Raw genomic sequence first — 56,429 nt, 5'->3', positions numbered from 1 at the left:
TCTCCGCCGCTGCGACGTGGCCGGTCGACGACGAGTTCCGCGCCGCGACGGCCGGGCTCAAGCGCGTCGAGCTCGTCGCCGCGCTCGGCGGCCCGTGGCGCTACGTGCTCGGGCGCTTGCGCTCGCGCGCGTAGGCCGCGCCGCGCCGCGCCGCGCCGCGCCGCGCCGCGCCGCGCCGCGCCGCGCCGCGCCGCGCCGCGCCGCGCCGCGCCGCGCCGCGCCGCGCCGCGCGTCCGCGGTGCGACCGGGCGCCGCACAACCAAAAGCACCCGGCACCACGGGAATCCGTGGTGCCGGGTGTCTTTCGTTGTGCGGAGCGGCGCCGTTGCCGCCCCGCACGCCCAGGGGGCGCGGCGCGGCTACGCGCGGAAGCGCCCGGCCTCCACGTCGCGCCAGCGCCGACGGCTGCGGAACCAGGCGGCGGGGCCGGCCGGGAAGCCGCGGAGCTCGTGGTACGCCAGCGAGCGCGGGATGTGCGTCGTCGAGGCCTCGTTCGTGGTCTCCGTCGCCGCGTCTCGACGACCGGCGAGCCGGGACGCCATCTGCTTCGCCTTGACCTTCGCGGCCAGCGGCATCAGCCGGGCGAGGACCGTCAGGTGCCGACGGTCCTTCGCGGCGAGCGCGCACATCAGCGCGGTGAACCCGACGCCGTTGCCGTGCAGCTGCTTGTGCAGGTCCTCGATGGTCTGGCGGTGCCGGTGGTGCACGACCGCGTGCGGCTCGAAGCCGATGCGTCCGCCGCGCCACAGCGTCTCGATGAACATCGCGAGGTCCTCGCCGCCGCGGGCGGGGGAGCCGGCGCCGAGCGTGGTGTCGAAGCCGCCGACCGTCTCGATGAGGGAGCGGCGGTACGCCATGTTCGCCCCGGCGCCGTACGCGCCGATGCCGTACACGGCGAAGTGCTTCCGGACGGTGCCGTCGGGCCGCACGGCGGAGACACGGGCGTGCCGCATCGCGCCCTGCACGTCGTCGGGGACGATCGTGACGGGGGAGAAGGTGCGCTCGGCACTGAAGCCGCCGTAGTACGCCTCGTACCAGATCTGCGCGGGGGTCGTGAGCTCGACGGGCAGGATCACGCCGGTGACGGCGTCGAGGCCGGGCTCGCGGACGAACCGGGTGCCGATGGCGCGGAGCCACTGCGGGTCGACGCGGACGTCGTCGTCGGTGAACGCGATGACGTCGCCGGTCGCCGCTGCCACACCGGCGTTGCGTCCGGCGGAGAGCCCGGGGCGCCGCTCGGTGACGAGCCGCACGTCGCGACCCTCGAGGAGTGCGGGGAGTGCGTCGATGTCGGGGACCTTCACGCGGTTGTCCACGAGGATGACCTCGTGCCGCGGGTAGTCGAGGTGCTCGAGGACGTCGAGCAGCTTCCCGAGGTCCTCGACGCGGTCGACGACGGTGGAGACCACGACGGAGATCGTCGGGAGCTGGTCGTCGGTGACGGGCGCGTGGTCGTCGAACGCGCCGGCCTCGACCAGGGAGTCGACGAGGGGCGCGAGCGCACGGGTGGCGTCGGCGGGGTCGTCGGTGAGCAGCACGTCGAGGGTGCTGACGGGGTAGCCGTCGCGGTAGCCGATGACCAGCGCGGAGGAGCCGGTCTCGTCGGCGACGAGCTCGGGCAGCGGACCGTCGAGGTTGACGCCGATGACTCGGCGCGGGCCGGGGACGGTGACGGCGGAGAGGGATGCCATGTCGGGGACGCTACGGTCGCCCTCAGCACCCCCACAACGGCAGCGGCTGACCGTGGCGGGGATCATGCGGGACCCCGCACCGCGTCCCGCACGGCGCCCACGACCCGCGTGAGCGCTCACCCAGGAACGCTTGGCAACTCCGAAGGTCACACTCAGGTCACGGCTTCGATGCAACCGGTTGCGGAACGCCGGGGGCGGGCGTAGCGTCCACGCCCAGCAGGCAGCGTCGCCTGCTCCAGGAGCGCACCGTCGACACCCGATCGTCGCGCCCTGGTGATCTCGATGAGGAGACAACGCTGTGAAGAACACACGCGCGAAGATGCGTCTTGCATCGGTGGCGGGGGTCGCCGTGATCGGCCTCACCCTCGCGGGCTGCTCGAGTGGCAGCTCGGCATCGGACGACGCCCAGAGCGGCACCGACAGCCACGGCCCGATCACCTACGTCCAGGGCAAGGACAACTCCAACGTGGTCCGCCCGCTGATCGCGAAGTGGAACAAGGCCCACCCGAAGGAGAAGGTCACCTTCAAGGAGCAGTCGGACCAGGCCGACCAGCAGCACGACGACCTCGTGCAGCACTTCCAGGCCAAGGACGACGGCTACGACGTGGTGGACGTCGACGTGGTGTGGACCGCGGAGTTCGCCGCGAAGGGCTGGCTGACGCCGCTCAAGGGCGACATGAAGATCGACACGTCGAAGCTGCTGCCGGCCACGGTGAAGACCGCGACCTACAATGACACCCTCTACGCGGCACCGCAGACCTCCGACGGCGCGCTGCTCTACTACCGCAAGGACCTCGTCAAGACGCCCCCGACCACGTGGGCCGAGATGATGAAGGACTGCCAGATCGCCAAGGACAACGGGATCGGCTGCTACGCCGGCCAGTTCGCGAAGTACGAGGGCCTGACGGTCAACGCGTCCGAAGCGGTCAACGGCTCCGGCGGCTCGATCCTGAACAAGAGCGGCGCACCGGACGTCGACACCGCGAAGGCCAAGGCCGGCCTGCAGAACCTGGTCGACGCGTTCAAGGACGGGAACATCCCGGCCGAGGCGATCACCTACCAGGAGGAGCAGGGCCGCACCGCGTTCGAGAGCGGCAAGCTGCTGTTCCTGCGCAACTGGCCCTACGTCTACAACCTCGCGAAGACCGATGGGTCCTCCAAGGTGAAGGACACCTTCGGCATCGCCCCGATCCCGGGTGCCGACGGCGTCGGTGCCTCGACGCTCGGCGGGCACAACGCCGCGATCAGCGTGTACTCGAAGCACAAGGCGACGGCGCACGACTTCCTCGAGTTCCTCACCTCGAACGACACGCAGAAGTTCTTCGCGACCCAGGGCTCGCTCGCCCCGGTCGTCGGTGACCTCTACACGGACTCCGAGCTGACCTCGAAGCTGCCGTACCTGCCCACCCTGCTGAAGTCGATCCAGAGCGCGGAGCCCCGCCCGGTCACGCCGTACTACCCGGCCGTGACGAAGGCGATCCAGGACAACTCCTACGCGGCCCTGAAGGGCTCGAAGAGCGTCGACGAGGCGATGAAGGACATGGAAGCCGCCCTCAAGACGGCGACCACCAGCAACTAGCGACACGGTCGCGAGCGGCTCACGCCGCATCGGACTGGAGGCTCGTGGCGGCACCGCCACGAGCCTCCAGACCGCCCCAACGTGCGTTCCGACACCGGCAAGGAGGCCGTCAGTGTCAGCAGCAACCGAGATCCCAGCAGCGATCCCGAATCCCCAGGGTCTGGAGCCGCAGAAGCGGCGACGCGGCGGACTCAACGCGGAACACGGCCGGTGGGCCGTGTACCTCATCGGTCCCACGATCGTGCTCCTCGCGGTCGTCATCGGCTACCCGGTCGTCAGCGCGATCATCCAGTCGTTCCAGCTCGACGCCGGACTCGACAAGGCGACCGGCCTGTTCGTCGCCGGCGGTTTCGCCGGCGTCACCAACTACGTGCACTGGCTCGGTCAGCAGTGCGGCGACACCGTGTGCCCGCCCGGCAGCCTCGGCTCCCAGTTCTGGGTGTCGTTCGGCAACACGTTCTTCTTCACCGTGGTGACCGTGCTCCTCGAGACGCTGATCGGCGTCTGGATGGCGATCATCATGAACCGCAACTTCAAGGGCCGCGCGCTCGTCCGTGCCGCGATCCTGGTGCCGTGGGCGATCCCGACCGCCGTCACCGCGAAGCTCTGGTACTTCATCTTCGACGCGAACGGCGTGCTCAACCACGTCATCGGCCACCAGGTCCTCTGGACCTCCGGCGAGTGGGCGTCCCGGTTCGCGATCATCATCGCGGACACGTGGAAGACCACCCCGTTCATGGCGCTCCTCATCCTCGCGGGGCTCCAGCTCATCCCGGAAGAGGTCTACGAGGCCGGGAAGATGGACGGCGCCTCGACCGTGCAGCGCTTCATGCTCATCACGCTGCCCCTGCTGAAGCCCGCACTCATGGTCGCGATCCTGTTCCGCGTGCTCGACGCGCTGCGCATGTACGACCTCCCCGCGATCCTGACCGGCGGCGGCGGTGGTTCCGGCAACGCCACGACCACGCTCTCGATCCTCGTCGTGGACCAGATCCGGCAGGGGTTCAACTCGGCGTCGGCCCTGTCGACGATCACGTTCCTGATCATCTTCATCGTCGCGTTCCTGTTCGTCCGCTTCCTCGGGGCGAACGTCGTGCAGACGCAGGCAGCACAGCAGAAGGGTGAACTCAAGTGACCCTCGCAGCGGACCGGCCCCGGTCCACCACCCGCTCCCGCGAACGGTCCATCGACCGTGCCGAGGTCCGCGTCAAGCGCGACACCGGCCCGAAGCTCCGCACCGGCATCCAGGCGGTGATCATCGCCGTCTGGTGCCTGCTGCCGTTCTACTGGATGGTCGTGACGAGCTTCCGCGACGTCGGGTTCACGTTCGACCCGACCCCGTGGCCGACGCACGTGACGCTCGACAACTACACGACGGCGTTCGCGACCTCGCTCGGCAACCACCTCGGACGGGCGCTGCTCAACAGCCTCATCATCGGTGGCGTCGTGACGATCATCGCGCTGCTCGTCGGCACGAGCGCCGCGTACGCACTGGCCCGGCTGGAGTTCCGTGGCAAGTCCCTCATCGCCGGGGCGATCCTCGCCGCGTCGATGTTCCCGGGCGTCGCGCTGATCTCCCCGCTGTTCCAGCTCTTCACCGACATCGGGTGGATGGGCACGTACCAGGCGCTGATCCTGCCGAGCATCTCGTTCGTGCTGCCGCTGACGGTCTACACGCTCGCGTCGTTCTTCCGCGAGATGCCGTGGGACCTCGAGGAAGCGGCCCGCATCGACGGCTGCACCCGCGTGCAGGCGTTCCGGCGGATCATCCTGCCGCTGGCGGCCCCCGCGGTGTTCACGACGGCGATCCTGGCGTTCATCTCCTCCTGGAACGAGTACCTGATCTCCTCGCAGCTCTCCAGCGACGCCACGCAGCCGGTGACCGTCGCGATCGCCTCGTTCGCCGGCACCCAGCCGCACCAGGAGCCCTACACAGCGGTGATGGCGGCGGGCACGATCGTCACGATCCCGCTCGTCATCCTGGTGCTCATCTTCCAGCGACGCATCGTGGCCGGCCTCACCGCCGGTGGTGTGAAGGGCTGATCGTCATGGCACTCAAGGCACCGCGCCGCCCCTCCGCACCGATCGAGGAGGCCATGGGCTTCGTCGGGTTCTTCGGCATCGCGTTCCTCGCCGTCACCGTGTTCTGCGAGTTCACCGGTCGTCCCGCGCTCGGCTGGGCCCTCACGCTGCTGGCGTGCGTGCTCGTCATCGTGGTGCTCGACCGCTGGCGGGTCCGGGTCGTCCGGCGCACCGAGGCCGCCGAGGCCGAGGCAGCCGGACGCCCCGTCCGCCGTGACGCGCACCCCGTCGGAGTGCACGTCCCCGGTGGGGAGCAGCCCGTCGCGACCGTCTTCCGGGACCACGCGCACTCCGGGTGGGACGACCCGGAGCCCCGCCGTCCGCGACCCGTCGCCGTGACCGGTGTGGGGCACGGGAGCCGTGACGTCGGTGACGTGACGCACGCCACGGACGGCTGACGGGCCTCCCGGCGGCGTAGCGATGGGGATCCAGGAGATCGCGACCGTCACCGGACTGTCGAAGGCGACGGTGTCCCGCGCCCTGCGCGGACTGCCGTCGGTGGCCGACACCACGATCGACCAGGTGCGGCGGGTCGCCGACGAGCTCGGGTACGTGCCGAGCTCGGCGGCGGCCGGCCTCGCCACCGGGCGGCAGCGCGCGGTCGGCGTCGTCGTGCCGGTGCTCGACCGGTGGTTCTACGTCAAGGCGCTCGGCGGTGTGGACGCCGAGCTGCGGCAGGCCGGGTACGATCTCGTGCTCTACAACCTCGGCGGTCCGGACGGCGACCGCGACCGGGCGTTCCGCCGCTCGATGCTGCGGCAGCGGGTGGACGCGCTCGTGCTGCTGTCCCTCGTCCTCGACGAGACCGAGCGGTCCGAACTGCAGCTGAGCGAGCACCCGATGATCGTGATCGGCGGGCCCGCGCCCGGCCTCCGGAACGTCGGCGTGGACGACGACGTCGTCTCGCACTTGGCCGTGTCGCACCTGCTCGGGCTCGGGCACCGGCAGATCGCGTACGTCGGCGGGCAGGACGAGGCGGGGATGAACGTCGCGGTGCCGTTCCGGCGGCGGGACGGGTTCCTCGACGCGATGGCGGCAGCGGGGCTCGCGGTGCCGCCGCAGTGGATCGTCGACGGGCGGTTCTCGTTCGCGGGCGGGGTGGCTGCGGGTGCGGCGCTGCTGGACGGTCCGCCGGCTGCCCGTCCCGGCCGCCCGACGGCCGTCTTCTGCGCGTCCGACGAGATGGCACTCGGGGTGATGCTCACCGCGGCCCGGCTCGGGCTCGACGTCCCCGGGGACCTCTCCGTCATCGGCATCGACGGGCACGAGTACGGCGCGGCGGTCGGGCTGACCACGATCGCGCAGGACCCGGAGGCGCAGGGGAGGACCGCCGCGCGGGCGGTGCTCGCCGAGGTGGACGGGGCCCGGCCGCGGGCGGTGGCGCCGGCGCCGGTGTCGCTCGTGGTGCGGTCGAGCACGGGGGCGCCGCGGGCGCGCTAGGCGCGGGGCGGCGCGGGCGCGGCCGGCGCGGGCGCGGGCGGCGCGGGCGGCGCGGGCGCGGCCGGCGCGGTGCGAGTTGGATTCGCACAACGGAAACCGGCTCGCACCACGGACGTCCGTGGTGCGAGCCGGTTTCCGTTGTGCGACGGCAAACGGCACCGGCCGCGCCGCGGCGGGGCGGGCCGCGCCGCCGCCCGCTGCGCCGCGCCGCCCGCGCGTACGCTCGCCGACATGGACGTCACGAAGCTCGAGCACGCCTGCCAGGTCGTCGAGATCGACGGATCCCGGCTCGTCATCGACCCCGGCAACTTCACGCGGCCGGTCGACGTCACCGGTGTCGCCGCGGTCGTCCTCACCCACGAGCACCCCGACCACGTCACGCCGGAGCAACTGCAGCGGGTCCTCGACGCGAACCCCGGAGCGCTCGTGTTCGGCCCGGCCGGGGTCGCCGCGGCCCTGCCCGACTTCGCCGTTGACGTCGTCACCGACGGGGACCGCCGCGTCGTCGGGCCCTTCGATCTCACGTTCCACGGCACCCGCCACAACGTCATCCACTCGTCCGTCCCCGTCGTGGACAACACCGGGGTGTTCGTGAACGGCCGGCTCTTCTACCCGGGCGACAGCTACACCGACCCGGGCGTCCCGGTGGAGGTCCTCGCCGCACCCGTCGGCGCCCCGTGGCTCAAGGTCGCCGAGATGATGGACTACGTCGCCGCGATCGCACCGCAGCGCGCGTACCCGGTGCACGAGGCCACCCTCTCCGAGGTCGGCTACGGCATGCACACCGGCCGACTCCGGGAGATGATCGAGCCCGTCGGCGCGCTGGTCGTGCTCCGGCCGGGCGAGTCGCTCACGATCTGAGCGCGGATCACCGGCCTGGAGGCTCGGCTCGTCCCCGTCCCGCCGCCCGCCCGGGTCCGCAGGCGGTCGCCGACGATCCGGTCGAGGGCCAGCGCGTCCCACGGTGCGTGCCGTTCCGCGTCGTTGTCGAAGGACACGTAGGCGTCCCGGCCGGCGTCGAGGTGGTCGAGGACCACGGTGGCCCACCGGCCGAGGGCCTGCGGCGAGTACCCGTCGTGGTACGTCCGTGGTGCGCCGTGCAGGCGGATGTAGGCGAACCGCGCGCCGGTGTCCGCGCGGAAGCGTGGGAAGTCGCCGGCGTGCGAGTCGACGAGCGCCACGCGGTGCCGGCGGAGGACGTCGAGCTGCTCCGGGGTGACGGTCGAACGGAACTCGACGGCGTGGTCGATCGTCCGTGCCGGGTCCTCGGCGACGACCGGCGCGTCCGCGACCTTGTCGTCGTGCCGTGCGGCGAGTTCGGCGGCCGCGGCGTGGGTGTCGGGCAGCAGCGACAGGAAGGTGTCGAGCACTTCGGGGGTCGGGCTGAGCGCTTCCGGGAGCTGCCAGAGCACCGGGCCGAGGGTGTCGCCGAGCTCGAGCGGGCCGGACGCGAAGAAGTTCGCCAGCGCCGTCTCCGCGTTCCGGAGCCGCAGCATGTGCGTGACGTACCGGCCGCCCTTCACCGCGAACCGGAAGCCCGGCGGGACAGCGGCACGCCAGGCCCGGTACCGCTCCGGTCGCTGCAGGGAGTAGAAGGAGCCGTTCAGCTCGACCGTGGAGAACCGCTCGGCGACGTACTCGAGCCACCGCCGCTTGGCCAGTCGTTCCGGGTAGAAGTCGCCGCGCCAGCCGTCGTACTGCCACCCCGAGAGCCCGATCCGCGCGGTCATCGATCCACCGTATGCTCCGAGCGGCATGGCGGCACACCCGGGCGACACGCCTCGTTTTGGCAGGTTGCGAGCCGTGTGCCATACTTGTCGAGTTGTCGGAACGGCCCCATCGTATAGCGGCCTAGTACGCTGCCCTCTCACGGCGGTAACGCGGGTTCGAATCCCGCTGGGGTCACCACAGGTGGCTAGCCTCCGAGTCCGACAACATGCCTGCCGCGGCCCCATCGTATAGCGGCCTAGTACGCTGCCCTCTCACGGCGGTAACGCGGGTTCGAATCCCGCTGGGGTCACCAACCGAAGGTCCTCGTCCACCCGGACGGGGACCTTCGTCGTTCATGCCCGTGCTGGTTCCGCCCCGCTGGCCGTCGAGTGCGCACACGTTGCGCGCGAAGGGCGCCCTGGCCGCAACGACTGCGCTCTCGATCGGCCTGGTCGGTATGGTGGGGCGGCTCGGCGAGAGGAGAACCGCGTGACCGTGCCCCGCGACGCCCGACCACCGCACCTGCAGTGGGGGTACATCGGACTCGTCGTACTCGGCGGGGCGATCGGCACGGCGATCCGCGCGGTGCTCGCCGACCTGCTGCCCGCCGTGGACGGCGTGAGCTGGACCATCGTCGGCATCAACGTCGTCGGGGCGTTCTGTCTCGGGCTGCTCCTGGACACCCTCGCCCGCCGCGGTCCGGACGTCGGGCGACGTCGTGCGCTCCGGCTGTTCGTCGGGACCGGCGTGCTCGGCGGCTTCACGACCTACAGCACCCTGGCGGACGACACGGCGCGGTTGCTCGACGTCGGGCGGTGGGGCGCCGGCTCCGGGTACGCGCTCCTGACCGTCGTGGCCGGTCTCGCGGCGGTCGTCGCCGGGCTCTGGGTCGCGTCGCTGCTGCGTCCGCGTGGAGCCACCCGGTGAGCGCGCTCGAACTGCTCCTGGTGGCGATCGGCGGTGGCGTCGGTGCCGCGCTCCGGTTCGTCCTCGACGGCCTCGTCAAGGCGCGGGTCACCGGCTTCCCCGTCGGCACGGCGATCATCAACGTCACGGGGTCGTTCGTCCTCGGGCTCCTCACGGGACTCGGGGAGTCCGGCACGCTCGCGATCCCGGGAGTCGCCATCCTCGGCACGGGCATGATGGGTGGGTACACGACGTTCTCGACGGCGAGTGTCGAGACCGTGCAGCTCCTCCGATCCGGCAAGACCCGGCTCGCCGTCCTGAACGGCCTCGGCATGCTCGTCGTCTCGGTCGGCGCAGCCGCGCTCGGCCTCTGGATCGGAAGGAACCCATGACCTCGGAACGCCCCGGCGAACTCGTCCTCGTCCGCCACGGAGAGACGGAGTGGTCGAAGAGCGGTCAGCACACCGGCCGCACCGACATCCCGCTCACCGACAACGGCATCGAGCAGGCGGAGCGTGCCGGCCGGTACCTGGCGGACCGTGACTTCGCCCTCGCGCTCTCGAGCCCGCTGCAGCGCGCCCGCGACACCGCGGCGCTGATCGGCGTCGACCCGGAGCTCGACGAGGACCTCTACGAGTGGGACTACGGCGCGTACGAGGGACTGACCACGCCGCAGATCAAGGTGCAGCGGCACGGGCCGTGGGACCTCTGGACCGACGGCGTGCCCGAGGGGGACACCCCCGGCGAGAGCGCTGCCGAGGTCCGGGTCCGTGCGGAGCGCGTGCTGAACCGTGCGCGTCCGGTGCTCGCCGAGGGCCAGGACGCGGTGTTCGTCGCGCACGGGCACGTGCTGCGGGCGATCGGTGCCGCGTGGATCCGGCTCGCGCCGCAGGACGGCGCCGTGCTGAAGCTCGGCACGGCCTCGGTGAGCATCCTCGGGTACGAGCACGGCCGCCCGGTCATCGACGCCTGGAACATCCAGCCCGACTGACGGACGCCGCGACGGAGGTACCCGTCGCCGGCCGACTACCGCAGGACGGCTGCCATCCCCAGGCTCGGAGCGACGTCGTCGAGTCCGAGCGAGCGGTACAGCCGCTGCCCGGGCGGGTCCCCGATGAGCGAGACGTACGCGCCCTCGGGGGCTCGTGTCCGGATGTCGGCGATGAGCCACTCGAGCACGCGCCGCCCGAGGCCTCGGCGCTGGTGCGCGGGGTCGGTGGCGATGTCCGCGATGTGGAAGTACCAGCCGCCGTCACCGAGCACTCGGCCCATCGCGACGGGTGCGCCGTCGGCGGCCACCACGTGACAAGCGGACCAGCTGCCGCTGATCGCCCCGGCTCCCTGGTCCGGACGGACCGGTGTCAGCCCGGAGTCGCAGCGGAGGCGGAGGTAGTCGTCGAGCGGCGGCGGGCCCTCGACGATCCGGTAGTCGTCGTCCATGCCCTGATCCTGCCGGGCGCCGCCGACAAGCGGCCCGGCGTCAGACCGTGCGGATGGCGCTCGTGGCGCCGAGCGCGCGGCCTCGCCGACGCTCGATCGCGCGCCCGACGACGAGCAGCGCGACGCTGACGAGGGCGCCGAGCGTGGTCTGCGCGACGCGGTCGAGCGCGAGGAGCTCCGGCGCCTCGGGGAGACTCAGCCACGACACCGCGAGCGCGAGCGGCGTCAGGAACAGCAGGCACACGGCGTAGTTCCGGGCGACGAAGATCTCCGCGAAGAACTGCCCGACGAAGGCGATCACGACGATCCACCACGCTCCGGGTTCGAGCAGCAGGATCCCGACCGCGATCACGGTGCCGCCGATCGTGCCGATGAAGCGCTGGAACGCCCGGAGGACGGTGTGCCGCTGCCGGAGCGCCGGCAGCGTCGACACGACCGCGATCACGGCCCAGTACGGGTGCCCGAGGCCGGGGATCGACTCCGCGATCGCGCCGGCGACGAGCGCCCCGACGACGTTGAGCCCGACGGTCTCCCAGAGCGCCCCGGTCCGGAGGATGCCGAGCCCGCGCTCCTTCAGCGGCGCGAGCGGACGGAAGCGGTGCGGGGCCCGCGGGTGCCAGAACCGGCGGATGACGAAGCCGGACATCGCGACGAGCCATGCCCATGCGACGGACCCGAGGATGATGGTCACGACGAGCGGCAGGTCGGCGGGCTTCAGCGGCACGAGCGCGGACACCACGAACGCGAACGTCGGGAAGATCGGCTGTGCGGGGATCGTCCGCAGGGTGCTGAGCGTGCACACGGCCACCACGAGCACCCCGACGAGCCCGACGGCCTGCAACCAGAGCTGCGAGCCGGCCAGGGACACCGCGATCCCTGCGAACATGCACAGGATCTGCAGGCCGCCCGCGACGCCCGTCGTCACGGCACGCTGCCGGTACTGCTCCGTCGCGCCGAAGATCGCGGTGAACCCGGCGAACATCGCGAAGGCCGCGTACCCGGGCATCCCGAGCGCGATGAGCAGGGCGAGGGGAGCGCCGCCGGCGATCGCGGCGCGTGCGGCGCCCTCGAGGTTGACCGTTCGGGTGGAGTGCGCGGGGTTCGTCATGACCCGGCCATTCTCCCACCGCGACAGGTGTTGCAGAACGCACGCCGAGCCTCCCGGCCGGGTGGAACCGGCCCCGTGGCGGAGGTGGGCCAGTTGGTATACCAGTGCTAGAGTGACCGGATCGCGCCGCGACAGCGGTGTCCGACGAACGCGAACCGAAGGGTCGAGAGCATGGGCAGGACGCTCGCCGAGAAGGTGTGGGACGACCACGTCGTCGTCAAGGGTGAGGACGGGAACCCGGACCTCCTCTACATCGACCTGCACCTCGTGCACGAGGTCACGAGCCCGCAGGCCTTCGACGGGCTGCGGCAGGCCGGCCGCCCGGTGCGCCGACTCGACCTCACGATCGCGACCGAGGACCACAACACCCCGACGCTCGCCATCGACCGGCCGATCGCCGACCCGACGAGCCGCACCCAGATCGAGACGCTCCGTCGCAACTGTGCCGAGTTCGGCGTCCGCCTGCACTCGCTCGGCGACAAGGAGCAGGGGATCGTGCACGTCGTCGGCCCGCAGCTCGGCCTGACGATGCCCGGCATCACGGTGGTGTGCGGCGACTCGCACACCTCGACGCACGGCGCGTTCGGCGCGATGGCGTTCGGCATCGGCACGAGCGAGGTCGAGCACGTCCTCGCCACGCAGACCCTGCCGCTGAAGCCCTTCAAGACGATGGCGATCACCGTCGAGGGCGCACTCCGCCCGGGGGTCACGGCGAAGGACATCATCCTCGCCGTGATCGCGAAGATCGGCACCGGCGGCGGGCAGGGCTACGTGCTCGAGTACCGCGGCTCGGCGATCCGGGCGCTCTCGATGGAGGGCCGCATGACGATCTGCAACATGTCGATCGAGGCCGGCGCCCGTGCCGGCATGGTCGGCCCGGACCAGATCACCTACGACTACGTGCAGGGCCGCGACCACGCACCGACCGGCGCCGACTGGGACGAAGCGGTCGCGTACTGGGACACGCTGACCACCGACGACGACGCGGTGTTCGACGCCGAGGTGTTCATCGACGCCGACTCGCTCGAGCCGTTCGTCACCTGGGGCACGAACCCCGGCCAGGGCGTCTCGCTCTCCGAGTCCGTGCCGAACCCGGCCGACTACGCGGACCCGAACGACCAGGCCGCGGCACAGCGCGCGCTGGAGTACATGGACATCGAGGCCGGCACGCCGATGAAGGACATCGCCGTCGACGCGGTGTTCATGGGCTCGTGCACGAACTCGCGCATCGAGGACCTCCGGGCCTTCGCGTCCGTGATCGAGGGCCGCACCAAGGCCGAGGGCGTCCGCGTGATGGTCGTGCCGGGGTCCGCCCGGGTGCGGCTCGAGGCCGAGGCCGAGGGGCTCGACAAGGTCTTCACCGACTTCGGGGCGGAGTGGCGGTTCGCCGGCTGCTCGATGTGCCTCGGCATGAACCCCGACCAGCTCGCGCCGGGGGAGCGCTGCGCGTCCACCTCGAACCGCAACTTCGAGGGACGCCAGGGCAAGGGCGGCCGGACGCACCTCGTCTCGCCGCTCGTCGCCGCCGCCACCGCCGTCCGTGGCACGCTCTCGAGCCCGTGGGACCTGGCCGAGGACGATGCACGCACCAACGTCGACGCGATCGCGTCGGAGAACACCGAAGGGGTCCGCTGATGGACAAGATCGGCACCGTCACCGGGATCGCCGCACCGCTGAAGCGGTCGAACGTCGACACCGACCAGATCATCCCGGCGGTCTACCTGAAGCGCGTCACGAAGACCGGCTTCGAGGACGCACTGTTCTCCGGCTGGCGCCAGGACCCGGCGTTCGTGCTCAACCAGCCCGAGTACCAGGGCGCCCAGGTGCTCGTCGCCGGCCCGGACTTCGGCACCGGTTCCTCGCGCGAGCACGCGGTGTGGGCACTCCGTGACTTCGGCTTCAAGGTCGTGGTCTCGCCCCGCTTCGCGGACATCTTCAAGGGCAACGCGGGCAAGCAGGGCCTGGTCACCGCAATCGTGACCGAACCGGAAGTCGAGCGGCTCTGGGCTGCGATCGAGGCGAACCCGGGCATCGAGGCGACGGTGGACCTGGCGACCCAGCGCGTGTCGCTGGGCGATGTGGACGTGGCTTTCGAGATCGACGCTTACACTCGTTGGCGGTTGATGGAAGGGCTCGACGACATCGGGCTCACCCTCCGTGACGAGACCTCGATCACGGAGTTCGAATCCCGCCGGGGAACCTGGCGGCCGAAAACATTGCCGGTGAAGTAGTGAACTCTCTCGTACAGGACGCAGCAGCTGCAGGGGCGCGCGTGGGACTCAAGTCGGACGAGATCGTCATCCGCGGCGGGAAGCCGCTGGTCGGACGCATCGAGGTGCGCGGCGCGAAGAACCTCGCGACGAAGGCCATGGTCGCCTCGCTGCTCGGCGACACCCCGTCGATCCTCAAGGACGTCCCGGACATCTCCGACGTCAAGGTCGTCCGCGCGCTGCTCGAGGTGCACGGCGTGCGCATCACCGATCCTGCACGAGGCGAGCTCATCCTCGACCCGTCGAACGTCGAGTCGGCGCACTTCGCCGAGATCGACGCCCACGCCGGGTCGAGCCGCATCCCGATCCTGTTCTGCGGCCCGCTGCTGCACAAGCTCGGTGAAGCATTCATCCCCGACCTCGGTGGCTGCCGCATCGGCGACCGCCCGATCGACTTCCACCTCGACGCGCTCCGCGCCATGGGTGCCGTCGTCGACAAGCAGATCTCCGGCATCCACATCACGGCGCCGAACGGCCTCAAGGGCGCGAACATCGAGCTCCCGTACCCGAGTGTCGGTGCGACGGAGCAGGTCCTGCTCTCGTCGACCCTCGCCGACGGCGTGACCGAACTCCGGAACGCCGCGATCGAGCCCGAGATCATGGACCTCATCGCGATCCTGCAGAAGATGGGCGCGATCATCACGGTCGAGCCGAGCCGCACGATCTTCATCGAGGGCGTCAAGTCCCTCCGTGGCTACACGCACCGTGCGATCAACGACCGCAACGAGGCAGCGAGCTGGGCGTCCGCCGCACTCGCGACCAACGGCGACATCTTCGTCGAGGGCGCGAAGCAGCAGGAGCTCATGACGTTCCTCAACGTCTTCCGCAAGGTCGGCGGCGGCTTCGACATCCAGGAAGACGGCATCCGGTTCTACCGCGAGCTCGACGTCCTGAAGCCCGTCGTCATCGAGACCGACGTGCACCCCGGCTTCATGACCGACTGGCAGCAGCCGCTCGTCGTGGCGCTGACGCAGGCCGAGGGTCGGAGCGTCGTGCACGAGACCGTCTACGAGAACCGCTTCGGCTTCACCGACGCGCTCAACGAGATGGGTGCGGACATCGTCGTGCACAAGGAGGGGCTGCCCGGGCACGACCGCCGTGTCGCCCGTCGCCCGTTCGAGCAGGCCGCGGTCATCACCGGCCCGACCAAGCTGCACGGCGCGAACGTCCGCGTGCCCGACCTCCGTGGTGGCTTCAGCCACCTCATCGCGGCGCTGACCGCGGAGGGCGAGTCGCACATCACGAACGTCGGCATCATCTCCCGCGGGTACGAGCACTTCATCCCGAAGCTGCGGAAGCTCGGCGCGGACTTCGACTTCGCGGGCTGACGTGGCAGCGAACGACGGCACCGGCGCGCCGGCGTCCGGCCGTGACCTCGACCGGGTCACGACCGGCCTGCCGAACCCCGGCCGCCGGTGGAAGCGCGGCGACCTGAACCTGGCGTTCCGGATCACCGCGATCTTCGTGATCCCGACGTTCCGGTTCACCGCGCGCTACCACTGGCACGGCCCGAACCGCCTCCCCGAGGACGGCGCGTTCGTGCTCGCGCCGAACCACTACACGAACATCGACCCCCTGGTCGTGGGCACCGCGGTGTACATCAGCCGCCGGCAGCCCCGCTTCCTGGCGAAGGCGTCGCTGTTCCGCGTCCCGGTGCTCGGCAAGCTGATGAGCGGTATGGGGCAGATCCCCGTCGAGCGCAGCGGCCGGACCCGGCTGAACGACCCGCTCCGCGGGGGCAAGTCCCTCGTCGAGTCGGGCGGCGCCGTCATCGTCTACCCGGAGGGCACGCTCACCCGTGACCCGGACCTGTGGCCGATGCGCGGCAAGACCGGTGCGGTGCGGATCGCGCTCGAGAACGACGTCCCGCTCATCCCGATGGCGCACTGGGGCACGCAGAAGATCATGGCGCGGTACTCGAACAAGCTCCGGCTGTTCCCGCCGTCCCGCGTGGACATCGTCTTCGGCGACCCCGTCGACCTGTCGGCGTACCGCGGCCGGCCGATCGACCAGCAGATGCTCATCGAGGCGACCGCCATCGTGATGGACCGGATCACCGAGCTCGTCGAGCAGCTCCGCGGGGAGCAGGCACCGGCGAAGCGGTGGGACCCGTCCGCGAACAACCAGAAGGAAACCGGCAAGTTTGAGTGACGCACGCGCCGCCAGCGGACCCGACCGGGCCGCCGCACCCGGCCTCCGCCCGCACGACGACCACCCGGATCCCACCGCCGCCGCTCGTGGCGCCGTGGACACCGCCGCCATCCGCGTCGTGATGCAGTCCACCGACAAGCCCCGCGTCGCCGTGATCGGCGCCGGGAGCTGGGGGACCACGTTCGCGAAGGTCCTCGCCGAGGGCGGTGCGTCCACCGTCCTGTGGGCACGTCGTCCCGAGGTCGCGCGCGAGATCACCGAGACGAAGCGGAACTCCGAGTACCTGCCCGGCATCAACCTGCCCCGCACGCTGACCGCGTCGACGTCGCTGGCGTCCGTGCTCGACGACGCGGAGCAGGTCTACGTCTCGGTGCCGTCGCAGACGCTGCGCTCGAACCTCGCCGCGATCCGGGAACTGCTGCCGGCCGGCGTCCCCGTCGTCAGCCTGATGAAGGGCGTCGAGAAGGGCACCGGCCTCCGGATGAGCGAGGTCCTGCTCGAGGGCCTCCGCATCGACCAGGACCGCATCGCCGTCGCGAGCGGCCCGAACCTGGCGCTCGAGATCGCCCGACGCCAGCCCACCGCGGCCGTCGTGTCCTCGTCGAGCGCGGACACCGCCAGCGCCGTCGCCGCGGTCGCGACGAACCCGTACTTCCGGTCGTTCATCAACACCGACGTGATCGGCACCGAGTTCGGCGGGGTGCTGAAGAACCTCATCGCCGTCGCGATCGGCATCGTCGACGGTGTCGGCTACGGCGAGAACACGAAGGCGTCGATCATCACGCGCGGCCTCGCCGAGATGACCGACTTCGCGGTGTCGCTCGGCGCGCAGCCCTCGACGCTCTCCGGGCTCGCCGGCCTCGGCGACCTCATCGCCACGTGCCAGTCGCCGCTGTCGCGGAACAACACCGCCGGGCGCCTGCTCGGCCAGGGGTACCGCTTCGACGAGGTCGTCCGGCAGATGAACCAGACCGCCGAGGGCCTGGCGTCCGTCGCACCGATCCTCGAGCTCGCCGCGGCGAACGGCGTCGACATGCCCATCGTGGGGCAGGTCGCCGAGGTGCTCGCCGGTAGGCTCGATCCGCGCAACATCGCGCCGCACCTCACCGAGACCGACGAGCCCCAGGGCGAGTGACCGGTCCGGCAACTCTGCACCCGGGAGCGCCCATGACCAGCACCACCACCGTCGTCGTCCTGTTCGGCGGCCGGTCCAGCGAGCACGAGATCAGCTGCGTGACCGCCGGCGGCATCATGGACGCGGTCGACCGCGCCGCGTACGACATCGTGCCGGTCGGCATCACGAAGGACGGCGCGTTCACGCTCCAGCCCGACGACCCGGAGCAGTGGGCGCTCGTCGGGCAGCAGCTGCCGACCGTGCCCGACAACGGGACGCGGGTCCGGTTCCCGAGCGCCGCGGAACCGCGCGCACTGACCGTCGAGCACGCGGACGGCAGCGTCACCACGATCCCGGTCGACCTGGTGTTCCCGATCCTGCACGGCCCCTTCGGCGAGGACGGCACCATCCAGGGCCTCCTCGAGACCGCCGGCCTGCCGTACGCGGGGGACGGTGTCCTCGCGAGCGCGCTCGCGATGGACAAGCACGTCGCGAAGGCCGTCCTGGAGCACGCCGGACTCCGGGTCGCACCGTGGACGACGGTGCTCCGCCGCGAGTGGGAAGCGGACGAGCTCGACGTCGCGGAGCGCATCGCCGCGCACGGCTGGCCGCTGTTCGTGAAGCCGGCGCGTGCCGGGTCGAGCATGGGCGTGTCCCGTGTCGACTCGCCCGAGGACCTCGCAGCCGCCATGCGGCTCGGCTTCGAGCACGACAGCAAGGTCATCGTCGAGCCCCGGATCGTCGGCCGGGAGGTCGAGGTCGCCGTGCTCGAGGGTCGTGACGGCGTGCCGCGCACGAGCCTCCCCGGCGAGATCGTCGTCGCCGAGGACGGTTTCTACGACTTCGCCGCGAAGTACCTCGGCGGTGACGAGCAGCTGCTCTGCCCGGCGCCCCTCACCGAGGCCGAGACGGACGAGATCCGGTCCATCGGCGCCCGGGCGTTCGAGGCCATCGGCGGCTCCGGGCTGGCCCGCGTCGACTGCTTCCTCACCGACGACGGCTTCGTCGTGAACGAGGTCAACACGATGCCCGGCTTCACCCCGTTCTCGATGTACCCGCGCTGCTGGGCGGCGACGGGGGTCACCTACCCGGAGCTGGTCACCGAGCTCATCGAGCTGGGGCGCGCGGCGGTCCGCTGACCGCACCACGGCCTGTGGCCGGTTCCGTACCGGACGGGAGGCTCGGTGTGGGTCCGACCCGCGCCTCCCGGCCGGTGCGAGGCAGCGTCAGCCCTGCACGTCCGAGGGATCGAGGCACTTGTGCCCGTCCTTCGGCAGGGTCTCGACGGCGGTGCCGATGTCCTGCAGGACCTGACTCGTCGTCTTCGAGGTGTCGATGACGACCTGGACGGCCGGGTCGCGGCCGAAGGTCGTGTACACGATGCGCTTGTCCTGGTCGTCCCGGATCCAGTCGACCGACCCCTGCGAGAAGCACGGCAGGTCCGACACCGTCGGGACCGCGACACCGCAGTGGTAGAGCGCCGCGGACGGGTCGCCCCACGCGGCGGTCGACTGTGCGTTCGTGTTGCGGAGCGCGTACTTCGTGTCCACCGTGTCGGGCAGGCGGACCTGGGCGGCGGCGCACGCGGCGGCGTCCGCGGACGGGGCAGCGGTCATCGCGACGGCGTTCGTGCAGCCCGTCAGGCCGGCGGCCAGGGCGACGAGGACGCCGAGCGCGGCGAGGATCCGGGTGGGGCGGCGCACGGTGTCCATCGGCTCCAGGCTACCGTTCTCGTGTGGACGCGAGGGACGAACGGGCTGCGCCGGTGGACTGGACCGGGCCGACGGTGGGGGAGCTGGGGGAGCTGGTCGTGCTCGACCGGGTGACCTCCCGGTTGCCGGCCGGGGCGCCGATCGTCGGACCCGGCGACGACTGCGCCGTGGTCGCAGCGCCCGACGGCCGCTTCGTGGTGACGACGGACATGATGGTGCACGGCCCGGACTTCCGGTGGGCGTGGTCCTCGCCCGAGGACGTCGGGTGGAAGGCCGCGGCGACGAACCTGTCGGACGTCGCAGCGATGGGCGCGGTGCCGTCCGGACTCGTGGTCGCGATCGCCGCGCCGCAGGACACGCCCGTCGCGGTGCTCGAGGGCATCGCGGACGGGTTCCGGCTCGCGGTCGGTGCGTTGGTGCCCGGGTGCGGCGTGGTCGGCGGGGACCTGTCGACCTCGTCGGCGTTCACCCTCGCGGTGACGGCGTTCGGCGACCTCGGGGGACGGGCTCCGGTGCTGCGGTCCGGTGCCCGCGCCGGGGACGTCGTGGCGGTGTCGGGAGAGCTCGGGCGTGCGGCGCGGGGGCTGTCGCGGCTGTTCCGCGACGGCGTCGATGCGTCGGGGGCGCCCTCGGCTGCGGCGACCCGGGCGAGCGGAGCCGACGAGGACCCGGACGTGGGACGGCAGCGTCGGCCGGTGCCGCCGATCGCGGACGGGCCGGCTGCTGCTGCGGGTGGGGCGACGGCGATGCTCGACCTGTCGGACGGGCTGGCGATCGACGCGGGCCGGCTGGCGCGGGCGAGCGGGGTGACGCTGTCGTTGTCCGTCCACCTCGACGATGTCTCCCTGCACGGCGGCGAGGACCACGGGCTGCTCGCGACGTTCCCGCCGGACGTGGCGCTGCCGGGTGGGTTCCGGGCGATCGGCGTGGTGGTGCCTCGGGGCGCGGCGGACCTCGTCCGCGGCGGCGTGCCCGTGCCGACCACGGGGTGGGACCCGTACGCCGACTGGGACGGCGTCGCGGGCTGAGCCGCGCGCGGGCCGGGCGGGCCGGGCGGGCGGGCGCTGGGCGGGCGGGCGGCGCCGGGCGGGCGGCGCCGGGCGGGCGGCGCCGGGCGGGCGGCGCCGGGCGGCCTCCTGTGGAACGACAGCGTCGCTGTCGTACGACAACGAGGATGTCGTTGCCGCGCGCGTGCAACTGTTGCGGACGCGTCGGAACGACAGGGGCGCTGTCGTACGACAACGAGGGTGTCGCTCCGCGTCGGTCCCGCGGCACCCGGAAGGCGCACGGAGGGACGCTCAGGGCGCGGCGACCACGGCCTCCCAGGCGATGGTCTCGCCGTAGCTCCGCTTGCTGAAGGGCTCGAGCCCCGCGGGCCAGGTCGGCTCCGGGGAGCGCTTGCTCCGCTCGACGACGACCACGGCCTCCGCGGTGAGCCGGGGCACCAGCGCTTCGAGGACGTCCGCGATCTCGGACTCGGCGACGTCGTACGGCGGGTCGATGAACACCAGGTCGAAGGTCCGCACGGTGCCCCGCAGGAACCCGAGCACCGGCTGCGCGTGCACGTCGATCCGCACACCGGGGACCCGCTTCTGCACGGCCCGCGCGTTCTCCCGGCAGGACGTCGCCGCCGCGGAGGCCCGGTCGACCAGCACGATCTCCACCGCACCGCGCGACGCTGCCTCGAGCCCGAGCGCACCCGTCCCCGCGTAGAGGTCCGCCACCGCGGTGTCGTCCACGAGCCCCCGCGCTTCGAGCGAGGAGAACAGGGCTTCCCGCACCCGGTCGCTCGTCGGACGGGTGCCCGACTTCGGCACCCGGAGCGTCAGGGAACCGGCGGCGCCGGCGATGATGCGGGTCATGCTGCAACCGTAGCGGCCGCCGGGTGCCCACCAGGCGCTCTCCATAGGCCCGTCCGGTCGTCCACAGGCCCGCCTGGTCGTCCACAGGCCCGCCGGGAGGCCCGGTGCGGGTCGGCCGTCCCGGGTACCGTTGCCGTGTGGTCACCTCCAGAGCCGCCGCACCGGCCGACACGACGCCCGACGGCCCGTCGGACATGCCCGCGGGGACCGACTGGGGGCCGGCACCGCTCGACACCCGCCTCGCGAACGTCCTGGGCGGGCGCACCGCGAAGGCCGTCGAGAAGGCGTTCGGCTACCGCACCGTGGGGGAGTTCCTCGAGCACGCACCCCGCCGGTACGCCGAACGCGGCGCGCTGACCGCACTCGACTCGCTCGCCATCGGGGAATCGGTGACCATCGTGGCCGAGGTGGTGGACGTCCGGGAACGCACGATGCGGGCACGCCGCGGCTCCATCCTCGAAGCCAAGATCGGCGACGGCAAGGGGCTCCTGACCCTGACGTTCTTCAACCAGGGCTGGCGGACGAAGGACCTCGTCGTCGGCGCGCGGGGCATCTTCGCCGGCAAGGTCGGCGACTACCGCGGCGCCCGGCAGCTGGCGCACCCCGACTACGAGCTCTTCGACGCCGACGACCCCCGGGCCACCGCCGACCCGGAGTCCGACGAGGCGATCCGGTTCTCCCGGCAGCCGATCCCGATCTACCCGGCGACGGCGTCGCTGTCGTCGTGGCAGATCGCCAAGGCCATGGCGGTGGTGCTCGACACCCTGCCGGACATCGCCGACCCGATCCCGTCCTCGGTCCGCACCCGCCTCGACCTGGTGCCGTTCCGGCGCGCCCTCGAGCTGCTCCACCGCCCGGAGAAGGTGGCCGACTTCAAGCGCGCGCAGGACGCCCTCCGCTACCGGGAGGCCTTCGTGTTGCAGACCGCCCTCGTCAAGCGCCGGATCGCCGCGCGTGCGACCGCCTCGACCCCGCGTACGGCCACGCCGGGCGGCATCCTGGAACGCTTCGACGCCACGCTGCCGTTCACGCTCACCGACGACCAGCGCTCGGTCGGCGCGGAGATCGCCGAGGACCTCGCCGGCTCGTGGCCGATGCACCGTCTGGTCCAGGGCGAGGTCGGCTCCGGCAAGACCCTCGTGGCGATCCGCGCGATGCTGACCGTCGCCGAGTCCGGCGGGCAGTCGGCGCTCATCGCCCCGACCGAGGTCCTGGCGGCGCAGCACCTCCGCTCGATCGTGAAGTTCCTCGGGCCCGACCTGGCCGCCGAACTCCGCCCCGTGATCCTCACCGGCTCGCAGTCCACCGACGAACGCCGGCGGGCGCTCCTCGCGGCGGCGTCCGGCGGCTCGCGGCTCGTCGTCGGCACGCACGCGCTCCTCGGCGACCGGGTGGACTTCGCCGAGCTCGGGCTCGTGGTGGTGGACGAGCAGCACCGCTTCGGCGTCGAGCAGCGCGAAGCCCTGCGCACCAAGGGCCAGGCGCCGCCGCACGTGCTGGTGCTCACCGCGACGCCGATCCCGCGCACCGTGGCGATGACCGTGTTCGGCGACCTCGACGTCTCCACGATCGCGGGCATGCCCTCCGGTCGCGCGGGCGTGGAGACGTTCGCGGTCGGGCTCTCGGAGCACCCGGGCTGGGAGTCCCGCATCTGGACCCGGATGGCGGAGGAACTGAGCGCCGGGCGGCAGGCCTTCGTGGTCTGCCCCGCGATCGACGACGCCCACACCGAGGACGACGGCGAGCCCGCCGTCGACGGTGAGGAGGACACCCCGAAGCGTGCTCCGTCGACGGTGCTGGCGACCGCGGAGCGGATGCGCACGATGCCCGTGCTGCAGGGACGCCGGATCGAGGTCCTGCACGGCCGGATGTCCGGCGACGAGAAGGACCGCGTGATGACCGCGTTCGCTGCGGGCGACGTGGACGTCCTCGTCGCGACCACCGTGATCGAGGTCGGGGTCGACGTCCCGAACGCCTCGATGATGGCGATCCTCGACGCCGACCGGTTCGGGGTCTCGCAGCTGCACCAGCTCCGCGGCCGCATCGGCCGTGGCCAGTACGCGGGCGTGTGCCTCCTCGTGACGACGGCAGAGGCGGAGACGGTCTCGCGGGAGCGTGTGGACGCCGTGGCCGCCTCGGACGACGGCTTCGAGCTGGCGCGGGTGGACCTCGAGCTCCGGCGTGAAGGCGACGTGCTCGGCGAGCGGCAGTCGGGTGGGCGGTCCTCGCTCAACCTGCTCCGGGTCGTGCGGGACGCGGACCTCATCGTCGACGCCCGCGGGGAAGCCGAGCGGCTGCTCGAGGCCGACCCGACGCTCGACGGGCAGGCGGAGCTCCGTGCTGCGCTGGCCCGGCGGCTCGACGAGTCCGACGCCGCATTCCTCGGCAAGAACTGACCTCGGCAAGCACTGACCTCGGCAAGCACTGGCCTCGGCAAGAACTGACCAGGCGGGGCACGCGTCCCCGCCGCCCCGGTATCGTCGGGGGCATGGCGCAGATCGCGGTCGTCCCCGGCTCCTTCGACCCCGTGACCCTCGGTCACCTCGACGTGATCGGCCGCGCGGCCCGGCTCTTCGACGAGGTGCACGTCCTCGTCGTGCACAACCCGGAGAAGCCGTCCGCGATGTTCGACGCGGTCGACCGGGTCCGGCTGATCGAGGACTCCCTCGCCGAGGTCGGTGCCCCGGCGAACATCCGGGTCGGGGAGTGGACCGCCGGTCTCCTCGTCGACTACTGCCGGCAGGTCGGTGCGACGGTCCTGGTGAAGGGCGTCCGCTCCGGTGAGGACGTGGCGTACGAGACCCCGATGGCGATCATGAACCGCCACCTCGCCGACGTCGAGACGGTGTTCCTGCTGCCGGAGGCCTCCCGTGCGCACGTGTCCAGCTCGCTCATCCGGCAGGTGTCGACGCTCGGCGGCGACGTGAGCCCGTACGTCCCCGCCGTCGTGGACGCAGCGCTCCGCACGCGGAGCCGCTGAACGCGACACGGCACGCCGCTCCTCGACCTGACGGCGAACCCGCGCTAGGATGGTCGATCGTGTCTTCCCCCGTGAACAGCCCCTACGCCCTGCGCGTGCGTGACCTCGCGCACCGCCCGGGCGAGATGCGCGAGCACACGCTCGACATCGCCGTCCCCGAGACCCTCGGTGCCGGCGTGGTGGCCGTCCGTGAGGGCGCTGACATGCACATCGAGTTGCGGCTCGAGGGCCTCCACGAGGGCGTGCTCGTCTCCGGACACGCCTCCGCTGAGGCGACGGGGCAGTGCTCGCGCTGCCTCATCGACATCTCCGAACCGGTCGAAGTCGATTTCGCCGAGCTGTTCGCGTATGATCCCTCGGAGGATTTCGACTTCCATGTTCACGATGACCACGTGGATTGTGAACCGGTCGTTCGAGACGCGGTGGTGCTGTCACTGCCGTTCCAGCCGGTCTGCCGGCCGGACTGCCCCGGACTCGACCCGGAGACGGGCGAACGCCTGGCAGACCTGGGTGACCGCGCGGCTTCCGAGCCCACGGATCCCCGCTGGGCAGCACTCGGCGGACTGATGTTCGACGACAGCGACCGCACTCCCACCGACTGACCAACCGACCAACCGAAAGAGAACCACCATGGCCGTTCCCAAGCGCAAGCAGTCCCGTGCCAACACGCACGCCCGTCGTTCGCAGTGGAAGGCCGCGCCGGTCCAGCTCGTGAAGACGATCGAGAACGGCCAGGTCACCTACAGCCTCCCGCACCGCGCGAAGGTCGTCGAGGACTCGGCCGGCACGCCCCTGTACATGGAGTACAAGGGCCGCAAGGTCGCCGACGTCTGATCGGACGAACCACATGAGCACGACGTCCGGCTCCGCGGGGTCCAACCCCGCGGGGTCGGACGTTGCTCGTCTGCGTGACCTCCTCGGGGTCCCGGTGGACCCCGAGCTGCTCCAACTCGCACTGACCCACCGCTCGTTCGCGTACGAGCACGGCGGGATCAAGCACAACGAACGCCTCGAGTTCCTCGGCGACTCGATCCTCGGCCAGGCCGTGACGGTGAAGCTCTACCGCGACTTCCCGGACCTCGACGAAGGCGACCTGGCGAAGCGCCGGGCGAGCCTCGTCTCGACGGTCGCCCTCGCGGAGATCGCCCGGATCAACGGTCTCGGCGCCTTCCTCCGGCTCGGCAAGGGCGAGGAACAGACCGGCGGTCGCGACAAGTCGTCGATCCTCGCCGACACCGTCGAAGCGATCATCGGCGCCACGTACCTCTCCGCCGGGCCCGACGAGGCCACCGCGCTCGTGCTCCGGCTCGTGGAACCGCTCCTCATCGACCCGGATCGTTTCGGTGCCGCGATGGACCCGAAGACGAGTCTGCAGGAACTCGCGTCGGCGCAGTCCCTCGGCAACCCGGCCTACCGGGTCACCGAAGAGGGCCCTGACCACGACAAGACCTTCCACGCGACCGTGGTGCTGCAGGGCGAGGACATCGCCTCCGGTTCCGGTTCCAGCAAGAAGACGGCCGAGATGTCCGCCGCGCTCGACGCCTGGACGCGACTCTCCGGCCGCACCAGCGAGACGCCGGCAGCGTAGGGCGTGCCCGAACTCCCCGAGGTCGAGGTCGTCCGCGCCGGCCTCGAACCCGCCGTCAGCGGCGCCCGGGTCCTCGCGGTCCACGTCCTCGACGACCGGGCCCTGACCCGGCACGACGGCCCCGCCGAGGACTTCGCGCACCGCCTGACCGGCCGGACGATCGCCGCCGCCGTCCGTCGTGGCAAGTTCCTCTGGATGCCCCTCGCCGAGCCCGGTGACGACGGACGGCCCGAGGCCCTCGTCGCGCACCTCGGCATGAGCGGGCAGATCCTCCTCGGCCGTGACCGCCCCGCGGCGAAGCACCGACGCATCCTGCTCGAGGTGCAGCCGGCCGGCACGGACCGCGACGGCAGCCCCGAGCAGCCGGTCGAACTCGAGTTCGTGGACCAGCGCACCTTCGGCTCGATGGCGCTCGACGCGATGGTCCCGACGATCGACGGCGCTCCCGCCGGGTTCGCCGGCGTCGTCGACGTGGCCGAGCCGGATGCCCCGTGGCGCCGGAACGTCCCCGGGCAGGTCTCGCACATCGCCCGCGACCCGCTCGACCCGGCGTTCGACGACGCCCGGTTCATCCAGATGGCCCGGAAGCGCTCGAGCGGCATCAAGCGGGTGATCCTCGACCAGGGCGTCGTGAGCGGCATCGGCAACATCTACGCGGACGAGTCGCTGTGGGCCGCGAAGCTGCACTACGACCGCCCGGCCGACCGGCTCCCGCGGGCGAGCCTGCAGCTGCTCCTCGACGAGGTCCGGAGCGTGCTCGCGCGTGCGCTCGAGGACGGGGGCACGAGCTTCGACGCGCAGTACGTCAACGTGAACGGGCAGTCCGGGTACTTCTCGCAGCGGCTCAACGTCTACGGGCAGCAGGGCAAGCCGTGCCCCCGGTGCGGCACGACGATCGTCCGGGAGGAGTTCATGAACCGGTCGAGCCACATCTGCCCCGTGTGCCAACCGCGTCCACGCCCCCGGACGCGTTAGCCTGCCCGGGAGCGAGCCAGTACCTCGAGGAACGACCCACCCGGAGACCGCATGTACTTGAAGAGCCTGACCATCAAGGGGTTCAAGTCCTTCGCGCAGCCGACGACGTTCGCGTTCGAGCCGGGCGTCACGTGCATCGTCGGTCCGAACGGGTCGGGCAAGTCCAACGTCGTCGACGCCCTCGCGTGGGTGATGGGGGAGCAGGGGGCGAAGACCCTCCGCGGCGGCAAGATGGAGGACGTCATCTTCGCCGGCACCTCGACCCGCGGGCCGCTCGGCCGCGCGCAGGTGCTCCTGACGATCGACAACGCCGACGGGCTGCTGCCGATCGACTACAGCGAGGTGACGATCTCCCGCACACTGTTCCGGAACGGGGGCAGCGAGTACGCGATCAACGGCGAGAACTGCCGCCTGCTGGACGTGCAGGAGCTGCTGAGCGACACGGGCCTCGGCCGTGAGATGCACGTCATCGTGGGCCAGGGCCAGCTCGACAAGGTCCTGCACGCCACCCCCGAGGACCGCCGCGGCTTCATCGAAGAGGCCGCCGGCATCCTGAAGCACCGTCGTCGCAAGGAGAAGACGCTCCGCAAGCTCGACGCGATGCAGACGAACCTGACGCGGTTGTCCGACCTGGCGGGGGAGATCCGTCGCCAGCTGAAGCCGCTGGGTCGACAGGCCGAGGTCGCCCGCAAGGCGCAGTCCGTCGCCGCGGTCGCCCGTGACGCCAAGGCCCGGATCCTCGCGGACGACGTCGTCCGCCTGCGCCGCGAGCTCCACGAGCACCAGGAGGTCGAGGCGGGCCGGAAGTCCGAGCGGATCGTGCTCACCGAGCGCCTCGACCAGACCCGCGCACGCCAGCAGCACGTCGAGCAGAGCATGGTCGGCGACGACGTCGACCGCGCCCGCACCGTGGTGCACCGGCTGGAGAGCGTCCAGGAGCGGCTCCGGGGGCTGTCGAGCCTCGCGAACCAGCGCCTGATGTTCCTCGCCCAGCAGGCCGACGCCCCGCAGCAGGGCCCCACGATCACGCCGGAGCGGGTGGCCGGTGTCCGTGCCGAGGCCGACCGGCTCGACGCGCGGGCGACCGAGATGGCGAGCGGACAGGTCGCGGCGGCCGAGGCGGTCCGGAACGCCCGCGCCACGCTCGACGCCCTCGACGAGCGGATCGCCGCGCAGGCCGCGCTCGTCTCCCAGCACGACCTCGACGCCCAGCGCCTCGCCAGCACCGTGGACGTCGCGCGGTCGAAGCGGGGCTCGGCCGTCGCCGACCGTGAACGCCGCGAGCGTGCACTGGCCGAGGCCACCGAGCGCGCCCGCACCGCAGAGGCGGCCCTCGCCGAGGTCGGCACCAACCCGTCCGCCGACACCGACCCGGAGGCGCTGCAGGCCGCGCTCGAGACCGCCCGCGAGCGGCTCGAACGCGCGCAGACCGCCCGCGACGACCTCCGTGACCGGCTGCACGCCCTCGAACGCGAGCGGGACGCCCTCGACGCCCGCGTCGCCGCGCTCGGCATGTCGATCGACGTCCGCGACGGCTCGCAGGCACTCATCGACGCCGGACGCGCCGGCATCGTCGGCCGGCTGGCCGACCGCCTCACCGTCACGCCCGGGTTCGAGGGGGCGATCGCGGCGGCCCTCGACGGGCTCGCCGACGCGGTCCTCGCCGAGGACCGCACCGTCGCGCTCGACGCCGTCGCGCACGCCCGCCACGAGGACATCGGCCGCATCGACGTCGTCGTCGCCGACGGCGGAGCGCCCGGAGCGGCGGACACCGCGGCCGTCCCGGTCCCCGCCGGCGTCCGCCGCGCACTCGACCTGGTCACCGGCCCGCCGGCACTCGCCGCGATCCTCGCCGACACGTTGGTCGCGGTGTCCGACGACGTCGACCTGGAGGCCGTGCTCGCCGCCGCCCCGCACGCCACGGTCGTGACACGCTCCGGTGACCTCGTCCGCGCGGTCCGGGTGACCGGTGGCGGTGAGCGGACCACGTCACGCATCGAACTCGTGGCGGAGCGGGACGCCGCCGTGGAGCGACGCGACGCGATCGCGACCGACGCCGAGGACGCGGCCACGGGCCTCCAGGCCGCGCGGAGCGCCGTGGACGAGGCGAGACGCGCCGCGGACGACGCCGACCGGGCGAGCCGTGCGCATGCCGCAGCGGTTGCGGAGTACGACCGGACCAGCGCCTCGGTGCGGGCGAAGGCGGAGAACGCGAGCGCCGAGGTGGAGCGGCTGCGCGCCGCGCTCGGCGAGACCGACGGCGCCGTGGAGGCCGCAGAGGCCGTGCTGGCCGAGGCGGAGCGGGCACGGGACGCACACGCCGCCGAGCCCCGACCGACCGTGGATGCCTCCGAGCGACCGGCGCTGCTGGACGCGCTCGAGGCCGCTCGGGCCGCCGAGATCGAACAGCGCATCCAGATCGAGACCGTCCGGGAACGCGCGCGATCCGAGCGGGGGCGCGCCGCCCAGCTCGCCCGGCAGCTCGAGGCCGAGCGTGCCGCGGCGGAAGAGGCGGCACGGCTCGCGGTGATCCGACGTGGGCAGATCGCGACGGCGGAGAGCGTCCTCGCAGACCTGCCCGAGGTGCTCGCCGCGGTGGACCGCTCGCTCGCCGAGGCGCGGGTGCAGCTCGCGACCGAAGAGGCGGAGCGCGCGAAGCGGAACACCGAGCTGCAGACCATCCGGAACGAGGAGCGCGAGCTGCGGGACCGGCTGCAGTCCATCACCGACGGGGTGCACTCGCTCGAGATGGAGATCTACGAGAAGAAGCTGCACGTGTCGGGGGTGCTCGACCGGGCGCAGAGCGAACTCGGGCTCGTCGAGGCCGTGCTCGTCGCCGAGTACGGCCCGGACGTGCCGGTGCCCGTCGACGTGCTCGTGGACCCGCGCGTCCTGGCGCGGAAGCACCGGGAGGCGGAGCGGGCGGCTGCTGCTGCTGCTGCTGCGGCGGACGGCGAGCCCGCTGCCCTGGCGGACGAGGACGGCGACGCCGCTGACCTGGCGGACCTCGACGACGAGGCCGCTGACCTGGCGGACCTCGACGACGACGCGGTGGACCTCGTCGACGCCGAGTCGACGCTGCCGGGCGGCCCCGCGCTCCCCGATGACCTGCCGGACGCGCTGCCGGAGTTCGACGCGACCGCCGACGTCGACCTCGCCGACGTCGAGACCGTGCCCTACGTCCGCGCCGAGCAGGAACGACGCCTCAAGGCCGCCGAGCGTGACCTGGGTCAGCTCGGCAAGGTGAACCCGCTCGCGCTCGAGGAGTTCCAGGCGCTCGAGCAGCGGCACGGGTTCCTCACCGAGCAGCTCGAGGACCTGCAGAAGACCCGCACGGACCTGATGACGATCATCGAGGAGCTCGACCAGAAGATGCAGACCATCTTCGAGTCGGCGTTCAACGACACGAAGGACGCGTTCGACGTCATCTTCCCGATCCTGTTCCCGGGTGGCTCCGGGTCGATCACGCTGACGAACCCGACGGACCTGCTCGCGACGGGCATCGACGTGCAGGTGAAGCCCGCCGGCAAGAAGATCGACCGCCTGACCCTGCTGTCCGGCGGGGAGCGGTCCCTGGCGGCGGTGGCGCTGCTCGTGGCGATCTTCACCGCGCGGCCGTCGCCGTTCTACATCATGGACGAGGTGGAGGCGGCGCTCGACGACGCGAACCTCGGCCGGCTGCTGACCGTGTTCGAGCGGCTCCGCGAAGCGTCGCAGCTCATCGTCATCACGCACCAGAAGCGGACGATGGAGATCGCCGACGCGCTGTACGGGGTGTCCATGCGGCAGGACGGCGTCTCCGCGGTGGTCGGTCAGCGCGTGCAGCGCCGCGAGCCGGCGACGGCGGAGCCGGAGCCCGCCGTCGCCTGACCCGGGGCGCGCCGCCTGCCGGTCCGGGGCGCGCCGCCCGCCGGCCCGGGGGCGCTACGAGGCGTCGGAGGACACCGTGGGCTGCGAGCCCGTCGGGGTCAGCCCCCGCGCCTGCCGCTTGCTCGACACCACGAGCGAGGCGACCGTCGCGACGGCGATCGTCAGCATGATGAACCCGAGCGAGAACCAGATCGGGATCTCCGGCGCCCACTCGATGTGCTCGCCGCCGTTGATGAAGGGCAGCTCGTTGACGTGCATGGCGTGGAACACGAGCTTCACGCCGATGAAGCCGAGGATGACCGCGAGGCCCTGGCCCAGGTAGATGAGCCGCTCGAGCAGCCCGGCGATCAGGAAGTAGAGCTGCCGGAGGCCGAGGAGCGAGAACGCGTTCGCGGTGAACACGATGAAGGCGTCCTGCGTCAGGCCGAAGATCGCCGGGATCGAGTCGAGCGCGAAGAGCACGTCCGTCAGGCCGATCGCGACCATCACGAGCAGCATCGGGGTGAAGAGCCGCTTGCCGTCGACGCGCGTGGTGAGTCGGTCGCCGTCGTAGTGGTCCGAGGTCGGGATGACGCGCTTGAGGATCCGGATGAGCCGCGAGTCGCCCTCGTCGGCGCTGTGGTCGTTGCCGCTCCGGGCCTGGGACCACGCGAGCCAGAACAGCAGCGCGCCGAACAGGTAGAACACCCACGAGAAGTTGTCGATGATCGTGACGCCGAGGGCGATGAACACACCGCGGGCGGCGAGGGCGATCGCGACGCCGACGAGCAGCACCTTCTGCTGGAACTCCTTCGGCACCGCGAAGGAGCTCATGATGATGAGGAAGACGAACAGGTTGTCGACCGACAGTGCCTTCTCGGTCAACCACCCGGCGAAGTACTCACCGCCGGCCTGGTGTCCGCCGAACACCCAGACGCCGATGCCGAACACGATCGCGAGGGCGATGTAGACCGCGGACCAGATCGCCGATTCGCGGATGTGCGGCACGTGCGGGGTGCGCACGTGCGAGAAGAAGTCGAACACCAGCAACGCGAGGATGCCGGCGATGGTGATGAGCCAGACTGAGGTGGGGACGTCCAACGGAGTTCCTTCAGGTCGGGAGGCACACCCAGGTGATGGGTACGCCGAGGCCTGAAGGTCTCTTCCGTCGCGATCGGTCCGAGATCCGGGCCGCTCACGACCGGCGCCCCGGGCCCGGGTCGTTCCGGGCCGTACTGACGGGGTCACCGAGAGGGAATACTCCCCTTCGTGTCACCGAGCATACCGGGGACCGGCCGGGGGCGCCGCGCCCTAAGCTGGGAGCATGGCGAGTTCCTGGTCACTGTCCTCCCGGCTGCGGGGTCTCTTCCAGCGGAAGACCATCGACGAGACCACCTGGGACGACCTCGAGACGGCGCTGATCGGTGCGGACTTCGGCCCGGACATCTCCGAGGAGATCATCGAGGACCTCCACGCACGCGTCGACCGGTACGGCACGACCGACCCCGCCGACCTGCAGCGGATGCTGCGCGAGGTGCTCGAGGAACGGCTCTCGAAGCTCGACACCACCCTGAAGCTCAGCGCCCGGCCCGCCGTCGTGCTCGTCGTCGGGGTGAACGGCGTCGGCAAGACCACCACCATCGGCAAGTTCGCCAAGTTCCTCAAGACGTACGACCGCACCGTGCTGGTCGGCGCGGCAGACACCTTCCGCGCCGCCGCCGTCGAGCAGGTCGCCACCTGGGCCGAGCGGGCGGGCGTCGACGTGGTCCGTCCCTCGCAGCCCGGGCAGGACCCGGCGTCGGTGGCGTACCAGACGGTCGAGAAGGCCATCGCGGACGGCACCGAGATCGTCGTCATCGACACCGCCGGGCGCCTGCACACCAAGGCCGGCCTGATGGACGAGCTCGGCAAGATCAAGCGCGTCGTCGAGAAGCAGACCGAGATCGCCGAGGTGCTGCTCGTGCTCGACGCGACGACCGGGCAGAACGGCCTCGCGCAGGCACAGGCGTTCATCGAGGGGGCCGGCGTCACGGGTCTCGTCATCACCAAGCTCGACGGCTCCGCGAAGGCCGGGTTCGTGCTCAGCGTGCAGGAGAAGACCGGCATCCCGATCAAGTTGATCGGCCAGGGCGAGGGCATCAACGACCTCACCGGCTTCACCCCGCACGTCTTCGTGCAGAACCTCGTGGGCTGATCTCGGGTACCGTCTTCGCAGTACAGGGATCGTCCAGGTACGTCGGAAGGAGTCCCCACATGCCAGCACTGCTGATCATCGCGATCATCGTCGGCCTCGTCCTGCTCTTCAGCGGCATCTTCGTCGGTGCACTGAAGTTCCTGCTGTGGGTCGGGATCGTCCTCATCATCCTGGCCGTCATCGGCTGGTTGCTGCGGAGCATCCGCGGCCGCGCATAGGCGCGGAACGACCGACGGGAGGCACGGTGCCAGCGGGCACCGTGCCTCCCGTTCGTCGTGGGTCGCGCGCACCCGCCGAAAGCGACACCGCACGTCGGTTCGCGCCGCGCAGACGGCCGCGCGTTGTCGCTTCCGCCGCGGTCAGACCGCCTGACGGCCCACCGGGGCGTCCACCAGGTGCGCGAGGTGAGCCGGGACCGTGCCGCCGCGCGCGACCGTCGCCCGCGCCCACAGCCGGCCGGCACGGTACGAGGACCGGACCAGCGGCCCGGCGAGGACCCCGGCGAAGCCCATGCCCTCGGCGAGTTCGCGGAGCTCGACGAACTCCTCCGGCCTGACCCAGCGCGCGACCGGCAGGTGCCGCGGCGAGGGACGGAGGTACTGCGTCAGCGTGATGATGTCGGTGCCCGCGTCGTGGAGCTGCTGCAGGGCGTCCTCGATCTCGGCGCGCTCCTCGCCCATCCCGAGGATGAGGTTCGACTTCGTCACGAGGCCCGCGTCGCGCCCCTGCGTGATGACGTCGAGCGAGCGCTCGAACCGGAAGGCCGGGCGGATGCGCTTGAAGATGCGCGGGACCGTCTCGACGTTGTGGGCGAAGACCTCGGGCCGGGCGTCGAAGACCTGCCCGAGCTGGTCCGGCCGGCCGTTGAAGTCCGGCACCAGGATCTCCACGCCGGTGCCGGGGGAGTGCTCGTGGATCGCCCGGATCGTCTCCGCGTAGAGCCAGGCGCCGCCGTCGTCCAGGTCGTCGCGGGCCACACCGGTGACCGTGGCGTAGCGGAGCCCCATGTCGGCCACGGAGTCCGCGACCCGGCGGGGTTCGTCGCGGTCGAGGGGGTCGGGCTTCCCGGTGTCGATCTGGCAGAAGTCGCAGCGGCGCGTGCACTGCGAGCCGCCGATGAGGAAGGTGGCCTCGCGGTCCTCCCAGCACTCGAAGATGTTCGGGCAGCCGGCCTCCTGGCACACCGTGTGCAGTTGCTTGTCCTTCACCAGGGCCGAGACGTCGCGGAACTCGGGCCCCTGGGTCGCACGGGTCTTGATCCACGCGGGCTTGGTCTCGATCGGGGTCTCGGCGTTCCGGGCCTCGACGCGGAGCATGCGGCGGCCTTCCGGGGCGAGGGTCATGCGGGGATCCGTTCCTTCGTGCTCGTGCTCGTGGGCGTCCTCGCCGGCGTGCTCGCGGGCGTGCTCTGCGGGTGCGCGATCCGGGTGCCGGTCTGCATGCCGTGCACCGCGCTCTGGACACGGGACGCGACCACCGCGGCGATCTCGTCGACGGTCACGGGCCTCCCGGCTGCCCTGGTCAGGGTGGTGACGCCGGCGTCGGCGATGCCGCACGGGACGATCGCCCCGTAGGCGTCGAGCGCGTTGTCGCAGTTGATCGCGATGCCGTGGCTCGTCACGCCCTCGGCGACGTGCAGGCCGATCGCACCGACCTTGGCGGTGCTGCCTCCGTCCGACCGGACCCACGCGCCGCTCCGGCCGTCGACGCGCTCGGCACGCACGCCGACCGCGGCCGCCGCGTCGAGGATCACCTGCTCCAGGTCACGGACCCACGCGACGACGTCGAGCGGTTCCGTGAGACGGACGATCGGGTAGGCGACGAGCTGACCGGGGCCGTGCCAGGTGATGCGGCCGCCGCGGTCGACCTCGACGACCGGTGCGCCGTTCGTCGGGAGGTCGGAGGGCTCCGTGCGTCGACCGGCGGTGTACACGGGCGGGTGCTCGCAGAGGACGAGTGCGCCGGGGGAGCGGTCGGCGACGACGTCGGAGTGGAGGGCTCGCTGCAGGGCGAGGCCGTCGGCGTAGGAGAGCAGGCCCGGTGGGCGGACGACCTCGAGTTCCGGCATGCGGCGAGCGTACGGCAGTTCTTGGACTCCGTCCAACAACTCAGGTCGCCTGTCGATCTCGTCCGGAGCCGGGGCCTGTAGAATCGTCGGATCATGGCGCAATTCGGATCCCTCTCTGATCGGCTGACCGAGACCTTCCGCAACCTGCGGACGAAGGGACGACTCTCCCCGGCGGACGTGGACGGCACCGTCCGCGAGATCCGCCGGGCCCTGCTCGACGCCGACGTCGCGCTCGAGGTCGTCAAGGCCTTCACCGCCGCGGTGCGTGAGCGTGCCCTCTCCGACGAGGTCAACCGCGCGCTGAACCCGGCGCAGCAGGTCGTCCAGATCGTCAACGAAGAACTCGTCGGCATCCTCGGCGGCCAGCAGCGTCGTCTCGAGTTCGCGAAGAAGCCGCCGACGGTCATCATGCTCGCGGGCCTCCAGGGCGCCGGCAAGACGACCCTCGCGGGCAAGCTCGGCAAGTGGCTCAAGAAGGACGGCCACACCCCGATGCTCGTCGCCGCGGACCTCCAGCGTCCGAACGCGGTGCAGCAGCTCCAGGTCGTCGGCGAGCAGGCCGGCGTGCACGTCTTCGCCCCGGAGCCCGGCAACGGTGTCGGCGACCCGGTCAAGGTCGCGAAGAACGCCATCAAGGCCGCGGTCGACCAGCAGTACGACACCGTCATCGTGGACACCGCCGGTCGTCTCGGCGTCGACGCCGAGCTCATGAAGCAGGCGGCGAACATCCGCAAGGCCGTCGACCCGGACGAGGTCCTCTTCGTCATCGACGCGATGATCGGTCAGGACGCCGTCACCACCGCCCGCGCGTTCCAGGAAGGCGTCGACTTCACCGGTGTCGTCCTGTCGAAGCTCGACGGTGACGCCCGCGGTGGTGCAGCCCTGTCGGTCGCCAGTGTCACGGGCCGCCCGATCATGTTCGCCTCCACCGGTGAGGGCCTCGACGACTTCGAGCCGTTCCACCCGGACCGCATGGCGAGCCGCATCCTCGACCTCGGCGACATCCTGTCCCTCATCGAGCAGGCGCAGGGCGCCTTCGACGAGGAAGAGGCGCGCAAGGTCGCGGACAAGATCGCGACCGACAACTTCACGCTGAACGACTTCCTGCAGCAGATGCAGCAGCTGCGCAAGGCCGGCTCGATCAAGGGCATGCTCGGCATGCTCCCCGGTGCCAAGGGCATGCGCGAGGCGCTCGACAACTTCGACGAGCGCGAGATCGTCCGCACCGAGGCGATCATCCAGTCGATGACCCCGAAGGAGCGCGAGCTCCCGAAGCTCCTCAACGGCTCGCGTCGTCTCCGCATCGCGAAGGGTGCCGGGTCGACCGTCACCGAGGTCAACCAGCTCGTGAACCGCTTCGAGCAGGCGGCGAAGATGATGAAGACCGTCGCTCGCGGTGGTGTGCCGCAGATGCCGGGCATGGGTCCGATCCCGGGCATGCACGGTGGCAAGAAGCAGCAGCAGGGCGGCGGCAAGAAGAAGTCGAAGGTCGGGAACCCGGCGAAGCGTGCGGCGATCGCGGCCGGCACGGCGGCTGCGCCGCAGCAGGCACCGCAGGGGTCCGGTCTGGGTCTCGGCGGCGGCGCCAAGGGCGGCAAGGCGCCGACCGAGGAAGAGCTGGCGAGCCTGCAGAAGTTCCTCGGTCGCTGACGCGACCACCTGATCGACGGGAGGCCCGGTGCCAGCTGGCACCGGGCCTCCCGTCCGTCGTCTGGTGACGCGCGTTCTTTCCCATCACGGGTGCGCTGGAAAGTCGAATCGCGCGTAGGTCGTCGATACTTTCGACCGCCTACGCGCGATTCGACTGACCACGCGCGAAACGACCCGGGCGTCAGAGGGAGTCGGTGAACTCCTGGACCAGGTGGCGGACGACGGCGCGCAGGTCGCCGCCGTTCTCCTGCGCGACCTTGAGCTGCCGCTGGTACGACGCACCGCGCTCGATCATCGTGTCGAGGTGGTGCAGTTCCTCGAGGCAGCCGAGCCGTTCGGCCACGGGGTCGAGCCGGGTGACGAGGTCGTGGACCTCGTCGGTGACGAGCCGCTCGTCCCCGGCGGTGTTCGTGATGATCTCCGCCTCCATCCCGTAGCGGGCGGCGCGCCACTTGTTCTCGCGGATGAACCACGGCTGCATGGTCGGCAGGGTCTCGCCGGCGTCGAGCCGGTCGGAGCACGCGGTGACGAGGCACTGCACGAGTGCGGTGACGGCGCCGACTTCCTGCAGGGTGGAGATGCCGTCGGACACGCGGTTCTCGAGCGTGCCCCACTTCGGCGACGGGCGGATGTCCCAGCGCAGGTCGCCGACGCCCTCGATGACGCCCGTGTGGGTGAGGTCGCCGACGACCTCCTCGAAGTTCGCCCACGCGCCGAGCTGCGGCGGCAGGCCACCCGTGGGGAGCTGCTGGAACATCAGAGCACGGTTCGACGCGTACCCGGTGTCGGTGCCCGCCCAGAACGGGCTGGAGGCGGTGAACGCCTGCACGTGCGGCACGTACGCGAGCATCGCGCCGAGGATCGGCAGGGCCTTGTCGCGGTCGTCGATCCCGACGTGCACGTGCACGCCCCAGATCAGCATCTGGCGTCCCCACCAGCGGGTCCGGTCGATCAGCGTCGTGTAGTGCTCGCTGTCCGGGGTGATCTCCTGCTGGTCCCAGACCGCGAACGGATGCGTGCCGGAGCACATGACCTGGGCGTCGAGGGGTGCGGCCGCGTCGATGACCTCGCCGATGGTGCCGGACAGCTCGCTCGTCGCGTCGCGCACCCGGGAGTGCACACCGGTCACGACCTCCACCGTGTTGGTCAGGAGCTCCTCGGTGACCTTGTCGTGGTCGCCGAGCCGCTTGTGCACCGCGGCGATGACGGCGGGGGCGCGCGGGGTCAGGTCGCCGGTCTCGCGATCGACCAGCGGGAGCTCCCACTCGACGCCGATGGTCGACGGGCGGGACTCGGTGAAGCGGATGTCCATGGAGCCATCCTGCCGGGGCGTTGTCGGACACGCACAAGGAAGAGTTGTCCCCATCGTGCGGATCGGTTTCTCAGGACCTTCCCACCGGGACTACCGTAGAAGCGCTCAACAGGGAAGAGGAACGCATGCAGCTGGTCGTACGCGGTACGTCCGCACCGCTCGTCGGAGAGCTCGACATCCCGGTCTCGAAGTACCACGCGCACCGCGCGCTGGTGCTCGCGTCCCTGGCGAAGGGGACGAGCATCGTCTCCGGGATCAGCACGACGCGGCAGGTCGAGTGGACCGTCGGCACCCTCCGTGCGCTCGGGATCGACATCAAGCGCCGCGGGAACGAGTACCACGTCACCGGTCTCGGCGGGCGGTACGAAGCGACGGACGTCGTCGACCACGGGTCACGCGGCGCCGACGGGATCCTCAACATGGGCTCCTCCGGCACGACGCTCTACTTCATGACGGGCCTGGCGTCCCTCGCGGACAAGCCGATGACCCTGTCGGGCATGAAGTACTTCCAGCGCCGCCCGATCAAGGCGCTGCTCACCTCGCTGACGCAGATGGGCGTCGAACTCGAAGCGACGAACGACTGCCCCCCGGTCACCGTCCAGCCGAAGCGCCCGCGCGGCGGCGACGTGCAGATCGCCGGCACGCTCTCGCAGTGGATCTCCGGCCTGCTCCTCGTCGCGCCGTTCGCCGACCAGGAGACCCGGATCCACATCACCGGCGGCCGTCTCAACGAGCAGCCCTACGTCGAGCTGACGGTGCGCATGATGCGCCAGTTCGGCCTGACGGTGGAGGTCTCCGACGACTGGCTCGAGTACCGGATCCCGGCGAACCAGCAGGCGACCCCGCACGACTACGTGATCCCGCCGGACATCGGGTCGGCAGCGTTCGGCATCGCCGCCGCCGGCATCCGCGAGTCGAACGTGCTGCTCCGAGGCATGACCTCGTTCACGACCGCCGACACGGACCACCCGGAGAGCGAGTTCCTCGACCTCGCGACGGCGATGGGCGTGCCGATGCGCATCGACGAGGAAACGGGCTTCGTGCGCATCGAGCACGACGGTTCCCCGCTGAAGCCCCTCGACATCGACTGCCAGCCGATCCCGGACCTCCTGCCGATCCTGTCCACCATGGCGACCTTCGCCGAGGGCACGACCCGGCTCTGGAACGTGGCGCACATCCGCCTCAAGGAGTCCGACCGCGTCGCGGCGATGCTCCAGCTGAACCGGATGGGCGGCCGCGCCGAGCAGGGCGCCGACGAACTCCGTGTCACGGGCGTCGGCGCGGGGGAGCTGCACGGGGCCTCGATGTCCTCGTTCAACGACCACCGCGTCCTGATGTCGCTCGCGGTCGCCGCGTCCAAGGCCGAGGGTGTCTCGGCGATGACGTACCCCCGTGCGTACCGGATCTCGTACCCGACCTTCCTCGAGGCGATGAACTCCGTCGGCCTCGAGATGGAGGTCGGCGACGCCGAAGCAGCGATGGCCGCGGCCGACGCCCGTGCCGACCGCGCGGACGTGGCGAACCAGCACACCGACCTCGGTGAGGAGACCGACGCGGTGACCCGCGCCGAGGACCTCCCCGAGCTGACCGGGGTGGACGCCGACCCGCTGGTCCTCAGCGAGAAGGTCCGCACCCTCTCGCAGGAGGACCCGGACGGCCTCGCCGTGATCGAGGTCGGCGGTCCGGAGCCGGTCAACACGACGTGGAAGGAACTGCAGGACGAAGCCGACAAGGTCTCGGCGCTGCTCCTCGAGCTCGGGGTCCGCACCGGCGAGTCCGTCGCGATGCAGCTCCCGAACTGGCGCGAGTTCGTCTCCATCACGCTCGGCGCGATCCAGATCGGCGCCGTCGCGACGCCGATCATGCCCGTCTTCGGCCCGCGCGAGACCACGATGACGCTGGCGCGCTCCCGTGCCCGCGTGGTGTTCCTGCCGAACGTGTTCCGGAAGCGCCGTCCCGCACTCGAGCTCCTCGACGTCGTCGACGAAGCGAAGGCGCAGAACCGCCGCCTCGCGGTCGAGCACGTCGTCGTCATCCGCTCGGAAGCCCGCGGCCAGGGGGACACCCCGACCAACCAGGCACCCCTGCCCGCTGATGCCGCCGAGCGCGTCGCCGCGAGCGAGTGGAACTGGCGGTACTTCGACACGGCGCTCGAGAGCGTCCAGGTGGACGTCGAGCAGATCGCCTCGCACGCCCCCACCCCGGACGACATCTGCCAGCTGCTCTTCACCTCCGGCACCACCGGCGAGCCCAAGGGCGTGCAGCACCCGCACCGCACGCTCGGCCTCGCCACGGCGATGCACGTCGCGCAGTCCGGCTTGACGAGCGCGGACCGGATCTACATCCCGTCGCCGCTCGCACACCAGACCGGGTTCCTCTACGGCATGCTGCTGGCGTTCCGCCTCGGCGCACCGCAGGTCATCCAGCCGGTGTGGGACGGCCGTGTCGCCCTCGAGCAGGCCTTCGGAGCGGCCGGCGCGACGTTCGTGCAGTGCGCGACGCCGTTCCTGACCGACCTCGTCGACCTGGTCGAGGCCGGCGCCCCGCAGCCCGAGGCGCTCCGGATCTTCGTCCCGACCGGTGCCGCGGTTCCCCGTGCGCTGGCCCAGCGGGCGGCGACGGTGCTCGGCACCGCGATCCTCGGCGCCTTCGGCACGAGCGAGACGTGCCTCGGTGCGCTCTCCAGCCCGACCGACGACCCGTCGGACGCGTACGGCCACGACGGCCGTGCCCTGCCCGGGATCACGATCCGGATCGTCGACGACGAGGGCAACGAACTCCCCGCGGACACCGAGGGCAACTTCGAGCTGTACTCGCCGACGATGTTCGACGGCTACCTCGACCGCCCCGACCTCACCGACGACGTCTTCACCGAGGACGGCTGGTACAAGACCGGCGACCTCGCGAAGCTGTCCGAGCAGGGCTTCCTGTCCATCACCGGACGCATCAAGGACGTCATCAACCGCGGTGGCGAGAAGATCCCGGTCGTCGAGATCGAGAACCTGCTCTACCAGCACCCGCTCGTCACCGACGTCGCCATCGTGGCGATGCCCGACGAGCGTCTCGGGGAGCGTGCCTGCGCGTTCGTGGTGTCGGCCCGCGCGGACGAGTCGCTCGACTTCGACGCCATGCAGCAGTACCTCGAGGCTGCCGGCGTGTCCAAGTACTACTGGCCGGAACGGCTCGAGTACATCGCCGAGCTGCCGCGCAACGCGGTCGGCAAGGTCCAGAAGAACGTCCTGCGCGAGCAGGCTGCAGCGCTCGTCGCGACCAAGGAGAACGAACGATGACGATGGTGATGGAAACCGCCGCCGAGCAGGACTTCCAGCAGCTCAAGGCCGAGGTCACCGAGTGGGTGCGCGGCCGTGGCGAGGAATGGGCGAACGAGATCGAGCGCACCGGCCAGGTCGCCCCGGAGCTCTTCCAGGAGCTCAAGGACAAGGGCTGGTTGAGCCTCGCAGCGCCGACCGAGCTCGGTGGGCGGGACATCCCGTTCTCGCGCTACCTCGAGATCATGGAGATCGTGTCGCGCTCGCACGCGTCGATCCGGATGCTCGTGCACGTCATCAACGGCACCTGGCGCGCGATGGCCCCGTACGCCACCCCTGAGCAGATCGAGGAAGTGGTCAAGCCCTCCGTCGCCGGTGACAAGCTCGTCGCGTTCACGCTGACCGAGGCCACCGCCGGCACCGGCGCGGACATCCGCACCACGGTCCGCCGTGATGGCGACACCTACGTGATGAACGGCGAGAAGCACCTCATCACGTTCGGCGTCAAGTGCGACTACTGGCTGATCGCAGCCCGGCTCGAGGGCACGACGGGCCAGGACGGCACCGTCGCGTTCCTGATGCCGAACACCGGGCTCCCGGGTGCCGAGGTGATCGACGACTCGGACACCATGGGCATCCGCGGCACCGACCACGCGATCCTCCGCTTCACGGACACCCCGGTCCCGGCCAGCGCGCTCCTCGGGGAAGAGGGCCAGGGCCTCGAGGTCGCGCTCGGCGGGTTCCTCCTGCCGAGCCGCGTCTCGGTCGCGATGAGCGCCGTCGGGCTGGCCGAGCGGGCGAACGAGCTCGCCGTCGAGTACGCCAACGAGCGCGAGACGTTCGGCAAGAAGCTCTCCAGCCGCCAGGCCATCCAGTTCTACATCGCGGAGAACTACGCGGACATCGCCGCTGCGCGTGCGCTCGTCCTCGAAGCCGCCCGCGCCTACGAAGAGGGCCGCCCGGACGCCGGCACGCTCTCCAGCGCCTCCAAGATGGTCGCGGTCGACATGCTCGCCCGCGTCACGGACAAGGCACTGCAGGTGCACGGCGGCCAGGGCTACTGGAAGCGCAACGCGATCGAGCGCGTGTACCGCGACGCCCGCGCGCAGCGCTTCGAAGAGGGCACCAACGAGATCCAGAAGCTGGTCGTCGGCCGCGCCGTCGTGACCGGCCAGGCCGGGTTCTAGCCGCAACCAACCACCGGACGGGAGGCCCGGTGCGGGCCCGCCCCGAGCCTCCAGTCCGTCTCGCACCACGTCAGCAAAGGACACAAGTGACCGACAGCACCGCACCCATCGCGCTCATCACCGGCGCCTCCCGCGGCATCGGCCGTCTGCTCGCGCAGAAGCTCGGCCAGCGCGGCGTGACCGTCGTCGTGACGTACAAGGGCAACGCCGACCTGGCCGAGGAGTCGCTCGCCGACGTCAAGGCCGCCGGTGGCGACGGGATCACCGCCCAGGTCGACATCGAGCAGCCGGAGTCGATCGACGCCCTGTTCGACCTGGTGCGCGACACGTACGGTCGCCTCGACTACTTCGTCGCGAACGCCGCCGCGAGCGCCTTCAAGCCGGTCGCCGACCTGAAGCTGCACCACCTCGACCGCAGCTACGCCACGAATGCCCGCTCGTTCGTGCTCGGTGCCCAGCGCGCCGCACAGCTCATGGACAAGGGCGGCCGCATCGTCGTCGTCACCTCGTACGGGTCGCTCCGCGCGTTCCCGACGTACGCCGCGCTCGGTGCCGCGAAGGCGATGAGCGAGTCCTACATGAAGTACATGGCGGTCGAGTTCGGTCCGCGCCAGATCACCGTGAACGCGGTCAACGGCGGGCTCATCGACACCGACTCGCTCGAGTACTTCTACACGAAGGTCCCCGGCCAGGCGCCGATCGAGACGGTCTACGAGAAGCTGCCGCTGCAGCGCCCGGGCACCGCGGACGACATGGCGGACGCCGTGGACTTCCTGCTCTCCGACAAGGCGTCGTACATCACGGGCCAGGTCCTCTCCGTCGACGGCGGGCTCACCGTCATCGCGCCGCCGTACTGGGCGGACACGACGTCGCCGCTCCGCGACGCGGTGCTGCCGTCGGACGGCTCGGTCACGAACGCCGCGGACGCCTCGTAGCCATGACCGTCGCCGCTCCCGACACCGCCGTCGCGACCGTCGCGTCCCCGTGGACGCTCGGCCCGCTGCACCTGCCCAACCGGGTCGTGATGGGGTCGATGCACACCGGGCTCGAGGTGCACGACGACGGCGGGGTCGGGATGGCGGCGTTCTACCGTGAGCGTGCGGCCGGCGGTGCCGCGTGCATCATCACCGGCGGGATCGCGATCTCCGACGAAGCGCGTGGTGGCCCGGACTTCGCGGTGTTCGGCGTCGACGGCGCGGACGAGCGGTTCCGCCTCGCGGTCGAGGCCGTGCACGAGTCCGGCGGCACCATCCTCGCGCAGCTGTTCCACGCCGGCCGGTACGCGCTCGTCGCGGGCATGACGGACCGGCACGGCGCTCCGCAGCGTGCGGTCGCACCGTCCGCGCTGCCGTGGGCGGCCGCCCGTGGCGTGGTGCCGACGGAGCTGACCGGCGCGGAGGTCGAGCAGACCATCGAGGACTTCGCCGCCGCGGCGCGGAGCGCCCGGGACATCGGCTTCGACGGCGTCGAGATCATGGCGTCCGAGGGCTACCTGATCAACCAGTTCGCGTCGCCGCTGACGAACCTCCGCGACGACGAGTGGGGCGGCTCGGCTGCTGCGAGGCGGCGGTTCCCGGTCGAGGTCGTCCGCGCCGTGCGTGCCGCGGTGCCCGAGCTCGCCGTGACGATCCGGCTCTCCGGCGCCGACCTGATGCCCGGTTCCTCCACGGACGACGACGTCGACGCCCTGGTGCACGAACTCCTGCCGCTCGGGCTCGACGGCATCTCGGTCGGCATCGGTTGGCACGAGTCCCGCACCCCGACCGTGCAGGCCGCGGTGCCGCACGGGGCGTGGCTGTCCTACGCAGAGCGCATCGCCCGGGTGGTGCGCGCCTCGGAGCACCCGGACGTCCGGGTGATCGCGTCGAACCGGATGACGGACCTCCGCGACGGTGAGGCCGTGCTCGCGGACGGGCTGATCGACGCCGTCGCCCTCGCGCGCCCGTTCCTCGCAGACCCCGAGATCGTGTCGCGGTCCCTCGGCGGACGATTCGACCTCGTCAACACCTGCATCGGCTGCAACCAGGCCTGCCTCGACCGCTCGATCATCGGCCAGCCGGTGTCCTGCCTGGTGAACCCGCGCGCCGCCCGCGAAGTCGCGTTCCCGGCACGGCCCACCGCCGAGCCGAAGCGCGTCGACGTCGTCGGCGGGGGACCGGCCGGCCTCGCCGCCGCGGTGGACGCCGCACGGCGCGGGCACCGGGTCACCCTGTGGGAAGCCGCCGACACACTCGGTGGACAGTTCGGCCTCGCCGCGCTCGTCCCCGGGAAAGAGGACTACGCCGCGACCATCCGGGCCGCGCGCACCGAGCTCCACGACCGGGGCTCCACCGTGCACCTCGGCCGTGCGGCGACCGCCGCCGACCTCGCCGACAGCGACGCCGTGGTCCTCGCCGCCGGGGTGGTCCCGCGCCTCGTCGACATCGCGGGTGCCGACCTGCCGCACGTCCGCTCGTACGAGCAGGCCCTCCGCGACGGCGTCCCCGAGGGCACCGTCGCGATCATCGGTGGCGGTGGGATCGGGGTCGACACGGCCGCGTTCCTCACCGAGTCCCCGGACGAGGTCGTGCGCGCAGCGGAGTTCGCCGCGCGCTGGGACCTCGCCGTGGCGACCGAGGTCGTCGGCGACCTGCCGCAGCGCCAGCCCACGGCCCTCCGGACCCTGCGTCCGGGGGACCAGGTCACCGTGCTCCGCCGCTCGGGCAAGTTCGGGCAGGGCGTCGGGCTCACCTCGCGCTGGGTCGCCCTCGGCCGGCTCCGTGACGCCGGTGTCCGCATGGTCGGCGGCGTCCAGGAGTACCTGCGCATCGAACCCGGTGCGCTCTGGATCCGCGACGAGGACGGCGCGGAGCGCATGGTCCCGGCGGACAACGTCGTGATCTGCGCGGGGCAGGAGCAGGCGATCGACACCGACGGTGACGACCCCACCGGACTGGTGTCGGGCCTCCAGGCCGCGGGGGTGCCGTACGCCGTCGTCGGCGGCGCACGCGACGCCCGGAGCGTCGACGCGGTCCGCGCGACGTCCGAAGCGCTCGAAGCCGTGCGCGCACTCGCACCGTAGCGGCGCGTCCCGGCTCGCTTCTCGGGCCGACATCTGTAAGAATGAACGGTCGAAACGTGTCCGCTCGACCCTCTATCCAGCGGATCACGTATCTCTCGAGCTTCCACCGCGCGTGCCCCCACGCCCGCGGTTCCGGTTCAACCACAACAACACGCAACAGGAGCATTTGTGGCTGTCAAGATCCGTCTCAAGCGTCTCGGTAAGATCCGGGCGCCGTACTACCGCATCGTCGTCGCCGACTCGCGCACCAAGCGCGATGGTCGCGTCATCGAGGAGATCGGCAAGTACCACCCGACCGAGGAGCCCTCGTTCATCGAGGTCAAGTCGGACCGTGCGCAGTACTGGCTCGGCGTCGGCGCACAGCCGACCGAGCAGGTCGCGGCCCTCCTCAAGCTGACTGGCGACTGGGCCAAGTTCAAGGGCGAGAAGGACACCGAGTCCAAGGTCCAGGTCAAGCAGCCGAAGGAAGCCTTCGTCGTCGACTCGTCGAAGAAGGCCGTCCTGAAGCCCAAGTCGGAGAAGAAGGCCCCGGCCGCTCCGGCCGAGGCCGACGCCGACGCAGAGACGACCGAGGCGTAATTCCTTGCTCGAATCCGCGCTGACGCACCTCGTCAAGGGGATCGTCGATCACCCTGACGACGTGCGCGTCGCCAGTTCCACCTCCGCGCGGGGCGAGGTCCTCGAGGTGCGCGTGCACCCCGAGGACCTCGGCCGCGTGATCGGACGCGCCGGTCGGACCGCCAAGGCGCTCCGCACCCTCGTCACGGCTCTCGCCGATGGCAAGCGGGTGCGGGTCGACGTGGTCGACACCGATTCCTGACGAGGCGACCCAACTCCGGGTGGGTCGCATCACCAAGGCGCACGGGCTCAAGGGCGGTCTCAAGCTCGAGCTCTACACCGACGACCCGGATCGTCGGTTCACGCACGGAGCGGTCTTCACGCTCCAGGTCCCCGACGACTCACCGTGGTCGGGGAAGACCATCGCCATCGACGAGCTCCGCTGGTACAACGGTCACCCGGTCGCCTTCTTCGAGGGCATCGCGGACCGTTCCGGCGCCGAGACGCTCGCGCGGGCGATCCTCTGGGTCGACCAGGACCCGAACGAAGAGACCGGCGAAGAAGACGCCTGGTACGACCACCAGCTGGTCGGCCTGAGCGTCGTCCGTGACGGCGTCACCGTCGGCACGGTCGCCCGTGTCGACCACCTGCCGGCGCAGGACCTGCTCGCCGTGTCGACGCCCGACCGGGGCGAGGTCCTCGTGCCGTTCGTCTCCGCGATCGTGCCGTCCGTGGACATCGCGGCCGGCATCGTCACGGTCACGCCCCCGCAGGGTCTGTTCGAGGACCCCGAGGACACGTCCCGACCCGAGACGTTCTAGCCGTGCGCATCGACATCGTCACGATCTTCCCGGAGTTCTTCGGGGTGCTCGACGTCTCGCTGCTCGGCAAGGCACGGCAGGGCGGGCTCCTCGACCTGCACGTGCACGACCTCCGCTCCTGGACCACCGACCGGCACCGCACCGTCGACGACACCCCGTACGGCGGCGGTGCCGGCATGGTGATGAAGCCGGAACCGTGGGCACAGGCGCTGTCCTCGATCCTGCGGTCCGACGGCTCGTCGACGCTCGTCGTCCCGACCCCGGCCGGCACCCCCTTCACGCAGTCGATCGCCCGGTCGCTCGCCGCGGAGTCCGACCACCTCGTGTTCGCCTGCGGACGCTACGAGGGGATCGACGCCCGGGTGTTCGAGTGGGCGGCGTCGCGTTGCTCCGTCGTCGAGCTCTCGCTCGGCGACTACGTGCTGAACGGGGGCGAGGTCGCGGCGATGGCCATGATCGAGGCCGTCGGGCGACTCGTCCCGGGGGTCGTCGGCAACCCCGAGTCCCTGGTCGAGGAATCGCACGAGGACGGCCTGCTCGAGTACCCGTCCTACACGAAGCCCGCCGTCTGGCGTGACCTGTCCGTTCCCCCGGTGCTGCTGAGCGGCCACCACGGGAACGTCGCCGCGTGGCGGCACGAGCAGCAGCTGGAGCGGACGCGGCGCGTCCGGCCGGACCTGCTGCCGGAGGCCGGCGCGTAGGTTCCTGCGGTCTCGCGGGGGTTCCGCGCGTAGGCAGTCGTTTCGCGCATGGGCAGTCGTTTCGCGCGTGGGCAGTCGTTTCGCGCGTCGGTGGTCGTTTCTTTCGACCACCGACGCGCGTTTCCGCTTTCTCGCGCGCGCGGCATGGGACGGAACGGTCCACGGTCGGGAGGCTCGTGGCGGGGCCGCCACGAGCCTCCCGGCCGTCACACGGTTGCGTCTGCGCGCTGGGCGCGACGCAGCGTCAGGATCTCGGGACCGGTCTCGGTGACCGCGACGGTGTGCTCCACGTGCGCAGCACGGGACCCGTCGACGCTCTTGAGGGTCCAGCCGTCGTCGTCCTGGTAGAGCTCCGCGGTGCCCTGCATGAGCCAGGGCTCGATCGCGACGACGAGCCCGGGGCGGAGCTTCAGCCCGCGCCCGGGGCGACCGTCGTTCGGGACGTGCGGGTCGCCGTGCATCGTGCGGCCCACGCCGTGACCGCCGAACTGCAGGTTGACGTCGTAGCCGCCCTGGTGCGCGACCTCGCCGATGGCGTGGGAGACGTCGCCCAGCTTGTTGCCGGGCGCCGCCTGCGCGATGCCCGCCGCGAGCGCGCGTTCCACCGTGTCGATGAGGCGCTGGTCCTCGGCCTGGTGCGTGCCGACCTGCACCGTGACGGCGGAGTCCGCGACCCAGCCGTCGACGCTCGCGGCGAAGTCGAGGCTCACCAGGTCGCCGTCCTGCAACGAGTAGTCGAACGGCAGTCCGTGGAGTGCGGCGTCGTTGACGGAGGTGCAGAGGTTCTTGCCGAACGGTGACTTGCCGAAGGACGGGTGGTAGTCGACGTAGCAGCTCACCGCGCCGCGCTCCGCGATCATCCGTGCGGCCACCCGGTCGAGGTCGAGGAGGTTCACGCCGACGTCCGCCGTCGTGAGGAGCTCGTCGAGCACGTCGGCGACGAACCGGCCGGCGACGCGGAGTCCGTCGAGTTCAGCGGGGGTGCGGAGTTCGATCATGCGTCCATCCTCGCGTGTTTTCTGCCTCCGCTGTTTTGTGCGGTGCGACCTCTGTGGCAGTATGGACAGCTGTGCCCTGGCTGGACTCTGCCACGGGGGAGTCGCCGACACCGGGCACATCACCACTTCATCCAATTCGATCCGCGGCGACCCGTGTGCGTCCGCAGAGAGTGACCCAATCATGAGCCAACTCCTCGACAACGTCGACGCAGCATCGCTGCGTACCGACGTCCCGGACTTCCGCGCCGGTGACACCGTCAAGGTCCACGTCAACATCATCGAAGGCACGCGTTCGCGTATCCAGGTCTTCCAGGGTGTCGTCATCGGCCGTCAGGGCCACGGCCTCGGCGAGACCTTCAAGGTCCGCAAGGTCAGCTTCCAGGTCGGTGTCGAGCGCTGGTTCCCGGTGCACTCCCCGATCATCGACCACATCGAGGTCGTCACCCGCGGTGACGTCCGTCGCGCGAAGCTGTACTACCTGCGCGAACTGCGCGGCAAGGCGGCCCGTCGCAAGATCAAGGAGAAGCGCGACAACTGATCGCCTTCACAGCGAGCGTCCGCGAGCCGGACTCTGCTGGCAGCCCCTCGTCCATGTACGGTTGTGCATCGACGGGGGGCTTTCCCGTTGCGCGGGTCCGGCCCGCGTGGGCCCCTGTTCTGCCCGCCCGCGTGGGCCCTGTTCTGCCCGTTGCGCGGGTTGTGTTCTGAACGAGAGCGGAAATGACCGACACCACCGAGGAACCGGGGCGCAGGCCCCGTCCGCACAAGCAGCGGAACGGTGTCCTGACCTTCCTCCGCGACCTGCTCATCATCTTCCTCGCGGCACTCCTGGTCTCGTTCCTCGTCAAGACGTTCCTGATCCGCTCGTTCTACATCCCGTCCGCGTCGATGGAGAACACGCTGCAGATCAACGACCGCGTGATCGTGAACGAGCTCGTCCCCGACACGGTGTCGCTCAAGCGTGGCGACGTCGTCGTCTTCAAGGACCCGGGCGGATGGCTCACCGGGTCCGAGGTGCCGAGCGTCACGCCGACCTCGCAGCCCGCGAAGGCGATCGACTGGCTCCTGACCCAGGTGGGGCTCGGGACCGGTGACAGTGACGACCACCTCATCAAGCGCGTGATCGGTCTGCCCGGGGACAAGGTGGCGTGCTGCAACGACCTCGGCCAGATGACGGTCAACGGCGTTCCCATCAAGGAGCCGTACCTGAAGCTGCCTGCGGGGGAGACCCGCGCATCCGGGACCGACTTCTCCGTCACCGTGCCGAAGGGCACGATCTGGGTGATGGGCGACAACCGCTACGACTCCAAGGACTCCCGGTACAACGGCGACACCCCGTCCAAGGGCTTCGTTCCGCTGTCCGACGTCACCGGGCGTGCGTTCGTGATCTCCTGGCCGACCAGCAGGTGGACCTGGCTCGACGACTACCCGGACGTCTTCGCCGGCGTGGAGGAGAAGGACAAGTGACCCCGGTCCGCCCGTCGCTCCGCCTCGAGAAGTCCTACTTCGCCGAGGGCCGCGTGACGGTCATCGGGGTGGACGAGGTCGGACGCGGCGCGATCGCCGGACCGGTCGCCGTGGGGGTCGCGGCGGTCACCGTCGACGTGCGCCGGGTGCCACAGGGGCTCGCGGACTCGAAGCTCCTCTCCGCGGCACGTCGTACCGAGCTCGTCCCCGTCGTCACGCGGTGGGCCCGCACGGCGGTGGGCATGGCGTCGGCCGAGTTCGTCGACGAGCGGGGGATCATGCCGGCGCTCGGACTCGCGGGAGCGCGTGCGCTGGCGTCGCTCGCATCGTCCGGGGTGTCGTTCGACGGCGCGATCGTGGTGCTCGACGGTTCGTTCGACTGGTTGTCGAGCGCCCTGCCGCCGTCGTTGGCGCCGGTCTCGTCGCCGCTCGACGTCGTGGTCCGTGTGAAGGCGGATCGCGACTGCGCCTCGGTGGCGGCCGCGTCGGTCGTCGCCAAGGTCGAGCGTGACGCCCTGATGGTGGCCGCGCACGACGACGCCCCGCACTACGCGTGGGCGTCGAACAAGGGGTACGGGTCGACGGCGCACTACGACGCGATCCGGGCGGTCGGGCCGCACGCGCTGCACCGGAAGAGCTGGCTGCACGCCGCGTCGAGCGTCGCGCTGGACGGGTTCGACGAGCTCGTGGGGTGAGGTCGTCCGCGGTGCGCGGATGAGCTCGTGGGGTGAGGTCGTCCGCGGTGCGCGGACGAGCTCGTGGGGTGAGGTCGTCCGCGGTGCGCGTGTGCGCCGTAGACTGTGGGCGCAATGGATGACGACGAATTCGACGACTACGACCGAGAGGTCGAGCTCGCTCTCTACCGTGAGTACCGCGACGTCGTGGCGCAGTTCCGCTACGTGGTCGAGACCGAGCGACGGTTCTACCTCGCCAACGAGGTGGAGCTCGCGCGTCGCGACACCGAGCACGACTTCTACTTCGAACTGACGATGAACGACGTCTGGGTGTGGGACGTCTACCGTTCCGACCGCTTCGTGAAGTCCGTCCGCGTGCTGACGTTCAAGGACGTGAATGTCGAAGAACTCACCTCGCGTGAACTCGAACTCCCGAAGGAACTCGCACTCGACGAGTGATCGTCATTTCGACGGAATCGCTGTGAAACGCCCAGTGCATTTCCGTGGGTGATGTATTCCCCGCTACACTGGTCGGGAAATACATCCACCGTGCAGAGGAGTACGTAATGGCGCAGAAGGTCACCGTTCAGCTCGTCGACGACCTCGACGACTCACCCATCACCGCGGGCGACGGTCGCACCGTCGAATTCGCATTCGACGGATCCACCTACGAGATCGACTTGAGCAACGACAACGTCGACAAGTTCCGTGAAGCGATCTCCGACTACGTCGCCGCAGCGCGCAAGGTGAGCGGGCGCCGCACCGGTGGGACCGCGCCGAAGTCCGCGCCGAAGCGCGGCAATTCCGAAGAACTCGCGAAGGTCCGTGAATGGGCCAAGGAGAACGGGTACGAGGTCTCGACCCGCGGCCGTATCTCCACCCAGGTGCAGGAAGCGTACGCAGCCGCACACTGACCCTGCTCCGCGAAGCCCGGTCGACCGTTCCGGTCGGCCGGGCTTCGTCGTTCCTCCACAAGGGCTCTCGAGTGCACCGCCGTCCACAGGTCTTCGTGACGGGCTTCGGTTCTGCGACGGCTTCGCGAGTCTTGCCGCATGGGAACAGCGACATTGGGAGCCCGCGGCGAGACGATCGCCGCCGAATGGCTCGAAGCACACGGCTACACGGTGGTCGAACGGAATTGGCGGTGTGCCCGCGGCGAGATCGACATCATCGCCCGACATTCCGGTGATCTCGTCTTCATCGAGGTGAAGGCCCGCGCCGGCGCCACGACCGGGCACCCGCTCGAGGCGATCACGGCAGCGAAACTCAGCCGGTTGCGGCGCCTCGTGCCCGCCTGGTTCGCTGCACATCCCGAAGCATCGGCGCGGCACATCCGGATCGACGCGATCGCCGTGCACGTCCTCGGCGCTCGCTCCGTCATCGAGCACGTCGAGGCGATCGCATGACCGAGATCGGTCGCGCCGCCGCCGTCGCGCTGCTCGGGGTGAGCGGACGTCTCATCGAGGTCGAAGCGCACCTGACCAGCCAGCTGCCGGGGTTCAGCATCATCGGCCTGCCCGACACCTCCCTCGGCGAAGCCCGGGAACGCGTCCGCTCGGCGGCGACGAACGCCGGGTGCCCGTTGCCGGCACGGCGGATCACCGTGAACCTGACACCCGCGGCGATCCCGAAGCGGGGATCCGGCTTCGACCTGGCGATCGCGATGGCGGTGCTCGCCGCCACGGGCACCGCGCCGCGGGTGTCCGGCCGTGTCGTCTACATCGGTGAGCTCGGGCTCGACGGTCGAGTCCGTCCGGTCCCGGGCGTGATCCCGATGACCCTCGCGGCACGGGCGGCCGGAGCCGACCGCGTGGTCGTCCCGATCGGGAACCTCGACGAAGCACGGGTCGTCCCCGGAGTCGTCGTCCACGGCGTCGACTCACTCCGCGGGGCCGCGATCGATGCGGGGGCGCTCCTGCCCCCGGTCGACGTCGACCCGGTCCTGCTCGAGTCACCCGCCGACACCGCGATGCCGCTCGCGGAACTCGGCGACGTCGTCGGCAACGAAGTGGGCGTCCGCGCGATGATCGCGGCCGCTGCCGGTGGGCACCACGTCCTGCTCCTCGGACCACCCGGAGCAGGCAAGACCATGCTCGCCGAACGGCTGCCGGGCATCATGCCCGACCTCCGCGGTGAAGCCGCGCTCGAAGTCGCGGCCGTCCGCTCCGTCGCCGGGCTCGGATCCCGGTCCTGGACCACACGGCCGCCGTGGGAAGCGCCGCACCACTCCGCATCCGCAGTCGCGCTCATCGGCGGCGGGTCCGGCACCATCCGACCGGGCGCGGTGTCCCGGGCCACCCGGGGGATCCTGTTCCTCGACGAAGCCCCGGAGTTCCCGCGGGTCGTGCTCGATGCGCTCCGACAGCCACTCGAGTCCGGGCGCATCACCGTGCACCGTGCTGCCGGCGCCGCCGAGTTCCCGGCACGGTGTCAGGTGGTCCTCGCGGCGAACCCCTGTCCGTGCGGCCACGCCGGTGCCCGCCCGGACCTCGGCGGTCCCGCGTGCGACTGCAGCCCGACGACCGTCCGGCGGTACCTCGGGCGGATGTCCGGGCCGCTGCTCGACCGGATCGACATCCGTGTGCACGTGCAGCGGGTGACGACCGGCGCGATCCGACGTGCCGACGGCGCGACCCCGACGAGTGCGGGTGCCCGGGGGATCGTCGCGACCGCGCGGGACCGGATGACGACGCGGCTCGACGGCACCGGGTGGAGCACGAACGCCGAGGTCGCGGGCAGTTGGTTGCGCAGAGCCGGACGCTCGGAACCGGGGGCGACGTCGCTCCTCGACCGCGCACTCGACCTCGGCACGCTCACCATGCGGGGATGGGACCGGGTGATGCGCCTGGCGTGGACGATCGCCGACCTGGACGGCGTCGACCGTCCGGGTGAACCGCAGGTCAGGGCCGCTCTGGCACTCCGGAGCGCACTGTGATGCCGGCGACTCAGGCCCGACCCGAAGCAGTCGACCTGCGGTCGGTTCGGCCGTGGGGTCTGCCCGAGGACACCGCCGACGCCCTCGCGCGCATCGCGTGGAGCACCATCGTCGAGCCCGGTGACTCGACCGCGGGCCGGCTCGTCGCGATGCTCGGAGCGTCCCGGTCGCTCGGCCTGGTGCTCGACACGATCAACGGCCGCGGCTCGTCGATCGTGCGCGCCTGCTGGGATTCCGGCGAGGTCACGGGCGACGACCTCCACTCGCTCGAGCCATCGCTCGACGCCGGGCTCGCGCGGTGGCGCCCCCGTGCCGACCGGATCGACGTGGCCGAGGTCGTCCGTGCCGCGGCAGCCGTCGGCGGAGCGCTCGTCCTGCCCGGCGACCCGGACTGGCCGACGCGGTTCGACGACCTCGAGGCCCACGCACCGCTCGTGGTCTGGAGCCGAGGCACTCCGCTCGCCGACCGGTCACCCCTGGTCCCCCCGCCGACGCTCGCCGTCGTGGGGTGCCGGGCGAACACGCTCGCCGGCGCCGAGGCCGCGGCAGAGATCACGTCGTCCGCGGCCGATGCGGGATGCACCGTGGTCAGTGGCGGCGCGTACGGGATCGACGCCGTCGCGCACCGAGTGGCGATCGCCGCGGGCACGCCGACGGTCGCGGTGCTCGCCGGCGGGATCGACCAGCTGTACCCGACCGGGCACGTCGAACTCCTGCGCAACGTCAGTCGGCAGGGGGTGCTCCTCGCGGAGTCGCCGCCCGGCACCCGGCCGACACGGTGGCGATTCCTCGCCCGGAACCGGCTGATCGCCGCGCTCGGGGACGCCGTCGTCGTGGTCGAAGCCGCAGCCAGATCCGGCGCGCTCAACACCGCCAACCACGCGGCGCAGCTCGGGCGGCCGGTCCTCGCGGTACCCGGCGCGTTCTCCTCGCCCGCGTCCGTCGGGTGTCACCGGCTCGTCGCCGACGGTCGTGCCGTGCTGGCCGTCCGCCCCGAGGACCCCGCGCGGGCGGCGATCGCGGCGCACTCCGGAGTGGACCGGTTCGAGGACACCGCGCTCACCCTCAGCGGGCCGGCCGAGGACCCGGAGGTCCTGCGGGTCATCGACGCCCTCGGACGCCGCCGGGCGACCACGACCATCGACGTCGCCCGACGATCGGGGCTGTCGGTCATGGCCGCCACGGACGCGCTGGCACTCGCCGAGCTGCAGGGGCTCGTCCACCGCCGGGCCGACGGTTGGGCGGCCGTCCCACCTCCGGCGAGGCGGTCGTGATCACGCGTGCACGACCCGCCTACGCTGGGCGGCATGGACGACCACCGAGGGGGTGCTCCCGCTGGCAGGCTCGACGTGGCCGTGGAGGCGTTCCTCGCGCACGCCGCCCACGGGCGCGGGCTCAGCGAACAGACGGTCCGTGCTTACCGCGGGGACCTCGAGGACCTCCTCCGGTCGGCCGCGGTCCGTGGTGTCGAACAGCTCGACGGGCTGACGCTCGACGTCCTCCGCGACTGGCTGTGGGAAGCGAACGAGCGGGGACTGGCGCGGGCGAGCATCGCCAGGCGCTCGTCGTCCGTCCGCGCGTTCACCCGGTGGGCGAGCGAGACGGGGCTCGTGCCGACGGATCCGGGGGTGCGGTTGCGGGCGCCGAAGGGGGCGTCGCACCTCCCGCGCGTCGTGTCCGAGGACCAGGTGCGCGTGCTGCTCGACGGGCTCGCTGCCCGTGCGGAGGGGGACGACCCAGGGGCGCTCCGCGACGTCGCACTCGTCGAGCTCCTCTACGCGGCGGCGATCCGCGTGAGCGAGCTGGTGGGCATCGACACAGCCGACGTGGACCGCGGGCGGCTCACCGTCCGGGTCCTCGGCAAGGGCGGGAAGGAGCGGGTGGTGCCCTTCGGCGTGCCCGCCCGGGACGCGATGGAGGCCTGGCTGTCGCGAGGCCGCCCGGTGCTCCTCGAGCGCGCCGCGGCCGCGAGCACAGGCTCGGCCGCTGCCGCTGCCGCGGCCGCGGGCGCGGGCGCGGGCACCGCGACGGGGAGATCGGCTGCGGCCACTGACGCGCTGTTCCTCGGGGATCGCGGTGGTCGGCTCGGGGTCCGGAGCGCGTACCGGATCGTGGCACGGCTGCTCGAGGACCTGCCCGGCGAGGGGCCGAGCGGACCGCACACCTTCCGGCACACCGCGGCGACGCACCTGCTCGACGGGGGAGCGGACCTCCGGGCCGTGCAGGAGCTCCTCGGCCACGCGAGCCTCGGCACGACGCAGATCTACACCCACGTTTCCTCCGCCCGCCTCCGCGAGGTCTACCGCACGGCCCATCCCCGCGCCTGACCGCGCGCAGGTCAGCGACTCGGCTCGGTCTCGGTTCGGTCTCGCGGGACCGGCTCGCTCCGGCAGGACCGCCTCGGTCACGATCGGCTCGGTCTCGCGCGACCAGTGGGTCACCCGGGCCACGCCGACTCGGGCAGCAGCACCGGCCACTCCGCGGCGGGCAGATAGGGCGTCGGGTCGACGTACCGGTCGTCGAGTCGGGCACCGAGGTGCACGCACGGAGCCGTCGCCGGGCAGTGCCCCACGGCGACGGCACCGACGGGATCGCCTTGGCGCACCGCGTCGCCCTTCGCCACGAGTGGCGTGACCGAGTCGAGCGTGCTCACCAGCCCCGAACCGTGGTCGATCGTCACGACCGGGCGTCCGCCGACCGACCCCGCGAACGCCACGACCCCGTCGTCGACCGCCGCCGCCGGGAGCCCGAGGGGCGCGGCCACGTCGATCCCGCGGTGTCCCGCCGAGTAGTCGTCCGCGGGGGCTTCCCACCCGCGCTCGACCACGCGAGACCCGGTCGGCCACATCCACGGCGGCTCGGTCTCGCCCGGTTCGGTCACGCGCACGGTGACGCTCGCCGGTGCCGGTGCCGGTGCCGGTGCCGGTGCCGGTGCAGCCGAGTCGAGCGGCCCGACCGCGCCCACGAACAGCGCCGCCACGAGGAGCGCGGGCGGTGCCAGGGATCGTTGATTCATGAGAACCAGCCTCGTGCGCTGGAGCCGCAGCGCACCGGGGCGGAGGTCCATCTGTGGATGG

At 71.4% G+C, this 56,429-nt stretch carries 56 protein-coding genes and 2 tRNA genes (1 of these 58 running past the window's edge); 46 read left to right on the top strand and 12 right to left on the bottom strand.

Going from position 1 to position 56,429, the window contains the following annotated elements; translation table 11 throughout:
• Positions 1–134: the end of a glycosyltransferase family 2 protein gene (locus tag EDF24_RS18225; protein ID WP_123704770.1), read on the top strand. The gene continues 1,177 nt to the left of window position 1, outside the view; only the last 134 of its 1,311 coding nucleotides appear in the window; the start codon falls outside the window, past its left edge; the stop codon is at positions 132–134.
• Positions 135–359: 225 nt separating this feature from the next.
• On the opposite strand, the gene EDF24_RS18220 is transcribed toward EDF24_RS18225, so the two are convergent.
• Positions 360–1,691: a glycosyltransferase gene (locus EDF24_RS18220; RefSeq protein ID WP_165931525.1), complete on the bottom strand. Its 1,332-nt coding sequence runs from the start codon at positions 1,689–1,691 to the stop codon at positions 360–362.
• 319 nt (positions 1,692–2,010) lie between these two features.
• Here EDF24_RS18220 and EDF24_RS18215 point away from each other — a divergent pair, with 319 nt between their 5' ends.
• The 6 genes from EDF24_RS18215 (at position 2,011) to EDF24_RS18190 (ending at position 7,653) form a co-directional block, all read left to right on the top strand.
• Positions 2,011–3,270 (top strand): ABC transporter substrate-binding protein, encoded by a 1,260-nt coding sequence (locus EDF24_RS18215; protein ID WP_123653898.1) that lies wholly within the window; start codon positions 2,011–2,013, stop codon positions 3,268–3,270.
• A 112-nt stretch (positions 3,271–3,382) separates the two neighbouring features.
• The gene (locus tag EDF24_RS18210) at positions 3,383–4,405 is read left to right on the top strand and encodes a carbohydrate ABC transporter permease (RefSeq protein ID WP_185017132.1); all 1,023 of its coding nucleotides are present in this window, start codon (positions 3,383–3,385) and stop codon (positions 4,403–4,405) included.
• Positions 4,406–4,455: 50 nt separating this feature from the next.
• The gene (locus tag EDF24_RS18205) at positions 4,456–5,313 is read left to right on the top strand and encodes a carbohydrate ABC transporter permease (RefSeq protein ID WP_243698386.1); all 858 of its coding nucleotides are present in this window, start codon (positions 4,456–4,458) and stop codon (positions 5,311–5,313) included.
• Between the two features lie 5 nt (positions 5,314–5,318).
• Complete coding sequence (locus EDF24_RS19330) at positions 5,319–5,750, top strand: hypothetical protein (protein ID WP_185021724.1); 432 nt, start codon at positions 5,319–5,321, stop codon at positions 5,748–5,750.
• A 22-nt stretch (positions 5,751–5,772) separates the two neighbouring features.
• Complete coding sequence (locus tag EDF24_RS18195) at positions 5,773–6,792, top strand: LacI family DNA-binding transcriptional regulator (protein ID WP_123704766.1); 1,020 nt, start codon at positions 5,773–5,775, stop codon at positions 6,790–6,792.
• A gap of 231 nt (positions 6,793–7,023) precedes the next feature.
• Positions 7,024–7,653, top strand: a complete 630-nt coding sequence (locus EDF24_RS18190; RefSeq protein ID WP_123704764.1) for an MBL fold metallo-hydrolase — start codon at positions 7,024–7,026, stop codon at positions 7,651–7,653.
• On the opposite strand, the gene EDF24_RS18185 is transcribed toward EDF24_RS18190, so the two are convergent.
• The gene (locus EDF24_RS18185) at positions 7,563–8,522 is read right to left on the bottom strand and encodes a DUF72 domain-containing protein (protein WP_123704798.1); all 960 of its coding nucleotides are present in this window, start codon (positions 8,520–8,522) and stop codon (positions 7,563–7,565) included. The genes EDF24_RS18190 and EDF24_RS18185 overlap by 91 nt on opposite strands.
• 102 nt (positions 8,523–8,624) lie before the next feature.
• Between EDF24_RS18185 and EDF24_RS18180 the strand changes: the two genes are divergently transcribed.
• From EDF24_RS18180 to EDF24_RS18160, 5 genes are all read left to right on the top strand, one after another.
• Positions 8,625–8,700: transfer RNA gene (locus tag EDF24_RS18180), tRNA-Glu, on the top strand.
• Positions 8,701–8,739: 39 nt separating this feature from the next.
• Positions 8,740–8,815, top strand: a tRNA-Glu gene (locus tag EDF24_RS18175).
• A gap of 176 nt (positions 8,816–8,991) precedes the next feature.
• Entirely contained in the window at positions 8,992–9,429 is a 438-nt protein-coding gene (locus EDF24_RS18170) for a CrcB family protein (RefSeq protein WP_123653772.1), read from the top strand.
• Positions 9,426–9,800 carry a fluoride efflux transporter CrcB gene (crcB, locus tag EDF24_RS18165; protein WP_123653771.1) on the top strand — a complete coding sequence of 125 codons (375 nt, stop codon included), beginning with the start codon at positions 9,426–9,428 and terminating at the stop codon, positions 9,798–9,800. The genes EDF24_RS18170 and crcB overlap by 4 nt, the downstream gene beginning before the upstream one ends.
• Positions 9,797–10,399, top strand: a complete 603-nt coding sequence (locus EDF24_RS18160; protein WP_123704762.1) for a histidine phosphatase family protein — start codon at positions 9,797–9,799, stop codon at positions 10,397–10,399. The genes crcB and EDF24_RS18160 overlap by 4 nt, the downstream gene beginning before the upstream one ends.
• A 35-nt stretch (positions 10,400–10,434) precedes the next feature.
• On the opposite strand, the gene EDF24_RS18155 is transcribed toward EDF24_RS18160, so the two are convergent.
• Positions 10,435–10,848 carry a GNAT family N-acetyltransferase gene (locus EDF24_RS18155; RefSeq protein ID WP_123704760.1) on the bottom strand — a complete coding sequence of 138 codons (414 nt, stop codon included), beginning with the start codon at positions 10,846–10,848 and terminating at the stop codon, positions 10,435–10,437.
• A gap of 40 nt (positions 10,849–10,888) precedes the next feature.
• Positions 10,889–11,956: an FUSC family protein gene (locus tag EDF24_RS18150; RefSeq protein ID WP_123704758.1), complete on the bottom strand. Its 1,068-nt coding sequence runs from the start codon at positions 11,954–11,956 to the stop codon at positions 10,889–10,891.
• A gap of 171 nt (positions 11,957–12,127) precedes the next feature.
• Between EDF24_RS18150 and leuC the strand changes: the two genes are divergently transcribed.
• Genes leuC through EDF24_RS18120 form a run of 6 tightly spaced genes read left to right on the top strand, consistent with a single transcriptional unit; the run spans position 12,128 to position 18,630 of the window.
• Positions 12,128–13,591: a 3-isopropylmalate dehydratase large subunit gene (gene leuC / locus EDF24_RS18145; RefSeq protein ID WP_123704756.1), complete on the top strand. Its 1,464-nt coding sequence runs from the start codon at positions 12,128–12,130 to the stop codon at positions 13,589–13,591.
• Positions 13,591–14,187, top strand: coding sequence for a 3-isopropylmalate dehydratase small subunit (leuD, locus tag EDF24_RS18140; RefSeq protein WP_123653766.1), 597 nt, complete (start codon positions 13,591–13,593; stop codon positions 14,185–14,187). Before leuC ends, leuD begins: the two co-directional genes overlap by 1 nt.
• Complete coding sequence (murA, locus tag EDF24_RS18135) at positions 14,187–15,554, top strand: UDP-N-acetylglucosamine 1-carboxyvinyltransferase (protein WP_123653765.1); 1,368 nt, start codon at positions 14,187–14,189, stop codon at positions 15,552–15,554. The genes leuD and murA overlap by 1 nt, the downstream gene beginning before the upstream one ends.
• A gap of 1 nt (position 15,555) precedes the next feature.
• Positions 15,556–16,377 (top strand): 1-acyl-sn-glycerol-3-phosphate acyltransferase, encoded by an 822-nt coding sequence (locus tag EDF24_RS18130; protein ID WP_123704754.1) that lies wholly within the window; start codon positions 15,556–15,558, stop codon positions 16,375–16,377.
• Positions 16,370–17,512: an NAD(P)H-dependent glycerol-3-phosphate dehydrogenase gene (locus EDF24_RS18125; protein WP_395868463.1), complete on the top strand. Its 1,143-nt coding sequence runs from the start codon at positions 16,370–16,372 to the stop codon at positions 17,510–17,512. The genes EDF24_RS18130 and EDF24_RS18125 overlap by 8 nt, the downstream gene beginning before the upstream one ends.
• A 32-nt stretch (positions 17,513–17,544) precedes the next feature.
• Positions 17,545–18,630 (top strand): D-alanine--D-alanine ligase family protein, encoded by a 1,086-nt coding sequence (locus tag EDF24_RS18120; protein WP_123653764.1) that lies wholly within the window; start codon positions 17,545–17,547, stop codon positions 18,628–18,630.
• Between the two features lie 87 nt (positions 18,631–18,717).
• Here the strand turns inward: EDF24_RS18120 and EDF24_RS18115 are convergent, their stop codons facing one another.
• Positions 18,718–19,203 carry a DUF3515 family protein gene (locus EDF24_RS18115; protein WP_123704752.1) on the bottom strand — a complete coding sequence of 162 codons (486 nt, stop codon included), beginning with the start codon at positions 19,201–19,203 and terminating at the stop codon, positions 18,718–18,720.
• Between the two features lie 23 nt (positions 19,204–19,226).
• Between EDF24_RS18115 and thiL the strand changes: the two genes are divergently transcribed.
• Positions 19,227–20,231, top strand: a complete 1,005-nt coding sequence (gene thiL, locus EDF24_RS18110) for a thiamine-phosphate kinase (RefSeq protein WP_260233505.1) — start codon at positions 19,227–19,229, stop codon at positions 20,229–20,231.
• Positions 20,232–20,501: 270 nt separating this feature from the next.
• Here the strand turns inward: thiL and EDF24_RS18105 are convergent, their stop codons facing one another.
• Positions 20,502–21,065 carry an RsmD family RNA methyltransferase gene (locus EDF24_RS18105; RefSeq protein ID WP_123704794.1) on the bottom strand — a complete coding sequence of 188 codons (564 nt, stop codon included), beginning with the start codon at positions 21,063–21,065 and terminating at the stop codon, positions 20,502–20,504.
• Between the two features lie 194 nt (positions 21,066–21,259).
• Here EDF24_RS18105 and EDF24_RS18100 point away from each other — a divergent pair, with 194 nt between their 5' ends.
• The 7 genes from EDF24_RS18100 (at position 21,260) to EDF24_RS18070 (ending at position 30,478) form a co-directional block, all read left to right on the top strand.
• On the top strand, positions 21,260–23,461 hold the full coding sequence (locus EDF24_RS18100) for an ATP-dependent DNA helicase RecG (RefSeq protein WP_123653893.1): 2,202 nt from the start codon (positions 21,260–21,262) through the stop codon (positions 23,459–23,461).
• A 92-nt stretch (positions 23,462–23,553) separates the two neighbouring features.
• The gene (gene coaD / locus EDF24_RS18095) at positions 23,554–24,045 is read left to right on the top strand and encodes a pantetheine-phosphate adenylyltransferase (protein ID WP_123653761.1); all 492 of its coding nucleotides are present in this window, start codon (positions 23,554–23,556) and stop codon (positions 24,043–24,045) included.
• Positions 24,046–24,104: 59 nt separating this feature from the next.
• Complete coding sequence (locus EDF24_RS18090; protein ID WP_311316814.1) at positions 24,105–24,647, top strand: DUF177 domain-containing protein; 543 nt, start codon at positions 24,105–24,107, stop codon at positions 24,645–24,647.
• Positions 24,648–24,675: 28 nt separating this feature from the next.
• Positions 24,676–24,879: a 50S ribosomal protein L32 gene (rpmF, locus tag EDF24_RS18085; RefSeq protein ID WP_056126067.1), complete on the top strand. Its 204-nt coding sequence runs from the start codon at positions 24,676–24,678 to the stop codon at positions 24,877–24,879.
• Between the two features lie 13 nt (positions 24,880–24,892).
• On the top strand, positions 24,893–25,633 hold the full coding sequence (gene rnc / locus EDF24_RS18080) for a ribonuclease III (RefSeq protein ID WP_123653760.1): 741 nt from the start codon (positions 24,893–24,895) through the stop codon (positions 25,631–25,633).
• A 3-nt stretch (positions 25,634–25,636) separates the two neighbouring features.
• Positions 25,637–26,608, top strand: a complete 972-nt coding sequence (gene mutM, locus EDF24_RS18075; RefSeq protein ID WP_123704748.1) for a bifunctional DNA-formamidopyrimidine glycosylase/DNA-(apurinic or apyrimidinic site) lyase — start codon at positions 25,637–25,639, stop codon at positions 26,606–26,608.
• Between the two features lie 51 nt (positions 26,609–26,659).
• Positions 26,660–30,478 (top strand): AAA family ATPase, encoded by a 3,819-nt coding sequence (locus EDF24_RS18070; RefSeq protein WP_123704746.1) that lies wholly within the window; start codon positions 26,660–26,662, stop codon positions 30,476–30,478.
• 54 nt (positions 30,479–30,532) lie between these two features.
• Here the strand turns inward: EDF24_RS18070 and EDF24_RS18065 are convergent, their stop codons facing one another.
• Positions 30,533–31,558: a TerC family protein gene (locus EDF24_RS18065; RefSeq protein WP_123653757.1), complete on the bottom strand. Its 1,026-nt coding sequence runs from the start codon at positions 31,556–31,558 to the stop codon at positions 30,533–30,535.
• Positions 31,559–31,781: 223 nt separating this feature from the next.
• Between EDF24_RS18065 and ftsY the strand changes: the two genes are divergently transcribed.
• Both ftsY and EDF24_RS18950 read left to right on the top strand, forming a co-directional pair.
• Positions 31,782–32,651 carry a signal recognition particle-docking protein FtsY gene (ftsY, locus tag EDF24_RS18060; protein ID WP_123653756.1) on the top strand — a complete coding sequence of 290 codons (870 nt, stop codon included), beginning with the start codon at positions 31,782–31,784 and terminating at the stop codon, positions 32,649–32,651.
• A 59-nt stretch (positions 32,652–32,710) separates the two neighbouring features.
• Positions 32,711–32,869 (top strand): DUF4175 domain-containing protein, encoded by a 159-nt coding sequence (locus EDF24_RS18950; protein ID WP_139199230.1) that lies wholly within the window; start codon positions 32,711–32,713, stop codon positions 32,867–32,869.
• Positions 32,870–33,010: 141 nt separating this feature from the next.
• Here EDF24_RS18950 and lipA read toward each other — a convergent pair whose 3' ends face one another.
• Both lipA and lipB read right to left on the bottom strand, forming a co-directional pair.
• The gene (lipA, locus tag EDF24_RS18055; protein ID WP_123704744.1) at positions 33,011–33,994 is read right to left on the bottom strand and encodes a lipoyl synthase; all 984 of its coding nucleotides are present in this window, start codon (positions 33,992–33,994) and stop codon (positions 33,011–33,013) included.
• The gene (gene lipB, locus EDF24_RS18050) at positions 33,991–34,719 is read right to left on the bottom strand and encodes a lipoyl(octanoyl) transferase LipB (protein ID WP_123704742.1); all 729 of its coding nucleotides are present in this window, start codon (positions 34,717–34,719) and stop codon (positions 33,991–33,993) included. Before lipB ends, lipA begins: the two co-directional genes overlap by 4 nt.
• Positions 34,720–34,812: 93 nt before the next feature.
• On the opposite strand from lipB, the gene ffh reads away from it, so the two are divergent.
• Positions 34,813–36,369, top strand: a complete 1,557-nt coding sequence (gene ffh, locus EDF24_RS18045; protein WP_123653753.1) for a signal recognition particle protein — start codon at positions 34,813–34,815, stop codon at positions 36,367–36,369.
• A 181-nt stretch (positions 36,370–36,550) separates the two neighbouring features.
• Here ffh and EDF24_RS18040 read toward each other — a convergent pair whose 3' ends face one another.
• Positions 36,551–37,681: a glutamate--cysteine ligase gene (locus EDF24_RS18040; protein ID WP_123704740.1), complete on the bottom strand. Its 1,131-nt coding sequence runs from the start codon at positions 37,679–37,681 to the stop codon at positions 36,551–36,553.
• 125 nt (positions 37,682–37,806) lie between these two features.
• Here EDF24_RS18040 and aroA point away from each other — a divergent pair, with 125 nt between their 5' ends.
• The 8 genes from aroA (at position 37,807) to trmD (ending at position 47,278) form a co-directional block, all read left to right on the top strand.
• Positions 37,807–40,971, top strand: coding sequence for a 3-phosphoshikimate 1-carboxyvinyltransferase (gene aroA, locus EDF24_RS18035; protein ID WP_123704738.1), 3,165 nt, complete (start codon positions 37,807–37,809; stop codon positions 40,969–40,971).
• Positions 40,968–42,137, top strand: coding sequence for an acyl-CoA dehydrogenase family protein (locus EDF24_RS18030; protein ID WP_221181398.1), 1,170 nt, complete (start codon positions 40,968–40,970; stop codon positions 42,135–42,137). Before aroA ends, EDF24_RS18030 begins: the two co-directional genes overlap by 4 nt.
• Before the next feature lie 86 nt (positions 42,138–42,223).
• Entirely contained in the window at positions 42,224–43,072 is an 849-nt protein-coding gene (locus EDF24_RS18025) for an SDR family oxidoreductase (RefSeq protein ID WP_123704734.1), read from the top strand.
• Between the two features lie 2 nt (positions 43,073–43,074).
• Entirely contained in the window at positions 43,075–45,198 is a 2,124-nt protein-coding gene (locus EDF24_RS18020; RefSeq protein WP_123704732.1) for an FAD-dependent oxidoreductase, read from the top strand.
• A 168-nt stretch (positions 45,199–45,366) separates the two neighbouring features.
• A complete protein-coding gene (rpsP, locus tag EDF24_RS18015) occupies positions 45,367–45,777 on the top strand; it encodes a 30S ribosomal protein S16 (RefSeq protein ID WP_123653747.1) in 411 nt (136 codons plus the stop codon).
• Positions 45,778–45,781: 4 nt separating this feature from the next.
• On the top strand, positions 45,782–46,018 hold the full coding sequence (locus EDF24_RS18010) for an RNA-binding protein (protein ID WP_022905822.1): 237 nt from the start codon (positions 45,782–45,784) through the stop codon (positions 46,016–46,018).
• The gene (rimM, locus tag EDF24_RS18005) at positions 45,975–46,577 is read left to right on the top strand and encodes a ribosome maturation factor RimM (RefSeq protein ID WP_123653746.1); all 603 of its coding nucleotides are present in this window, start codon (positions 45,975–45,977) and stop codon (positions 46,575–46,577) included. Before EDF24_RS18010 ends, rimM begins: the two co-directional genes overlap by 44 nt.
• 2 nt (positions 46,578–46,579) lie before the next feature.
• Complete coding sequence (gene trmD / locus EDF24_RS18000) at positions 46,580–47,278, top strand: tRNA (guanosine(37)-N1)-methyltransferase TrmD (protein ID WP_123704730.1); 699 nt, start codon at positions 46,580–46,582, stop codon at positions 47,276–47,278.
• Between the two features lie 206 nt (positions 47,279–47,484).
• Here trmD and map read toward each other — a convergent pair whose 3' ends face one another.
• Positions 47,485–48,276 (bottom strand): type I methionyl aminopeptidase, encoded by a 792-nt coding sequence (gene map / locus EDF24_RS17995; protein ID WP_123704728.1) that lies wholly within the window; start codon positions 48,274–48,276, stop codon positions 47,485–47,487.
• Between the two features lie 181 nt (positions 48,277–48,457).
• Here map and rplS point away from each other — a divergent pair, with 181 nt between their 5' ends.
• From rplS to EDF24_RS17950, 9 genes are all read left to right on the top strand, one after another.
• Positions 48,458–48,814 carry a 50S ribosomal protein L19 gene (rplS, locus tag EDF24_RS17990; protein WP_056126034.1) on the top strand — a complete coding sequence of 119 codons (357 nt, stop codon included), beginning with the start codon at positions 48,458–48,460 and terminating at the stop codon, positions 48,812–48,814.
• A 182-nt stretch (positions 48,815–48,996) separates the two neighbouring features.
• Positions 48,997–49,743, top strand: a complete 747-nt coding sequence (lepB, locus tag EDF24_RS17985) for a signal peptidase I (RefSeq protein ID WP_123653743.1) — start codon at positions 48,997–48,999, stop codon at positions 49,741–49,743.
• Positions 49,740–50,438 carry a ribonuclease HII gene (locus EDF24_RS17980; RefSeq protein WP_123653742.1) on the top strand — a complete coding sequence of 233 codons (699 nt, stop codon included), beginning with the start codon at positions 49,740–49,742 and terminating at the stop codon, positions 50,436–50,438. Before lepB ends, EDF24_RS17980 begins: the two co-directional genes overlap by 4 nt.
• A 114-nt stretch (positions 50,439–50,552) precedes the next feature.
• Positions 50,553–50,876 (top strand): DUF2469 family protein, encoded by a 324-nt coding sequence (locus tag EDF24_RS17975; RefSeq protein ID WP_111115750.1) that lies wholly within the window; start codon positions 50,553–50,555, stop codon positions 50,874–50,876.
• Between the two features lie 107 nt (positions 50,877–50,983).
• A complete protein-coding gene (locus tag EDF24_RS17970; protein WP_123653891.1) occupies positions 50,984–51,331 on the top strand; it encodes an Lsr2 family protein in 348 nt (115 codons plus the stop codon).
• 138 nt (positions 51,332–51,469) lie between these two features.
• Complete coding sequence (locus tag EDF24_RS17965) at positions 51,470–51,823, top strand: YraN family protein (RefSeq protein WP_123704726.1); 354 nt, start codon at positions 51,470–51,472, stop codon at positions 51,821–51,823.
• On the top strand, positions 51,820–53,352 hold the full coding sequence (locus EDF24_RS17960; protein ID WP_123704724.1) for a YifB family Mg chelatase-like AAA ATPase: 1,533 nt from the start codon (positions 51,820–51,822) through the stop codon (positions 53,350–53,352). Before EDF24_RS17965 ends, EDF24_RS17960 begins: the two co-directional genes overlap by 4 nt.
• Positions 53,352–54,626: a DNA-processing protein DprA gene (gene dprA, locus EDF24_RS17955; protein WP_148070928.1), complete on the top strand. Its 1,275-nt coding sequence runs from the start codon at positions 53,352–53,354 to the stop codon at positions 54,624–54,626. The genes EDF24_RS17960 and dprA overlap by 1 nt, the downstream gene beginning before the upstream one ends.
• Positions 54,627–54,659: 33 nt before the next feature.
• Positions 54,660–55,679: a tyrosine recombinase XerC gene (locus EDF24_RS17950; RefSeq protein ID WP_123704720.1), complete on the top strand. Its 1,020-nt coding sequence runs from the start codon at positions 54,660–54,662 to the stop codon at positions 55,677–55,679.
• 110 nt (positions 55,680–55,789) lie between these two features.
• Here the strand turns inward: EDF24_RS17950 and EDF24_RS19325 are convergent, their stop codons facing one another.
• Entirely contained in the window at positions 55,790–56,368 is a 579-nt protein-coding gene (locus tag EDF24_RS19325; protein ID WP_185021723.1) for a M23 family metallopeptidase, read from the bottom strand.
• Positions 56,369–56,429: the final 61 nt, after the last annotated feature.

The organism is Curtobacterium sp. PhB130, assembly GCF_003755165.1.
Classification (GTDB): Bacteria; Actinomycetota; Actinomycetes; order Actinomycetales; family Microbacteriaceae; genus Curtobacterium.
Note: the sequence above shows the minus strand (reverse complement) of the source record. Positions and strands in the feature narration are given on the sequence as shown.

Coding starts and splice junctions, on each gene's coding strand:
- rnc (WP_123653760.1), top strand. CDS start 24,893: ATGAGCACGACGTCCGGCTCCGCGGGGTCCAACCCCGCGGGGTCGGAC.
- leuD (WP_123653766.1), top strand. CDS start 13,591: ATGGACAAGATCGGCACCGTCACCGGGATCGCCGCACCGCTGAAGCGG.
- coaD (WP_123653761.1), top strand. CDS start 23,554: ATGGCGCAGATCGCGGTCGTCCCCGGCTCCTTCGACCCCGTGACCCTC.
- EDF24_RS18100 (WP_123653893.1), top strand. CDS start 21,260: ATGCCCGCGGGGACCGACTGGGGGCCGGCACCGCTCGACACCCGCCTC.
- EDF24_RS18950 (WP_139199230.1), top strand. CDS start 32,711: ATGCCAGCACTGCTGATCATCGCGATCATCGTCGGCCTCGTCCTGCTC.
- EDF24_RS18185 (WP_123704798.1), bottom strand. CDS start 8,522: ATGACCGCGCGGATCGGGCTCTCGGGGTGGCAGTACGACGGCTGGCGC.
- lipA (WP_123704744.1), bottom strand. CDS start 33,994: ATGACCCTCGCCCCGGAAGGCCGCCGCATGCTCCGCGTCGAGGCCCGG.
- aroA (WP_123704738.1), top strand. CDS start 37,807: ATGCAGCTGGTCGTACGCGGTACGTCCGCACCGCTCGTCGGAGAGCTC.
- EDF24_RS18160 (WP_123704762.1), top strand. CDS start 9,797: ATGACCTCGGAACGCCCCGGCGAACTCGTCCTCGTCCGCCACGGAGAG.
- EDF24_RS18220 (WP_165931525.1), bottom strand. CDS start 1,691: ATGGCATCCCTCTCCGCCGTCACCGTCCCCGGCCCGCGCCGAGTCATC.
- EDF24_RS18195 (WP_123704766.1), top strand. CDS start 5,773: ATGGGGATCCAGGAGATCGCGACCGTCACCGGACTGTCGAAGGCGACG.
- dprA (WP_148070928.1), top strand. CDS start 53,352: ATGCCGGCGACTCAGGCCCGACCCGAAGCAGTCGACCTGCGGTCGGTT.
- EDF24_RS18070 (WP_123704746.1), top strand. CDS start 26,660: ATGTACTTGAAGAGCCTGACCATCAAGGGGTTCAAGTCCTTCGCGCAG.
- map (WP_123704728.1), bottom strand. CDS start 48,276: ATGATCGAACTCCGCACCCCCGCTGAACTCGACGGACTCCGCGTCGCC.
- leuC (WP_123704756.1), top strand. CDS start 12,128: ATGGGCAGGACGCTCGCCGAGAAGGTGTGGGACGACCACGTCGTCGTC.
- rpmF (WP_056126067.1), top strand. CDS start 24,676: ATGGCCGTTCCCAAGCGCAAGCAGTCCCGTGCCAACACGCACGCCCGT.
- EDF24_RS18155 (WP_123704760.1), bottom strand. CDS start 10,848: ATGGACGACGACTACCGGATCGTCGAGGGCCCGCCGCCGCTCGACGAC.
- ffh (WP_123653753.1), top strand. CDS start 34,813: ATGGCGCAATTCGGATCCCTCTCTGATCGGCTGACCGAGACCTTCCGC.
- EDF24_RS19325 (WP_185021723.1), bottom strand. CDS start 56,368: ATGAATCAACGATCCCTGGCACCGCCCGCGCTCCTCGTGGCGGCGCTG.
- EDF24_RS18190 (WP_123704764.1), top strand. CDS start 7,024: ATGGACGTCACGAAGCTCGAGCACGCCTGCCAGGTCGTCGAGATCGAC.
- EDF24_RS18115 (WP_123704752.1), bottom strand. CDS start 19,203: ATGGACACCGTGCGCCGCCCCACCCGGATCCTCGCCGCGCTCGGCGTC.
- EDF24_RS18105 (WP_123704794.1), bottom strand. CDS start 21,065: ATGACCCGCATCATCGCCGGCGCCGCCGGTTCCCTGACGCTCCGGGTG.
- EDF24_RS18120 (WP_123653764.1), top strand. CDS start 17,545: ATGACCAGCACCACCACCGTCGTCGTCCTGTTCGGCGGCCGGTCCAGC.
- EDF24_RS18020 (WP_123704732.1), top strand. CDS start 43,075: ATGACCGTCGCCGCTCCCGACACCGCCGTCGCGACCGTCGCGTCCCCG.
- EDF24_RS18215 (WP_123653898.1), top strand. CDS start 2,011: ATGCGTCTTGCATCGGTGGCGGGGGTCGCCGTGATCGGCCTCACCCTC.
- EDF24_RS18150 (WP_123704758.1), bottom strand. CDS start 11,956: ATGACGAACCCCGCGCACTCCACCCGAACGGTCAACCTCGAGGGCGCC.
- rplS (WP_056126034.1), top strand. CDS start 48,458: ATGAGCCAACTCCTCGACAACGTCGACGCAGCATCGCTGCGTACCGAC.
- EDF24_RS17960 (WP_123704724.1), top strand. CDS start 51,820: ATGACCGAGATCGGTCGCGCCGCCGCCGTCGCGCTGCTCGGGGTGAGC.
- EDF24_RS18030 (WP_221181398.1), top strand. CDS start 40,968: ATGACGATGGTGATGGAAACCGCCGCCGAGCAGGACTTCCAGCAGCTC.
- EDF24_RS17965 (WP_123704726.1), top strand. CDS start 51,470: ATGGGAACAGCGACATTGGGAGCCCGCGGCGAGACGATCGCCGCCGAA.
- ftsY (WP_123653756.1), top strand. CDS start 31,782: ATGGCGAGTTCCTGGTCACTGTCCTCCCGGCTGCGGGGTCTCTTCCAG.
- lipB (WP_123704742.1), bottom strand. CDS start 34,719: ATGCCGGAACTCGAGGTCGTCCGCCCACCGGGCCTGCTCTCCTACGCC.
- rimM (WP_123653746.1), top strand. CDS start 45,975: ATGGCAAGCGGGTGCGGGTCGACGTGGTCGACACCGATTCCTGACGAG.
- EDF24_RS17970 (WP_123653891.1), top strand. CDS start 50,984: ATGGCGCAGAAGGTCACCGTTCAGCTCGTCGACGACCTCGACGACTCA.
- lepB (WP_123653743.1), top strand. CDS start 48,997: ATGACCGACACCACCGAGGAACCGGGGCGCAGGCCCCGTCCGCACAAG.
- EDF24_RS18040 (WP_123704740.1), bottom strand. CDS start 37,681: ATGGACATCCGCTTCACCGAGTCCCGCCCGTCGACCATCGGCGTCGAG.
- EDF24_RS17950 (WP_123704720.1), top strand. CDS start 54,660: ATGGACGACCACCGAGGGGGTGCTCCCGCTGGCAGGCTCGACGTGGCC.
- EDF24_RS17975 (WP_111115750.1), top strand. CDS start 50,553: ATGGATGACGACGAATTCGACGACTACGACCGAGAGGTCGAGCTCGCT.
- EDF24_RS19330 (WP_185021724.1), top strand. CDS start 5,319: ATGGCACTCAAGGCACCGCGCCGCCCCTCCGCACCGATCGAGGAGGCC.